The 56,053-nt window shown below is 60.4% G+C and carries 55 protein-coding genes and 4 pseudogenes (1 of these 59 cut by a window edge); 29 read left to right on the forward strand and 30 right to left on the reverse strand.

Annotated features, from left to right (window positions below):
- The first annotated feature begins 1 nt into the window (after position 1).
- The 4 genes from GHK62_RS07810 to GHK62_RS07825 all read left to right on the forward strand — a co-directional run bounded on the left by GHK62_RS07810 (position 2) and on the right by GHK62_RS07825 (position 2,335).
- The gene (locus tag GHK62_RS07810) at positions 2-325 is read left to right on the forward strand and encodes a DUF736 domain-containing protein (RefSeq protein ID WP_153437831.1); all 324 of its coding nucleotides are present in this window, start codon (positions 2-4) and stop codon (positions 323-325) included.
- A 67-nt stretch (positions 326-392) separates the two neighbouring features.
- Entirely contained in the window at positions 393-803 is a 411-nt protein-coding gene (locus tag GHK62_RS07815; protein ID WP_153437833.1) for a hypothetical protein, read from the forward strand.
- 137 nt (positions 804-940) lie between these two features.
- The gene (locus GHK62_RS07820) at positions 941-1,735 is read left to right on the forward strand and encodes a class I SAM-dependent methyltransferase (RefSeq protein WP_184108710.1); all 795 of its coding nucleotides are present in this window, start codon (positions 941-943) and stop codon (positions 1,733-1,735) included.
- A 117-nt stretch (positions 1,736-1,852) separates the two neighbouring features.
- Entirely contained in the window at positions 1,853-2,335 is a 483-nt protein-coding gene (locus GHK62_RS07825) for a GNAT family N-acetyltransferase (protein WP_153438021.1), read from the forward strand.
- Between the two features lie 58 nt (positions 2,336-2,393).
- Here GHK62_RS07825 and GHK62_RS34170 read toward each other — a convergent pair.
- Positions 2,394-2,531: pseudogene (locus GHK62_RS34170) on the reverse strand (DNA helicase); the annotation flags it as partial.
- A 388-nt stretch (positions 2,532-2,919) separates the two neighbouring features.
- Here GHK62_RS34170 and GHK62_RS33515 point away from each other — a divergent pair.
- On the forward strand, positions 2,920-3,063 hold the full coding sequence (locus tag GHK62_RS33515) for a hypothetical protein (RefSeq protein WP_167528186.1): 144 nt from the start codon (positions 2,920-2,922) through the stop codon (positions 3,061-3,063).
- Positions 3,064-3,163: 100 nt separating this feature from the next.
- Here GHK62_RS33515 and traG read toward each other — a convergent pair whose 3' ends face one another.
- The 3 genes from traG to GHK62_RS07845 are packed head-to-tail and all read right to left on the reverse strand — an operon-like array spanning position 3,164 to position 5,590.
- Entirely contained in the window at positions 3,164-5,083 is a 1,920-nt protein-coding gene (traG, locus tag GHK62_RS07835) for a Ti-type conjugative transfer system protein TraG (protein WP_153437837.1), read from the reverse strand.
- The gene (locus GHK62_RS07840; protein ID WP_153437839.1) at positions 5,074-5,313 is read right to left on the reverse strand and encodes a conjugal transfer protein TraD; all 240 of its coding nucleotides are present in this window, start codon (positions 5,311-5,313) and stop codon (positions 5,074-5,076) included. Before GHK62_RS07840 ends, traG begins: the two co-directional genes overlap by 10 nt.
- Positions 5,303-5,590: a TraC family protein gene (locus GHK62_RS07845; protein ID WP_153437841.1), complete on the reverse strand. Its 288-nt coding sequence runs from the start codon at positions 5,588-5,590 to the stop codon at positions 5,303-5,305. Before GHK62_RS07845 ends, GHK62_RS07840 begins: the two co-directional genes overlap by 11 nt.
- Before the next feature lie 223 nt (positions 5,591-5,813).
- Between GHK62_RS07845 and traA the strand changes: the two genes are divergently transcribed.
- On the forward strand, positions 5,814-10,433 hold the full coding sequence (traA, locus tag GHK62_RS07850) for a Ti-type conjugative transfer relaxase TraA (protein WP_184108732.1): 4,620 nt from the start codon (positions 5,814-5,816) through the stop codon (positions 10,431-10,433).
- Between the two features lie 310 nt (positions 10,434-10,743).
- Here traA and rctB read toward each other — a convergent pair whose 3' ends face one another.
- Complete coding sequence (rctB, locus tag GHK62_RS35185; protein WP_420377793.1) at positions 10,744-11,193, reverse strand: SMa0974 family conjugal transfer regulator; 450 nt, start codon at positions 11,191-11,193, stop codon at positions 10,744-10,746.
- Positions 11,194-11,335: 142 nt separating this feature from the next.
- Here rctB and traI point away from each other — a divergent pair, with 142 nt between their 5' ends.
- The 3 genes from traI to GHK62_RS07870 all read left to right on the forward strand — a co-directional run bounded on the left by traI (position 11,336) and on the right by GHK62_RS07870 (position 14,262).
- Positions 11,336-11,998 carry an acyl-homoserine-lactone synthase gene (gene traI / locus GHK62_RS07860; RefSeq protein ID WP_153437844.1) on the forward strand — a complete coding sequence of 221 codons (663 nt, stop codon included), beginning with the start codon at positions 11,336-11,338 and terminating at the stop codon, positions 11,996-11,998.
- Between the two features lie 111 nt (positions 11,999-12,109).
- Entirely contained in the window at positions 12,110-12,871 is a 762-nt protein-coding gene (locus tag GHK62_RS07865; protein WP_193571415.1) for a winged helix-turn-helix transcriptional regulator, read from the forward strand.
- Between the two features lie 35 nt (positions 12,872-12,906).
- Positions 12,907-14,262, forward strand: coding sequence for an amidohydrolase family protein (locus GHK62_RS07870; RefSeq protein ID WP_153437846.1), 1,356 nt, complete (start codon positions 12,907-12,909; stop codon positions 14,260-14,262).
- 110 nt (positions 14,263-14,372) lie between these two features.
- Here the strand turns inward: GHK62_RS07870 and GHK62_RS07875 are convergent, their stop codons facing one another.
- From GHK62_RS07875 to GHK62_RS07930, 12 genes are all read right to left on the reverse strand, one after another.
- Positions 14,373-15,722, reverse strand: coding sequence for an MmgE/PrpD family protein (locus tag GHK62_RS07875; RefSeq protein ID WP_153437848.1), 1,350 nt, complete (start codon positions 15,720-15,722; stop codon positions 14,373-14,375).
- A gap of 44 nt (positions 15,723-15,766) precedes the next feature.
- Positions 15,767-16,843, reverse strand: coding sequence for an ornithine cyclodeaminase (locus GHK62_RS07880; RefSeq protein WP_153437851.1), 1,077 nt, complete (start codon positions 16,841-16,843; stop codon positions 15,767-15,769).
- A gap of 316 nt (positions 16,844-17,159) precedes the next feature.
- Positions 17,160-18,602 (reverse strand): MmgE/PrpD family protein, encoded by a 1,443-nt coding sequence (locus GHK62_RS07885; protein WP_153437853.1) that lies wholly within the window; start codon positions 18,600-18,602, stop codon positions 17,160-17,162.
- The gene (locus tag GHK62_RS07890; protein WP_153437855.1) at positions 18,514-19,488 is read right to left on the reverse strand and encodes a carbon-nitrogen hydrolase family protein; all 975 of its coding nucleotides are present in this window, start codon (positions 19,486-19,488) and stop codon (positions 18,514-18,516) included. The genes GHK62_RS07885 and GHK62_RS07890 overlap by 89 nt, the downstream gene beginning before the upstream one ends.
- Positions 19,485-20,135, reverse strand: a complete 651-nt coding sequence (locus GHK62_RS07895; RefSeq protein WP_153437857.1) for an RraA family protein — start codon at positions 20,133-20,135, stop codon at positions 19,485-19,487. The genes GHK62_RS07890 and GHK62_RS07895 overlap by 4 nt, the downstream gene beginning before the upstream one ends.
- 34 nt (positions 20,136-20,169) lie before the next feature.
- Positions 20,170-21,036 carry a TauD/TfdA dioxygenase family protein gene (locus GHK62_RS07900; RefSeq protein WP_153437859.1) on the reverse strand — a complete coding sequence of 289 codons (867 nt, stop codon included), beginning with the start codon at positions 21,034-21,036 and terminating at the stop codon, positions 20,170-20,172.
- Between the two features lie 117 nt (positions 21,037-21,153).
- The gene (locus GHK62_RS07905; protein ID WP_153437861.1) at positions 21,154-22,251 is read right to left on the reverse strand and encodes an ABC transporter ATP-binding protein; all 1,098 of its coding nucleotides are present in this window, start codon (positions 22,249-22,251) and stop codon (positions 21,154-21,156) included.
- Positions 22,248-23,051 (reverse strand): ABC transporter permease, encoded by an 804-nt coding sequence (locus GHK62_RS07910; RefSeq protein WP_153437863.1) that lies wholly within the window; start codon positions 23,049-23,051, stop codon positions 22,248-22,250. The genes GHK62_RS07905 and GHK62_RS07910 overlap by 4 nt, the downstream gene beginning before the upstream one ends.
- Positions 23,052-23,066: 15 nt before the next feature.
- Positions 23,067-23,852, reverse strand: coding sequence for an ABC transporter permease (locus GHK62_RS07915; RefSeq protein WP_380787148.1), 786 nt, complete (start codon positions 23,850-23,852; stop codon positions 23,067-23,069).
- Positions 23,853-23,956: 104 nt separating this feature from the next.
- Complete coding sequence (locus GHK62_RS07920; RefSeq protein ID WP_153437865.1) at positions 23,957-24,997, reverse strand: ABC transporter substrate-binding protein; 1,041 nt, start codon at positions 24,995-24,997, stop codon at positions 23,957-23,959.
- A gap of 226 nt (positions 24,998-25,223) precedes the next feature.
- Positions 25,224-25,472, reverse strand: a complete 249-nt coding sequence (locus GHK62_RS07925) for a hypothetical protein (protein ID WP_153437867.1) — start codon at positions 25,470-25,472, stop codon at positions 25,224-25,226.
- 333 nt (positions 25,473-25,805) lie between these two features.
- Positions 25,806-26,714, reverse strand: coding sequence for a nucleotidyltransferase and HEPN domain-containing protein (locus tag GHK62_RS07930; protein ID WP_153437869.1), 909 nt, complete (start codon positions 26,712-26,714; stop codon positions 25,806-25,808).
- Between the two features lie 150 nt (positions 26,715-26,864).
- On the opposite strand from GHK62_RS07930, the gene GHK62_RS07935 reads away from it, so the two are divergent.
- Both GHK62_RS07935 and traR read left to right on the forward strand, forming a co-directional pair.
- Positions 26,865-27,824, forward strand: coding sequence for a LysR family transcriptional regulator (locus GHK62_RS07935; protein WP_153437871.1), 960 nt, complete (start codon positions 26,865-26,867; stop codon positions 27,822-27,824).
- A gap of 22 nt (positions 27,825-27,846) precedes the next feature.
- The gene (gene traR / locus GHK62_RS07940; RefSeq protein ID WP_283065524.1) at positions 27,847-28,551 is read left to right on the forward strand and encodes an autoinducer-binding transcriptional regulator TraR; all 705 of its coding nucleotides are present in this window, start codon (positions 27,847-27,849) and stop codon (positions 28,549-28,551) included.
- 75 nt (positions 28,552-28,626) lie between these two features.
- Here traR and GHK62_RS07945 read toward each other — a convergent pair whose 3' ends face one another.
- Positions 28,627-28,752, reverse strand: coding sequence for a hypothetical protein (locus tag GHK62_RS07945; RefSeq protein WP_380786211.1), 126 nt, complete (start codon positions 28,750-28,752; stop codon positions 28,627-28,629).
- 165 nt (positions 28,753-28,917) lie between these two features.
- A complete protein-coding gene (locus GHK62_RS07950; RefSeq protein WP_153437873.1) occupies positions 28,918-29,271 on the reverse strand; it encodes a helix-turn-helix domain-containing protein in 354 nt (117 codons plus the stop codon).
- Between the two features lie 95 nt (positions 29,272-29,366).
- Here GHK62_RS07950 and GHK62_RS07955 point away from each other — a divergent pair, with 95 nt between their 5' ends.
- Genes GHK62_RS07955 through virB11 form a run of 13 tightly spaced genes read left to right on the forward strand, consistent with a single transcriptional unit; the run spans position 29,367 to position 39,462 of the window.
- The gene (locus GHK62_RS07955) at positions 29,367-29,885 is read left to right on the forward strand and encodes a hypothetical protein (protein ID WP_153437875.1); all 519 of its coding nucleotides are present in this window, start codon (positions 29,367-29,369) and stop codon (positions 29,883-29,885) included.
- A 3-nt stretch (positions 29,886-29,888) separates the two neighbouring features.
- Complete coding sequence (locus tag GHK62_RS07960; RefSeq protein ID WP_153437877.1) at positions 29,889-30,557, forward strand: lytic transglycosylase domain-containing protein; 669 nt, start codon at positions 29,889-29,891, stop codon at positions 30,555-30,557.
- Complete coding sequence (locus GHK62_RS07965) at positions 30,554-30,853, forward strand: TrbC/VirB2 family protein (protein WP_153437879.1); 300 nt, start codon at positions 30,554-30,556, stop codon at positions 30,851-30,853. The genes GHK62_RS07960 and GHK62_RS07965 overlap by 4 nt, the downstream gene beginning before the upstream one ends.
- A gap of 4 nt (positions 30,854-30,857) precedes the next feature.
- The gene (locus tag GHK62_RS07970; protein ID WP_153437881.1) at positions 30,858-31,199 is read left to right on the forward strand and encodes a VirB3 family type IV secretion system protein; all 342 of its coding nucleotides are present in this window, start codon (positions 30,858-30,860) and stop codon (positions 31,197-31,199) included.
- Positions 31,192-33,573, forward strand: a complete 2,382-nt coding sequence (locus GHK62_RS07975; RefSeq protein ID WP_153437883.1) for a VirB4 family type IV secretion/conjugal transfer ATPase — start codon at positions 31,192-31,194, stop codon at positions 33,571-33,573. The genes GHK62_RS07970 and GHK62_RS07975 overlap by 8 nt, the downstream gene beginning before the upstream one ends.
- A complete protein-coding gene (gene virB5 / locus GHK62_RS07980) occupies positions 33,573-34,271 on the forward strand; it encodes a P-type DNA transfer protein VirB5 (RefSeq protein ID WP_153437899.1) in 699 nt (232 codons plus the stop codon). The genes GHK62_RS07975 and virB5 overlap by 1 nt, the downstream gene beginning before the upstream one ends.
- Positions 34,268-34,483, forward strand: a complete 216-nt coding sequence (locus tag GHK62_RS07985) for an EexN family lipoprotein (RefSeq protein ID WP_153437901.1) — start codon at positions 34,268-34,270, stop codon at positions 34,481-34,483. Before virB5 ends, GHK62_RS07985 begins: the two co-directional genes overlap by 4 nt.
- A gap of 21 nt (positions 34,484-34,504) precedes the next feature.
- Positions 34,505-35,440 carry a TrbL/VirB6 family protein gene (locus GHK62_RS07990; protein ID WP_184108706.1) on the forward strand — a complete coding sequence of 312 codons (936 nt, stop codon included), beginning with the start codon at positions 34,505-34,507 and terminating at the stop codon, positions 35,438-35,440.
- Positions 35,441-35,477: 37 nt separating this feature from the next.
- A complete protein-coding gene (locus GHK62_RS07995) occupies positions 35,478-35,753 on the forward strand; it encodes a hypothetical protein (RefSeq protein ID WP_153437903.1) in 276 nt (91 codons plus the stop codon).
- A 4-nt stretch (positions 35,754-35,757) separates the two neighbouring features.
- Positions 35,758-36,429 carry a VirB8 family type IV secretion system protein gene (locus tag GHK62_RS08000; protein ID WP_153437905.1) on the forward strand — a complete coding sequence of 224 codons (672 nt, stop codon included), beginning with the start codon at positions 35,758-35,760 and terminating at the stop codon, positions 36,427-36,429.
- Entirely contained in the window at positions 36,429-37,280 is an 852-nt protein-coding gene (virB9, locus tag GHK62_RS08005; protein ID WP_153437907.1) for a P-type conjugative transfer protein VirB9, read from the forward strand. Before GHK62_RS08000 ends, virB9 begins: the two co-directional genes overlap by 1 nt.
- A gap of 9 nt (positions 37,281-37,289) precedes the next feature.
- Positions 37,290-38,462 carry a type IV secretion system protein VirB10 gene (virB10, locus tag GHK62_RS08010; RefSeq protein WP_153437909.1) on the forward strand — a complete coding sequence of 391 codons (1,173 nt, stop codon included), beginning with the start codon at positions 37,290-37,292 and terminating at the stop codon, positions 38,460-38,462.
- Positions 38,463-38,472: 10 nt separating this feature from the next.
- Positions 38,473-39,462, forward strand: coding sequence for a P-type DNA transfer ATPase VirB11 (gene virB11 / locus GHK62_RS08015; RefSeq protein ID WP_153438030.1), 990 nt, complete (start codon positions 38,473-38,475; stop codon positions 39,460-39,462).
- Positions 39,463-39,709: 247 nt separating this feature from the next.
- Here the strand turns inward: virB11 and GHK62_RS08020 are convergent.
- A pseudogene (locus GHK62_RS08020) lies at positions 39,710-40,245 on the reverse strand (amidohydrolase family protein); the annotation flags it as partial.
- A gap of 47 nt (positions 40,246-40,292) precedes the next feature.
- Here GHK62_RS08020 and GHK62_RS08025 point away from each other — a divergent pair.
- Together GHK62_RS08025 and GHK62_RS08030 are read left to right on the forward strand one after the other, a co-directional pair.
- Positions 40,293-40,611: pseudogene (locus GHK62_RS08025) on the forward strand (PIN domain-containing protein).
- 15 nt (positions 40,612-40,626) lie between these two features.
- A pseudogene (locus GHK62_RS08030) lies at positions 40,627-40,848 on the forward strand (molybdate ABC transporter substrate-binding protein); the annotation flags it as partial.
- Between the two features lie 313 nt (positions 40,849-41,161).
- Here GHK62_RS08030 and GHK62_RS08035 read toward each other — a convergent pair.
- The 3 genes from GHK62_RS08035 to GHK62_RS08050 all read right to left on the reverse strand — a co-directional run bounded on the left by GHK62_RS08035 (position 41,162) and on the right by GHK62_RS08050 (position 44,687).
- On the reverse strand, positions 41,162-42,139 hold the full coding sequence (locus GHK62_RS08035; RefSeq protein WP_184108702.1) for a threonine/serine dehydratase family protein: 978 nt from the start codon (positions 42,137-42,139) through the stop codon (positions 41,162-41,164).
- On the reverse strand, positions 42,139-43,131 hold the full coding sequence (locus tag GHK62_RS08040; RefSeq protein ID WP_153437912.1) for an ornithine cyclodeaminase family protein: 993 nt from the start codon (positions 43,129-43,131) through the stop codon (positions 42,139-42,141). The genes GHK62_RS08035 and GHK62_RS08040 overlap by 1 nt, the downstream gene beginning before the upstream one ends.
- Before the next feature lie 230 nt (positions 43,132-43,361).
- Entirely contained in the window at positions 43,362-44,687 is a 1,326-nt protein-coding gene (locus GHK62_RS08050) for an NAD(P)/FAD-dependent oxidoreductase (protein ID WP_153437914.1), read from the reverse strand.
- A 233-nt stretch (positions 44,688-44,920) separates the two neighbouring features.
- Between GHK62_RS08050 and GHK62_RS08055 the strand changes: the two genes are divergently transcribed.
- Positions 44,921-45,397, forward strand: a complete 477-nt coding sequence (locus GHK62_RS08055; RefSeq protein WP_136508554.1) for an Lrp/AsnC family transcriptional regulator — start codon at positions 44,921-44,923, stop codon at positions 45,395-45,397.
- 228 nt (positions 45,398-45,625) lie between these two features.
- Here the strand turns inward: GHK62_RS08055 and GHK62_RS08060 are convergent, their stop codons facing one another.
- From GHK62_RS08060 to GHK62_RS08090, 7 genes are all read right to left on the reverse strand, one after another.
- The gene (locus GHK62_RS08060; protein WP_153437916.1) at positions 45,626-47,281 is read right to left on the reverse strand and encodes an ABC transporter ATP-binding protein; all 1,656 of its coding nucleotides are present in this window, start codon (positions 47,279-47,281) and stop codon (positions 45,626-45,628) included.
- On the reverse strand, positions 47,281-48,144 hold the full coding sequence (locus GHK62_RS08065) for an ABC transporter permease (RefSeq protein ID WP_153437918.1): 864 nt from the start codon (positions 48,142-48,144) through the stop codon (positions 47,281-47,283). The genes GHK62_RS08060 and GHK62_RS08065 overlap by 1 nt, the downstream gene beginning before the upstream one ends.
- Complete coding sequence (locus tag GHK62_RS08070; RefSeq protein ID WP_184108700.1) at positions 48,141-49,091, reverse strand: ABC transporter permease; 951 nt, start codon at positions 49,089-49,091, stop codon at positions 48,141-48,143. Before GHK62_RS08070 ends, GHK62_RS08065 begins: the two co-directional genes overlap by 4 nt.
- Before the next feature lie 92 nt (positions 49,092-49,183).
- Entirely contained in the window at positions 49,184-50,794 is a 1,611-nt protein-coding gene (locus tag GHK62_RS08075; protein ID WP_153437920.1) for an ABC transporter substrate-binding protein, read from the reverse strand.
- Between the two features lie 65 nt (positions 50,795-50,859).
- Complete coding sequence (locus GHK62_RS08080; protein ID WP_184108698.1) at positions 50,860-51,573, reverse strand: HAD-IA family hydrolase; 714 nt, start codon at positions 51,571-51,573, stop codon at positions 50,860-50,862.
- 243 nt (positions 51,574-51,816) lie between these two features.
- Entirely contained in the window at positions 51,817-53,193 is a 1,377-nt protein-coding gene (locus tag GHK62_RS08085) for an aspartate aminotransferase family protein (protein WP_153437923.1), read from the reverse strand.
- A gap of 14 nt (positions 53,194-53,207) precedes the next feature.
- Positions 53,208-54,044, reverse strand: coding sequence for a GNAT family N-acetyltransferase (locus GHK62_RS08090; protein ID WP_153437925.1), 837 nt, complete (start codon positions 54,042-54,044; stop codon positions 53,208-53,210).
- Between the two features lie 317 nt (positions 54,045-54,361).
- On the opposite strand from GHK62_RS08090, the gene GHK62_RS08095 reads away from it, so the two are divergent.
- Both GHK62_RS08095 and GHK62_RS08100 read left to right on the forward strand, forming a co-directional pair.
- Positions 54,362-55,030 carry a haloacid dehalogenase type II gene (locus GHK62_RS08095; protein ID WP_153437927.1) on the forward strand — a complete coding sequence of 223 codons (669 nt, stop codon included), beginning with the start codon at positions 54,362-54,364 and terminating at the stop codon, positions 55,028-55,030.
- 17 nt (positions 55,031-55,047) lie between these two features.
- Positions 55,048-56,053, forward strand: partial view of an NAD(P)/FAD-dependent oxidoreductase gene (locus GHK62_RS08100; RefSeq protein WP_153437929.1) — the 5' portion only. It continues 269 nt past the right edge of the window; only the first 1,006 of its 1,275 coding nucleotides appear in the window; it begins with the start codon at positions 55,048-55,050; its stop codon lies beyond the right edge, outside the window.

Below are 56,053 nucleotides of genomic sequence, written 5' to 3' on the forward strand. Positions count from 1 at the left end.
CATGGCCACCACAATCGCAACCCTGACCCAGAAGACCGACGGCACCCTCGAAGGCGTCTTCGCCACCATCCGGGTCAACGCCCCGATCGCCATCGTCCCGAACGCCAACAAGACGAGCGACGAGGCCCCCGATTACCGCGTCATCCACCGCAAGACCGGCTTCGAGATCGGCGCGGCCTGGAACCGTATCGCCCGCCAGACCGGCGAAGAATATCTCTCTGTCAAGCTGGAGGCCCCGGAGATCGGGGTGATCTTCGGCAATCTCGCTTCCGCTCCCGGCGGCGATCCGAACCGCAAGGTAATCCTCTGGAACAACCCCAACTGAACGCGACGAGCGGCCCCGAGCAATCGGGGCCGCCATCCAACCTGAAACGTCCGACAAGGAGCCCTTCATGACCCGGTATACGATCACCGTCATCAATCTCAGCGACCACAATACCGATCCCGAAGCAGTCATCGGCTATGATCGCCGGCTGCAGACCTTCTTCCTGCAAGCCTTCCCCGACGCGGAGGGAGAAGACCTCGCGTTGTGGATTGGCACGCAGTACTGTGCCTTCGAAACGCTGACCAGCTTGCGCAGTGCGGCCCGACGGAAACACCGCGTTCCTAAGCTGCAGCCACCAATAGGCAGCGATATTCCATGTCTGACGTCGAACCCTCCCCCAACGAAGCGCCTCTCATGGCATGCTCGCCGGCGCGACGAACTGGTAGTACGCCCACACCAGGACCAACCCTGCTATCACGGCAAGCCAGGTAAGCGCCTTCCGCCGCATTGGACTGATCGTCCTTGGTTGCGGCTTTGATTTCCGTCGTTCAAATTTAATGATGTTGTCGTCGCTCATGTGGTCCCCTTGGTCAGCCGTGGACGTAATAGCACACTGTTGCTGGCTCGTTCGAAACAAATACACTGACAAAATCGTATCCCGAAAAGGAGCACGGCGTGACCCAGGTATCAGAGGCCGAAGTTGCGGCCCGATGGAACGACAATGCCGACCAATGGGCGCATGATGTTCGACACGGTTACGACTCCTATCGAGACCTGTTCACGCTCCCGGCATTCCTGGCCTTCCTTCCCTCAATCAGCGGCTTGGACGTGATCGACTTCGGCTGCGGCGAAGGATCCAATACGAGACGGTTCGCCGCAATGGGTGCCCGGATGACCGGCATCGATCTTTCGGAGCAGATGATCCGGCATGCTCGCGAAATTGAAGAGCGGCAGCCGCTCGGCATCCACTACAGGATTAAATCCTATAGCCAGAAAACCGGTTTCGAGGATGCCTCCTTCGATGCAGTCGTCTCAACCATGGCTTTGATGGATGGACCAGATTTCCCAGCCGCCATGCGGGAGGCATTCAGGTTGCTGCGGCCCGGCGGGTTTATCGCATTCAGCATCCTGCACCCCTGTTTCATTACTCCTGGATTGCGATGGCAGAAGGACATCGACGGGCGAGCGACGGGTCTGGTGGTGTCGCGCTATTTCGATCAAACCAATTTCGTCGAGAGATGGCGCTTTGGCGACCGCCCGAGTGACGAGGACGTCGTGCTGTTTGAGGTGCCACGCTTTCCCCGCACCATCAGCGAATATTTAAACGGCGTCGCCGATGCCGGGTTTCGTATCGTCGAAGTCCGCGAGCCGCAGCCGACGGCGGAGGCATGCGAACTCGCACCTCGTTTCATCAGATGGCGCGATCTCGCCGCTTTCCTACTGATGGTCCGTGCCGAGCGCGTTGCCTGACAGGCCGCCGCCAGTGGGAAGGAAACTTCGTTGTGCTTCTTCGATGCCGCACTCGGGCCGCGTTTGCTGCCGCCCTGGACGTTGCTAGAAATATTCATTCACCGTTATATTTGCAGGATGGAAATCCGACGAGCGTCCCATCTGGATCAAAATGCCATTTGGCGGATCATTGGCCCCGTCATAAGGGCGGGAGAGACGTATGCACTAGATCGCAATTTGAGCAGAGATGAAGCGCTCGGCTACTGGCTCGGTAAGGATCGCGAGACATTTGTAGCCGAAGAGAATGGAGCGGTCGTTGGTACTTATTATATCAGGGCAAATCAGGCTGGTGGCGGAAGCCATGTTTGCAATTGTGGGTACATGACTGATCCGGCTGCCGTCGGGCGTGGTGTGGCAAGAGAGATGCATGCGCATTCGCTCAACCGCGCAAGAGAACGGGGTTTCCGAGCCATGCAGTTCAATTTTGTGATTAGTACAAATGATCGCGCTGTGCGTTTATGGAGATCGCTCGGATTTGAGGAAGTGGGACGCCTTCCTGGTGCATTCCTGCATCCCGCAATGGGCTACGTCGACGCGTTGATCATGTACCGAACGCTCTGAATTTACGATTACATCGGCAGATGCAGGATGAAGGATAAACGATGTCTCGTGCCCACCTTCAGCTCGCCGCCCGGAGCTGAACCTTTTTATTGTTCAAAAAGCAGGTCTTATTGAATAGCTGCAAATCTAGCGGGTTCGGCAGCCGGACGTCGCGAACATCAGGACACGGTTTTCTCGACGGATCGTATGATCGATCGTAAGCCACAAGCCGGGGCCGTTCAGGCGGCGTAATTCCACGGCATGAGTGCGTCGATTTCGCTGCTCGGCCAGCCATTGGCGATGCGCTCGAGGGTCGGCCACCAGCGACGGCGCAAGCAACTGGCCTCCTTCGGAACGCCGACTTAAGACGGGTGCCACACGCAACCGGGGCCTTGTCTGCTCAGGATACCCAGTCTGCCATGAGCATCCGGAAGGCCCCAAGGCCGCGCGGCCCCTCCAATTTTCTCTCCGCTTCATTGCACTTCGCTCCGACAAAATCGGTTCCTCCGCGCGCCGGCTCCGCCGGTCGCGTCCGCGAGCCTGGATCCCTTCCGGAGCTCATGACCGCCAGCGTCATCTTTCACGAGAACGTTAGGGAGATGACGATGACGATCGAACAGCACATCGAGGAACTGCGCGCCGAGCTCAAGAACGCCGTCGACGCCAAGGAGCGCGAGCAGATCGAGAGGGAAATCGAGGCGGCGCGGGCAGAGCTCGCTCGCCACCGCGAAGACACGGAGCTGCCCTGATAGGCGGCTCTTTGCCGCTCGTGAAGCCCTGCCGTCCGGCTGAGGACGACGCGATCGTAAGGTGAAGCGCGGTGATGTATGGCCAGCCGCGCTCGATCCATCACGGGCTCCCTTTCACAAATCGATTGGCCTTGGCTGCCTCGTCCATATCCTTCCGTCGGAAGTAGATGGCCCGCCCGCAGCGGACCGGACTATGGCCCTGCACGATGATGATCTGCTCGTCCTTGCGCATCGATTGCGTGATCTCGTGGGGCATGATCAACGGGCGGCGCTGGTAGTTGACGCTTTCCGATTTGCGCGTGCCACCGTTCTTATTGTCCCAACCGATGTTGCGAGAGCGGGCGTGTACCTCGATAGTCATTTCCCCGCACTGCGCCGAGACGTTGCGGGCCGTATCGAGCGCCTTGATCGCGGCGTAGCTCGCGAAAGCGCAGCCATCGATCCATGACGTCGCGCCGTCTTTCCCAAAATGCCGCTCCAACTGGCCGACCGACTGGTACATCAGCATCATTGTGATCCCGTACTTGCGCCCGCGGTCGCGGGCCTCTTCCAGCACCCGCATGTAGCCAAGCAGATCCACCTCATCGAGCATGAAGAGCGCCCGGCGCTGGTACGCACCGTCCGCCTGGACCATCGCATTGATCAGCGAGCCGATGATGACGCGGCCAATCCCCGGATAGGAGCGCAGGATCGATGCCGGGATATTCAGGAACACGTCCTTCTTGCCGCTCACGATATCGCTTGATTTGAACGCGTTGCCACAGGCGAGCGCCGCGTAACTCTCAAGCGAGAGCCACTGCGTATCCTTGGAGGCGGTCGAATAGACGCCGCTGAACGTTTGCTCGGTCATGTTGGTGAAGACGCCAAGCGTTTCGCGGATGAAGGCTGAATGAGAGTTCTCCTGAATGTCGCGCAGCATGGCGAGTACGGAGGGCTCCGGCTCGGACACGATCTGCCGCAGACTGCGCAAGGTTCGCCGGCCAGCATATTCCTGCGAGAGCATCACATGCGCCAAGAGGCCGGTCAGGAGGTTATGCGCCTGGTTCTGGAAGTAGGACCCGCTTGAGGACTCGAAGCGCACACTTTCCGACAGCAGCATATGGGCGATGCCAACGATATCCTCTTCTTGTCTCGTCGACCCCTCGATCCCGTCGAGAACATTGAAGCCCATGATCGGGTTCGTCGGATCGAGCACCATCACCTCACGCCCAAGGACGCGGGTTCGGTGCTCGACCACCATAGGCGCGACCTCGGTCGACGGATCGAGGCAGATCAGAGGCCCGGTGTAGCGCAGCGCCGTCGGCACGACGTTGCTGGTCGTCTTGTATCCACCCGATCCGGCAAAGAACAGCATATGGGTAGAATCAAAATCCTGTCTGTAGGTGAGCAACGGCGCCTTGCCGCCCCGTCCCCACGTGCTGCGATCGTTCGGATCGAAGGGCAGTGCATGGACGATTTCCTTGTCGACGCGGTAGCGCTCGCCGACGACGATCTCGCCATCGTCCGGGAACAACCTTGCCGCCGCCGACATCGGCAGCCAGTCGGCGTCCCCGAAGGTTCCGCGCTTGGCGCGCTTCATCGGTTCCGGGACGACGGTGGAGATGCGCGCGGAGATAGCTACGGCCATAAAGCCAACGACTGCGCCGACGACAGCGATCATGTCGAGATAGGAGAGCGCGCGGTCCCATGTGACCGCCTCGCTTTCGACGAATGGGGCGAGGCGTGAAAATTCGCGCAAGGCATAGAAGCCGCCCACCGCGAGAAAGCACGCGAGGCTTGCCATCGCGACGGGTCGCCGCCGGTGCAATGGCAATGCCCGTACCATCAGGAGTCCCGCCAGCGGTCCGAAAAAAAGTGGCGGCACAGGCGCCGCCCGCAGGAACCAATATTCTGCTTTCCCGGATAGGCCGGCGGCGAGCGCCGGCCAGCGCCAGCTGATCACATAAACGGCAAAGGCCGTAACGGCGACCGGTACCAGAACGAGCAACAAGCTTGGATGCAGTTTTGCCTTCACCGCCATTCCCGTGTCTCCCTGATCGGCGATGACGGCACATCCGACGGCTGGGCCTTGAACGCCGTTTCGCCGATCTCGCGCAGCCGCCGATGCTCGGAGGAGCCCGGAGCGACTTTTGCCAGCTCCAGCAAACCGCCAAGTAGGAACGCCCGGTCGGCTTTCGTGAGACCCGCCCTGACGACCATGCCGCCGAGCAGGAATCGCTCCCGCGCCTCGCGCTTGCGGTCAGCCGTCATGAGAAATCTCCGTCGCCGTTCCAGTCTCGCCACTTGACTGTCGACGTGGCGAAGCAGATGCGCCAGGAGCCCCTTTCTTTTCCCCTTTCCGAAATCGCGCGGCGATCTCTTCGAAGATCCGATCGAGCTCCTCGTCGGCAATCTCCATCTCGGCAAGGCCGGACTTCGTGGCGGCGCGGGCAAAGCGCTCGGCGGCTTTAGCTACCATAAGTCTCCTGCGTTCACGCAGCTTCTCGATCTGCGCATCAACGTCAGAAATCGATGTTCTCGCGGCCATTCTCCGTGCTCCCTCGTGTGTACAACAGTGCGTCGGATCGTTTATACACACTAGAACAAGTTAGTTAAATGGGTTATCTCCAGCCATCCCGGAAAATGTCGCAGCCGAATTCCGGCCCATGGCCGCCTTCCGGAAAAGCGGCATCGGCCTTGGCAGGCCGATCGGTTTGAGGGCGCAATATACGTCGCTGGCGCGACGTGCTCGGAGAGGTCTGGAGACGGTCGTGGCGATCATGTTCGTCAGAGCGCAGGTGATCAGCAGGGGAGCGGGACGCAGCATCGTCTCGGCCGCTGCCTACCGCCATCGCGCCCGGATGATGGACGATCAAGCCGGCACGTCCTTCAGTTACAGGGGTGGGGCCTCTGAACTGGTGCATGAGGAACTGGCGCTGCCGGACCAGATCCCGGGTTGGCTGAAGACGGCGATCGACGGACAATCCGTCGCCAAGGCGAGCGAGGCGCTCTGGAATGCGGTGGAGTTCCACGAGACACGAGCGGACGCCCAGCTTGCCCGAGAACTGATCATCGCGCTGCCGGAAGAGCTGACCCGGGCGGAGAACATCGCGCTGGTTCGCGAGTTCGTGCGGGAGAATTTCACGTCCAAGGCAACGGTCGCCGACTGGGTCTATCACGACAAGGATGGCAATCCGCACATCCATCTGATGACCACGCTCAGGCCCCTGACGGAGCGAGGATTCGGGCCGAAGAAGGTGGCGGTGCTTGGCGAAGACGGCGAGCCGTTGCGTGTCGTCACGCCGGACCGGCCGAACGGCAAGATCGTCTATAAGCTCTGGGCCGGCGACAAGGAAACCATGAAGGCGTTGAAGATTGCCTGGGCGGAAGCAGCCAACAGGCACCTGGCGCTCGCCGGGCACGACATCCGCCTCGACGGCCGCTCCTATGCTGAACAGGGACTCGACGGCATTGCGCAAAAACATCTCGGACCGGAGAAGGCGGCGCTCGCCCGCAAGGGCGTCGAGATGTACTTCGCGCCGGCCGATCTTGCCCGCCGACAGGAGATGGCAGACCGGCTTCTCGCCAATCCCGAGCTTCTCTTGAAGCACCTCGGCAACGAACGCTCCACTTTTGACGAGCGCGACATTGCCAAGGCGTTGCACCGCTATGTCGACGATCCCGTCGATTTCGCCAATATCCGCGCGCGGCTAATGGCTTCGCACGACCTAGTGCTGCTGAAGCCGCAGGAGGTCAATGGCGAGACCGGCAAGGCGACGGCGTCCGCGGTTTTTACCACGCGGGAAATCCTGCGCACCGAATATGACATGGCGGAGTCAGCGCACACTCTGTCCAAACGCCGAGGCTTCGCCGTCTCCGATCGGGCCGTCGTCACTGCGATCGAAAAGGTCGAAACGCAGGATCCGCAGAAACCATTCAGGCTGGATCCCGAGCAGGTCGATGCCGTTCGCCACGTGACGCGCGACAACGGCATTGCCGCCGTCGTCGGTCTTGCGGGGACGGGCAAGTCGACGCTGCTTGCTGCCGCACGCGTTGCCTGGGAAAGCGACGGGCGACGGGTGATCGGCGCGGCGCTTGCCGGCAAGGCCGCGGAAGGACTGGAGGACAGTTCCGGCATCAGGTCGCGCACGCTCGCATACTGGGAATTGGCATGGGCCGGCGAGCGCGAACAGCTAAATCGCGGCGATGTGCTGGTGATCGACGAGGCCGGGATGGTCTCCTCGCAGCAGATGGCGCGTGTCCTGAAGGTCGTCGAGGACGCCGGCGCAAAAGCGGTTTTGGTCGGTGACGCCATGCAGCTGCAGCCCATCCAGGCTGGCGCGGCCTTCCGGGCGATCTCGGAGCGTGTCGGCTTTGCCGAACTTGCCGGCGTGCGCCGCCAGCGTGATGAGTGGGCGCGCAGCGCTTCGCGGCTCTTTGCCCGCGGCAAGGTCGAAGAGGGCCTCGACGCCTATGCGCAGCAGGGCCGTATTGTCGAGATGGAGAGACGGGACGAGATCATCGGCCGCATCGTTTCCGACTGGGCGAATGCACGCCGCGCACTCCTTCACAAATCAATCGTTGGCGAGCGAACGCCTCGGCTTCGTGGCGATGAACTGCTTGTGCTCGCCCATACCAATAACGATGTCAAACGGCTGAACGATGCGTTGCGCCAGGTCATGACGGACGAGGGCTCACTAAGCGACGGCCGCACTTTTCAGACTGCCCGGGGGCCAAGGGAGTTTGCCGCCGGCGACCGCATCATCTTCCTCGAGAATGCCCGCTTCGTGGAGCCGCGTGCACAGCGTCTTGGTCCGCAATATGTGAAGAACGGCGTGCTCGGCACGGTCGTTTCCACCGGCGACAAGCAGGGCGATGCGTTGCTGTCGGTCCGCCTCGACAATGGCCGTGACGTCGTCATCAGCGAGGACAGCTATCGCAATGTCGATCACGGCTATGCCGCGACAATTCACAAGTCGCAGGGCGCCACCGTCGACCGGACCTTCGTGCTCGCCAGCGGCATGATGGACCACCATCTGACCTATGTGGCGATGACCCGGCATCGTGACCGCGCCGATCTCTATGCGGCGAAAGAGGACTTCAAGGCGAAGCCGGAGTGGGGGCTGAGACCGCGCGTCGATCATGCCGCCGGGGTCACCGGCGAGCTGGTGGAAACCGGGCAAGCCAAGTTCCGGCCCGCTGATGAAAATGCCGACGACAGCCCTTATGCTGACATCCGAACGGATGACGGAACCGTCCATCGCCTCTGGGGTGTGAGCCTGCCAAAGGCGCTCGACGAGGCCGGCATCTCGGAAGGTGACACCGTTACACTGCGAAAGGATGGTGTCGAGAAGGTCAAGGTCGAGGTCCCGGTCGTCGACAAGGAAACGGGTGAGAAGCGCTCCGAGCAACGTGAAGTCGATCGTAATGTCTGGACCGCCAGGCAGATTGAAACCGCTGAGGCTCGCCACGAACGGATCGAGCGCGAGAGGCATCGGCCGAACCTGTTTAAATGTCTGGCCGAACGACTGTCGCGCTCCGGTGCCAAGACGACGACGCTCGATTTCGAGAGCGAAGCCGGTTACCAGGCGCATGTACAGGACTTCGCGCGGCGGCGCGGGCTCGACCATCTCTCTCTGGTGGCGGCGGAAATCGAGGAGGGCGTTACACACCGGTGGGTCGGAATTGCGCAAAAGAGGGAACAGCTGGCGAAACTCTGGGAGCGGGCGAGCGTGGCGCTCGGCTTTGCGATCGAGCGGGACCGGCGCGTTTCCTACAGCGAGGAACGGACGGAAGCGCTTGCCGAAGGGATCACGTTCGGTGGGCATTACCTAATTCCGCCCACCACCGAGTTCGCCCGGAGCGTCGATGAGGATGCGCGCCTCGCGCAGCTTTCGTCGCCGCGCTGGAAGGAGCGGGAGATCATCCTTCGGCAGCCGCTCGAACGGATCTATCGCGATCCCGATGCGGCGCTTGTCCACCTGAATGCCCTTGCCTCCGATGCCGGGATCGAACCCCGCAAACTCGCTGATGATCTCGCCAAAGCACCAGACCGCCTTGGTCGCCTGCGAGGGTCCGACCTCATGGTCGATGGCCGCGCGGCGCGCGATGAGCGCAGCATCGCCACGGCGACATTGGAGGAATTGCTGCCACTGGCCCGGGTGCACGCGACCGAATTCCGCCGGAACGCCGAACGGTTCCGCGAGCGCGAGCAGATGCACCGAGCCCATATGTCGCTGTCTATCCCGGCCCTCTCGAAGCACGCCATGGCGCGCCTCGTGGAGATTGAGGCAGTGCGCAGGCAGGGCGGCGACGACGCCTACAAGACCGCCTTCGCGCTTGCCGTCGAGGATCGCTCGGTCGTGCAGGAGGTCAAGGCGGTCAGCGACGCATTGACCGCCCGCTTCGGCTGGAGCGCCTTTACCGTGAAGGCCGATGCGATCGCCGAGCGCAACATGGCCGAGCGCATGCCGGAAGATCTCACGAATGAACGGCTGGGAAAGCTCACGCGGCTCTTCGAGGCCGTCCGGCGCTTTACCGAAGAACAGCGTCTGGCCGAGAGAAGGGACCGCTCGAAGATCGTCGCCGCCGCAAGTGTCGATTTCGGGAAGGAGGCAAAAGCCGTACTGCCGATGCTTGCCTCCGTGACAGAGTTCAGAACACCGGTTGACGAGGACGCGCGGGGAAGGGCGCTCACCGCGGCGCACTATCGCCATCATCGCGCGGCGCTCGCTGAGGCCGCCAAGCAGATCTGGCGCGATCCGGCTGGCGCGGTAGACATGATCGAGGAACTGATCATCAAGGGCTTTGCGGCCGAACGGATCGCGGCCGCCGTGAGCAACGATCCCGCGGCCTATGGTGCGCTCCGTGGATCGGATCGCTTGATGGATCGCATGCTCGCCTCCGGCCGGGAGAGAAAGGACGCGCTGCAGGCAGTGTCCTCGGCGGCCGCCCATCTGCGCTCGCTCGGCGCCTCCTGGATTAGAGCCTTCGACGCCGAGCGGCAGGCCGTCACGGAAGAGCGACGCCGCATGGCTGTCGCCATTCCCGGATTATCGCAAGCCGCCGAAGACGCGCTAAGCCGGCTCGCATCGGAGATGAAGAAAATAGACGGCAAGCTCGGCGTGGCCATCGGTTCGCTCGATCCCGCCATTAGGCACGAGTTCACCGCCGTTAGCCGAGCACTCGACGAGCGCTTCGGTCCCAACGCGATCCTGCGCGGCGAGAAGGACGTTATCAATCGCGTGCCGCCGAAGCAGCGCCGGGCGTTCGAAGCGATGTGGGAGAGATTGAAGGTGTTGCAACAGATAGTCCGCACAGGCAGCAGCCAGGAAATCCTCTCGGAGCGACGCCGGCGCACCATCGACAGGGCGCGTGGCATCGGGCAATAGGTGCAGCCGGTTTAGCTTGCCTAAGCCCGGGCGCGAGACCACTGCCAGTACCGAATTCGATGACAGCGCCGGCTGTAGCTGAACTTGGGATGGAGCAGGTCTGGTGTGGATCGTCGTTGATCGTTCTATGGGAGGTCGCCGTTCCCGATGCCCTCAAACCGTTCCAGCATCATCTCGACAGGCGCAAACAGACCTCGCGCCGCAGTCGACCGATCTTGACGAAACGACAGGCGCCACCAGCTCAAGAGATTTCATATTCGCGATCATCCGAGTGGAGATCACCATCGAAGTCAACAGGCTGGGCGCGCGATCACCTTAGAACTCGGGTGGTGCTGCCTTGAGGCTTCTCGAGTAGCCGCTCGATCACCGCAAAGGGTGTGCCTTCGCCGGGATACCAAGGGATTTCCGCTGGTCTTTGAGGCATAACAAGAAAAAGGTTGCTCTCGATTGCGACCTGGAGCGAATGGCACATGAGGTGACTGCGTGCGCCAATCCAAAGCAGGAGACCGTCCTTGGTCGCTTTCATGATCGCCTTGCCTTCCTCGAACATCAATGCGCGTTCCGCGTTATCGCCGGCCACAGCTTGGCATAGTTCAGCAGTTCGCGCAGCCACCTCGTCAACGAGGCGCCTTGAGTTCGACACGCAGACGTAGCTCTCGACGGCATGTTGTACATTTCCGATCATCCTTATTGGTTGAACACTGTCGTCGCTCGCAGAGAGCCGGGCCGAGGGCGCCCGTCGGGCAGAGGCTCGGCTCATCGAGGCCAAGGCGATGCGCTCCCGCTCGGTACTTGCGCTAATGCATGCACGCTTCGGTCGTATGCTCGACTACTGATTCTAGTAGTCGCCTGAGCACCAAGATTCGTGTCCAGTGGTCGGTAATTTAGATCGGAGATTGCCAATGGAGATACTGGCGGTACCGGCCGCGGCGCGCGGAGAGTATGCTGACCTGATCGATTCGATGCACCGGCTGCGCGCCCGCGTCTTTGGCGATAGGCTGGATTGGGAGGTATTGGTAAAGGACGGTCGTGAAGCCGATGCCTACGATCAACTCAATCCCACCTATATCCTAGCTGTTTCCCCCACACGTGCGGTAGCGGGTTGTGCAAGACTTCTCGCCGCTACCGGCCCGACAATGCTCGCCAACACCTTCCCGCAATTGCTCTCATCGCGAGACTTGGATGCCCACCCAGGCATGGTCGAAAGCTCGCGCTTTTGTGTGGACACTGCGCTTGACCAGGGCAAAACGCGGGGGCTTCTTCACACGACGACGCTGATGATGTTCGCCGGCATCATCGAGTGGTCGATGGCGAACGGCTATCACGAGATCGTCACAGCAACTGACCTACGGTTCGAGCGCATTCTGAAACGCGCCGGGTGGCCGATGCAGCGCCTTGGTCCGCCGTGTCCGATTGGTAACACGATGGCCGTTGCCGGAAGTCTTCCCGCCGATGTCGGAAGCCTTGATCGGATTCGCGCCGCCGCTTTGTCGACCAGGCACCCGCCTCCACCACAATACCGCTGCTTGATGCGAACATCCGGCGACCAGGAGCGCCAAGTGTAGTGGCGTCGATCCCCATCCGCCGAACACTGTCGTCTACGCCGCCACAGATAACGACGCAAGAATTCGCTCGGGATCTCCCGAAACAGAAATGCGCCGAAGGAGGAGAGATTCTTGAATTCAACGCAGCCCCAGGTCCTGGTCGGCTCGACCGATGCGGACTACTACCTGCTGCTCGTCCACATCCTGGAAAGCGAGGGGTACCGGGTCATTCTCGGTTCCGGGGTCGAGGAGATCGTTCATCTGGCAGGCGAGAACGACGTCAAGGCAATCCTTCTTGATTGTCGATCTGGAGAAGATTGGACTCCTTTAGCTTGTGTAAAGCTGAAGCAGCAACCGCGGACATTCGGGATCGCGACGGTCGGCTTGATCGGGCCTGGTGCGGAAGGCCGCTTTATCGATCTGCTGAAGGCCGGCATCGACGAGAACTTCGTGAGACCGGTCGCTCCTTCCAAACTGCTCGGTTTCCTTCGTGACCATATACTTTGTCGGCCCGGCTCGGATGCTATGGCGATCAACGGTCATATTCTTGCCTACGCGGGAATTGAACTCAACACCAACAGGCATAGTGTCAAGCGTTTCGGTATCGACATTCACTTGGGGCCAATCGAGTTCCGGTTGCTGCAGTTTCTGATGGAGAACCGCGAGCTGGCGTGCAGTCGAGCGCAACTCATCGAAGCTGGCTGGCCCGAGCGTCGTTTCGTCGACGCTAAAACGGTTAACGTCCATATAGGTCGACTGCGCAGGGCGCTAAGTGTGGCCAATGGCCCCGATGTGATCCGAACTGTGCGATCCTCCGGCTACATGCTGGATGGTTCCAACCAAGAGCAATCGCATCACGAGCCGAATCGGCCGGACGAGGAGACTGGCGGATAGTACCGCATCCGGGCTGTCGGAAAGGAGCAGCTGTCATGGAACTAGTGATCCGAAATGGAGGCCTCATCACCGGTGACGGCAAGACGTTTCACAAACGGGCCACCGTTTATGTCCGGGAGGGAAGGATCGCCGGTGTCGACTCCGAAGAACCTGCCGCAGGCGCCGACATTGCGGCGCTTGAGACCATCGATGCAGCCGGCGGTATCGTTATGCCGGGCGTCATCAATGCGCATACGCATGGATGCATTCGGGGACCTTCCATGCCTTGCGGCTCGGCGCCGTTCGAAGCGGAGGAGGTTGCGTATTTCCGCAACCGCCATCTTCTTCAAGGGACGACGACCCTCCTCAACGTCTGCGGCTTGGCAATGCCCGACGAAGTCGATGTTGCCGAGACAGAGCCTCATGCCATGGATATCCGCGTCTCCACGGCTCACACTCCGAACAACATCCAGGCGGCGCTTGTGGTCGATGGCAAGGGGCTGTCCACGCGGCACTTGAGCGCAACGATTGATAAAATGCTTGATGCCGGTGCGGTAGCGCTCGGCGAGGCGGGCGGTGGGCAGACATTGGGCGGTGGCGCGCAGGAGTACAGGTTCATCCCGCACGCGATCCAGCGAGAGTTCGGGGTCGAGGTGACGCCGGCAACCGCGAGGAGCCTGAAGAACGCCGTCCTCGGTCGCTTTCTTGATCCGGCAGACGGTTTATCCAACCCGAGGTTACAGGACGAGTTGGAGCGCTGCGGTTTTTCCGGCGTTACCGACGCGAGCCACGTTCGTGATATCGTAACGCGATCCGTTATGCCATCGGTCTCCCTTTCGCTGGCCGGGTTCGATGAAATCGCCCGCGAAGCCGAGCGGGTCGGGTATCCCGCAATCTTCCATAATGCGGCGCCATCCGCCAAGCGTTTGATCGCGGCGGTGGAGAAGCACCCGCACGCATGCCTCGTTGCGGGTCACAGCAATCACCCGAGCTTCCTCCCGGACGAGGCCATTTCGATTGCCCAGGACCTGAAGAGCAAGGGGGCCGTGATCGACGTTTCGACATTGGATTGCATCGGCACGCGTTGGCGCAACGACCCCACTAATCTCGATGCACTGATTGACACGGGCTGTGTTGATACGATTTCGACCGATTTCGCAGGTGGACACTGGGACGGGGTTCTCGAGGCAATCCAGCGCATGGTTGGAAAGAAACAGTTATCCGCAGCGGCCGCCGTTGCGCTTGCAACGGGGAATGTCGCACGCGTCTTTCCCCAAATGGCCGGCGATCGCGGACTGATTGAGAAAGGAAAGCGTGCCGATCTGATCGTCGTCGATAATGTCAATCTGAGCCGTGTCAGGCATGTCGTGATCGCAGGTCGCATCGTCGTCAGGAATGGACGGCTTTTATGACGGTTTTAACCCGGGCGTCACTGTGGCGCCGCCGAGCCGCGAATGTTTGGCCATGCTGGACCGCATCGGATACCGGCGAATTGAGGCGAGCCGACCGACATGGCGCGATTTCAGTCGAACAATCGCATCCGCACGCACCGGAGGAGGGGAGCAGCGTCCCCGGTTTTCAGCGCTTGAAGGGATTGCAGGATGAGGTTTTGGGCCTTGGAAGAAAGCTTGCTTCGTGTCGCCGCACAGAACTTGTCAACGAGATCGTCCCAGGACAACTGGCGCAGCCTGTCCCCCCGCGGCGAAGTCACCTCCGAGGTAATCATCCTTCCGTTGGTCGTTTCTATGCATAACTGCGCGAGAGTTTCTCCCGGAAAGCGCCTATCGATCTCGCGGTCGACCGAGATACGGACCTTGCGGGCGATTTCGCAGAGGTCGGGCCTGCCGAGTTGCGCATTGCCAATCGGCGCCAGCGCCGCAGGTCCGTCGACAACGGCAATCGCCAGGCAGTAGGGCAGGCTATATTGGATTTCCGTCAACGTTTTGGGCGACACGCTGTTTGAAAGCCGAAGAGCCCATTGAAAGGTCCGCACGTCAATCGATCCGATCTGCTCAGGCGCGATGCCAGCATGCTGAGAAAGCGCCGCCAAGGCGTCAAGAGCGGGGTGGACGTATCGGCAGCAGGAATAGAGCTTGAAATAGACCCTCGAGATCTCGGTCGGCGCACCCAAGTCTGCGATGATGCCCGGCTGGGCGAAATGTGATGCGTGATCGAGCAAGTCCTGCGGTCCGGTAAATCCCCACTCCGTGAGCCGCAATGCGGTCAAGCCCGTCACAACACTCCAGGGAATACCCTCTTTGACGTCGTTCCCGGTCAAGTAGGCATAGCCAGAGCTGCCGTTTGCTTCCTGGTTCGGTGCGAGAACGCCGGCAACAGCGAGTGCATGCGCAAGTGCCGACGGATCGGATTTATAAAGGCGGCCGGCGGTGGCGACGGCAGCATAGCCGGTCCAGCGTCCCGATTGCCGGCTCTTGATCGCTTGCGGGTTCTGCGCGACGGCAATACGAATCCCGGTCTCGTACCCGAGAGCGACTGCGGTCAGGAGGTCGTCAGTGGAAGCACCGATCGCAGATGCCACGGAAAGTGCTACGGGTATAACGGCAGCACCGGGGTGACCGCGCGCGGCGCGGTGACCGTCGTCGAAATCGAGCGCGGACACCGACGCAGCATTACAAAACGCCGCTGCGGTGGCCCCGAGACATTCCCCCGTGAACCAGATCGGTACTGGCCCGGGGCCAAACTCGCGCCTGGCGATCTCGCGGGCCGCGCGCACGCTCGGAATATCGTGGCCGACGACGGCGGCGGTGACCGCATCGAGAATGCAGCAGACGGCACTTAGCCTAATGTCGGGCGGCAGGGCGGCGGAAGGGTAGGTCGCCAGATACCCTGCGAGGATTTCGGTGGCATACATCTGTCCCTCCAGCGCAACTTTGGGGATCGGTTTTACATTGGCGCTCAGGCCACGCTAGATGAATGGAGGGATGACGCCGTGGGGGGATCTGGCAAAAACCAGGTTTCGTATACCTGCGCGGCAAGGTAGAGGTCCAGCATAGGCAGGCCCACGCAAGTAAGGAGGATTGGACGTTCCGATATGCTGCTCGCATCGCAGAAATCCTTTAAGCTCAAGACGCCGAGCACCGGACCGGCCTGCTCCAAGGTGGAACCCAGACGAGAGAAGTAAAGCGCCAGGCTTTGCGAGTTTCGTCGAGACACCATGGAAATGTCGTCACAGAGAGCCAGTCCCGATCGGAGAACGTTTTGGATGTGGTCGGCCGGTGTCTCGTCTCCGCCGAGATGCAGGATAGTGGCATTCGGGCAGATGTCTGCGATCTCAAACACCGGTGCGCTGGCATTAGAAGCAGTGATGACGAACCGGCATTCACGCAGCTTCTGATTGTCCGCGACAGCTTCCAGCCGAACTCCAAACGACTGTCCCTGCCTTTCGACGAGCTGGTACGCAGAAATACCCGACCGGCTGCGCACATAGATCGTCGAGATAATGCCGGCTCCAAAATGGCTGAGCACCTTGATGATCTGCTCGGCAATGGGGCCCGCTCCGAATAGGAAGACGGAGAGATCATCCGTCTTGGAAAAGAAGAGCTCGAGCACCATGGAGGCGTAGGTTGCGGTTCTTGCCGCGGAGATCTCGGTCCCATCCATTATACAAAGAGGGCGCAGCGTGAAGTTGTCGAGCAGGACAATTGTCGAGGTTGAACGCGGTAGGCCCAATCGACGGTTTATCGCATTGGCCCCGACCACCTTGACGGCGGCGTAGCGGGCCCCGACGCTGGAAAGCGCTGAAAGTTTCCAGCCTAATCGCTCGCCCTGCAACTCATTCCGATAAGCTTCGAAATGAGATTGGTTCCAAAGTTCTGTTTCGTGGAAGGACAGGACCGATTTCAGGCCATGGGCCCGACCCGAACGGATATCGGACCAGGCTGCCTTGGCAGCGTTGTGAAGCGCGGGTGCCTCGAGGCGAACGCCGAGCCGCTTCATTTCCGCAAGTGAAATGTACTTGGGTGTGGTCTCCATCGCCGTTCTCCGTGGAATTGTCGACGTCGTGCGATGGAGAGCAATTTCCCATCCCGAACAGGCGAGTTAAAGGAAAGATTCGGATACGTTTTTGTCTTCTGTAAGCGAACGACTTCGCTCAACGAGAAAAACTCAAGAATAGATTGTTTCTCCTGTGCATTATTAACTGAATCATTGAAAGATGGACGAGCTGCGATTACTGGCACGAAGGCATCAGCATTCAACGCGCAATCGCCTCAGTCATTACAGTAATGTTGATCTGGGGTGACAGGCTCGGCTTGCGAATGAAATGTCGTCGCGCCCGAGTGTGCGGATATTAGCCGGTCAAGAGGCGGAGGAGCGGCCTGACCGATTCGGCTTCGTCCAGCGCGTACACGTTATCAATAACTTCGGAGGCACCGCCCTCTCCGGCCACACGGCTCGCAAGCCGTAAGAACTTGCTCTCGAGAGCTGATTTCCGCATGGGGTTACTTGCGTCTCCCTCCGCAATGTCGACGTGTCTTTCGAAGCTCTGCCCGTTGCGCAACTGCAAGCAAGCGCTGGCGGCGTGAGTACCGTGGGGTAAGCCGTGGTTGGGATGTGGCCTCAGCTCGATACTGTCTTGAAACCGCCCGGCGATCTCGTCATTGAGCCAATCATCCACGAACCAGTCCGGACCGGGCTCAACGCCGAATACGGCCATAGCTATGGCATGCGGTGCGCTGAACTGCGCCGCCCACATGTGCCGCGGACGCGCTTCGCTGAATGGCGGTGCGCAAACGATCGGAGGTACGGTCACGATCAACCTAGCATGCTTGGCGTCGGCGGGATCAATGCCTGCCATCCGGACGACGTCGCTGCAGGCTTGGACACTGCTTTGGATGAGCCGGCAGCAACTGAATGGCTTGAAGCCAACCCGGAGAATTTCGTAGGCGGCACCCAAACCGTTCGTCAATCGGTCAAAACGGCACTCGTCGGCGCCCGCCATTCGCCAGAAACCAGTCTCGCCCTCGAAGACATCCAAGGGTCCCTCGTAGCCCACAGCGGCAAGGCGGGCCGCATTGACGCCCATCTGCGCGGCCATGCCAAAGTTGTTCTTCGCCATCGATGGCGTGTCGCCGTAGACCGTCTTCATGACAGATGCGACTGGTGCATTCGCAGCGGCGATAGCAATGGCATGTGCCGCTCGCATGGCATCGAGCCCCATGAGTTTCGCGGCCGCCGCTGCTGCGCCGAATATCTGCCAAGTCCCATGGCCGTGAATCGCCTTTCTGGGCCGGACGTGAGTCAGCGAGATTCCAACGCGGCAGCTCACCTCATAGCCGATGATCACGGCCTCGAGGAATTCTGTGCCCGCACACAGTTTGTACTCGGCGACCGATAAGGCTGCTGCGATAACGGTGGCTCCCGGGTGGCCCTTCTCGTAGATGTCGTCGAAGTCGAGCGCATTGATCAAGGTTGCCCTGGCGAAGGCGGCCATCGCCGGCGAGGGCACTCTCTGGCTGTCCGCTCGTAATGCCCCGAGCATGCCGGCTATCGGTAGCTGATGCCCGCCGAACAGGCAGCCAAGCGAGTCCAGGAGGCAGAGCTTGGCCTTGGCGACGACGTCGCTGGGAGCACGAGCGAGTGCTTCCTCGGCGATATAGCTGCCGAGCGTTTGCGTTATGAAAGCGGTCATATCTGGCGTCCGATTACCCGAGGATGGAGATGGCCGGTCCACCTTCGGGGGTTCTTGCCGACTTGCCACTAGAAGAAATTGGAGTCCCGAAAGTTTGTTCATCTGAGCCGCAGGACGAATTGCAGCGCTCGCCGCGGCTGCAATCCCGATAGACACGTGCCTGGTCGACAAACGAAACCTTATGAGAAGCGGAGGGAATGAGCTTGCGGACGGCCGCCACACGGGCGTGATCGAGGTGTGTCGAAACAATGCCGACCTGGTCGACGGCGCGGGCTATCACCTGCCCCCAGGGATCGCAGACGAGAGAGTTGCCGTAGGTGAAGCGGCGATCTCCGTCCGCTGCAGTGTAGCCTCCCCACTGACCGCAGGCGACGAAATAGACTTGATGCTCGATCGCACGCGCACGGCAGAGCACTTCCCAGTGATCCTTGCCGGTCTGTAACGTGAAGGCCGCGGGTAGAATGATCACATCGACGCCGGCGTTTGCGAGCGCATCAAAGAGCCGGGGGAATCGAAGGTCGTAGCAGATGGCACAACCGATCCTGAAGCCGCCGGCTTCGTAGACGAATAGGCTTTCTCCAGGCGCCACGGTGGCGGATTCTCGATAGATCTTGCCATCCGGCGCCTCGATGTCGAAGAGGTGAACTTTACGATACCGGCCGACCTCGTTGCCGTGAGGATCAAATACGACCGTTGTATTGTAGATCTTCGAACTTCCCTCAATCCTTTCGAGCAGGCTGCCGCCATGGATCCAAACCTTCTCCCGGGCGGCGAATGCCTGCAGCATTCGATAGGCCTCGCCGCCCGGCATCTGATCGGCCGCTGTGAGTTTCTCGGCAGCGGTACCGCCGGACCAGTCGAAATGTTCCGGAAGCACCATGAGATCCGGTGTGTCGCGTTTGATCGCCTGGAGCATCAGGCTCTCGGCCGTGCGCAAATTGCGCTCGCGATCCGGCTGGGAATTCATCTGGACGAGGGAGATTTTCATGACACGATCCGATCCAATTCGAAGATGGAATGGCCGGCCTCGAGGTAGGGCCGGAGCTCAAGGGAACGCTGTTGGCGCTTGAGGGCAATCTCGGCGATGCGGCGCATATCGGAGGGTTCGGCAACGAAAACACCCTCCGTGTCCGCGACGACTGCATAGCCAGGCAGGACGGCCGCGCCGCCGCAGGCGATCGGGGCATTGATCGCACCGCCGAGCTGGTGTCGGCGGCTAGTCGTCTTGGACGAGACACCGCGACACCAGACGGGAAATTGGCTGGCGCGAATTTCCTCGACGTCGGTGCAGGGGCCGTCAACGATGATGGCCAAGGCACCACGCGCTCGGGCAGCAGCAACGACCCCGCCGCCCACGCAAGCAATATCGTCCCGGTCCACCCTGGAGATGACAAGAACATCTCCCGGGCGGAGCAGATCAATGGCTTTGTAGATGACGGCTCCATCACGCCCGGGCGCGGCCACGGTCACGGCGGTTCCGATCGCCTTGGTCGGAAAGACCGGCACAATGTCTGCCGCGGCAAATCCGAGATATTCGAAATGGCCGATGGTTGCGGTTTCGACGCCCTCCAGGAGGGTTCGAAGCGTTTCCGGAATCGCTTTAGGCTGCTTTCTGATCCGGTATGGCTCAGTCATCCGACGAGGCTCCGATCTGCTCTGTTGTCGTGGCTCAAACCGGGCGCTCGCCGGATGTGGTCGTCCGATGCATGATACGGATCGTGTTCGGGTCGAAGGAGTCGCGACGGTGCATCGTGCAGCGATTGTCCCACATCACGATGTCGCCCACGCCCCATTTCTGAACGAAGACATCAGGCGTTGCGGTGGTGTGCTCCCAAAGCTCGGCGATCAGATCGTTGCTTTCATCGAGCGGCATACCGACGATCCATGAGCCTTCCCGCGTCCCCCCTAGATAGAGCGCCTTGCGGCCCGTCTCGCCGTGGGTTCTGACCAGCGGATGGACGACGCCGCTCCATTCGCGAAAATCCGTACTCGTCGGTTCGGATTTCCCGAGGCGCAGCCTGCCCGTCTTGTCGTAAACGCTCTGGAAGAAGATTTGTCGCCCTTCAATGGCATTGCGCAGCTCCTCGGGGAGCGTCTCGTAGGCATGATAGGTGGACAAAAAGTATGTGTCGCCGCCCGAAGGAGGAACCTCGATCGCTCTGAGGATGGCGCCTGCCGGCGGGCGTTCGTAGAACCATGTGTCCGTGTGCCACGTCGCCTCGCTATTGCCGAGCGCGCCGCTCGGTTTACCGTCCGTCATCACATTGCTGATCACCAGGATCTCGCGATGCGTAGGATGTCCCCCTTCCTGCAATTGTTTCGGGTGGATGACGAAATCGCCGAAGTGGCGGGAGAAATTGACCTGCTGCTGGTCTGTGATATGGACCGCCCGAAAGCGAATGACGCCATATTGCAGCCAATAGGACCGAACTGCGGCAATGTCCGCATCGTTATAGTCGGAGAAGTCGAAACCGACGATGTCAGCACAGACATTGCTGTCATTTTGCACTGCTGAAACCTTCGTGTTCATGCGCATCTTGGCCTCCTTGTGGGAAGATCCCGGACTTGGGATCGCACCGAGTGTAGTGAAGGGCTATTGGGCGATTCCAATATCAATTGCTGGTCATTAATAATGAAGGACGATTAATCGGCGCTACTGCTCCAGTAATTGGACAGCCGAGTGAGCGATGGCGAAATCAACGCGGCAACCAACTCGAAGTTTGTCGAGGCGTGTCGAGCGGATCATGGACTTCAATGTGATCTTGCCGTCTACGAGCATCCACGCCTCGAGATAGGCGCCGAGATTGACGACCTTCTGGATGGTGCCCGTGAGCCGGTTCGCGGGTTCATCGAGAGCCCCCGCCGCATCGGCGAGCCTGACAGCTTCGGGCCGGATGCAACAATATCGAGCCTTGTCAGGAGCGACGTCGTGCGGCCAGATCGCTCTGACCGGCAACTTTCCTTCTCCCAAGAGCACGGTAACGCGTCTTTCTGGGGTATCGGTTGCGGATACATCGGCAATCGGCAGGATATTGGACTTGCCAATGAAGTCCGCCACGAAAGAGGTCCTCGGGCGGCCGTATATGTCCGCAGGCGCTCCTTCCTGCGCTACCAATCCGCGCTGCATGACAACGATCCGATCGGACATCGCCATCGCCTCTTCCTGATCGTGCGTGACATAGATGAAGGTCATGCCGAGATCTTCTTGGATCTCTTTCAATTCCACGCGCATGGCTTCCCGAAGCTTGAGGTCGAGATTTGAGAGTGGTTCATCGAGAAGCAGCACGGACGGGGAGGGCGCAATGGCCCGGGCGACCGCGACCCGTTGCTGTTGGCCTCCCGATAGTTCCTTTGGATAACGGCTCTCGAAGCCTTCGAGGTGGACACTTTTCAAGGCGCGTGACACGCCATCGGCGATTTCCTCGCGGGGCCGACCCTGCATCTTTAGGCCGAAACCGACATTCTGGGCGACCGTCATATGCGGGAAAAGTGCGTAGTTCTGGAAGACCAGCCCGATCTTCCGGGCTTCCGGCGGGACGCCTGCCTGATCGCAGCCGCGAATTCGGATCTGCCCGCTCGAGGGCGCTTCAAATCCGGCGATCATGTTCAGGGTCGTCGTCTTGCCACATCCGGAGGGACCAAGAATGCTGACGAATTTTCCCTTCGGGATGGCTAGGTTGATATCCTCGACGATGCGGTTTGCGCCGAACTGCTTGCTGACGGAAAGGAGTTCGATATCGATGGTGGTCATTTGCTACCCCCGTGGAATTGGGCGGAGAAACCGCCGATCTTTTCGAAAAGGATGATTGCGCCAAGGATGAAGAGGAGCGACGCGACGTTCACCGCCGCGAGCACCGGATCCAGGCTGTATTCGAGATGGTTGATGACGGTGATCGGAAGCGTTGTCTGACCAGGCCTGACCAGGAAGACGGAGAGCGGGATGTTGTTGAAGGAAATGATGAAGGCGAAGGTCATCCCCGAGAAGAGGCCGGAGCGGATCAGCGGCAACAGCACATATCTGATCCTCTGCGTGGCACTGGCGCCGAGTATGCGTGCCGCGCTTTCAAGCCGCTTATCGAAACCGAACATCGCCGTCGCGGCCATGCGCACGACGTAGGGCAACGTCAGGATGATGTGGGCCATGACAAGGCCGGGCGTTCCGAGCAGGTGATAAAGTCCAACCGAGGACAAGAACAGGACGATCGCCACGCCCTTGACGATTTGCGGGACCGACATGGGTGACAATAGGAACGCCATGATGGCGGTGTGGCCCCGACATTTCGCGTAGGCGACGCTGTATGCCCCAAGAACGCCGAGCAGTCCGCTTGCGAGCGACACGATGAGGGCCAGTTCGACACTGAGCAGGAACGGATCGAGCCAGCGGCTGTCCCAGAGCGCCGCATACCATTGCAAGGTCCATTCGCTTGGCCGGAACGTTACCGCCGAAGTCGGGCTGAAAGAGGCAGCGACAACGACCACGAGCGGCAGGGTGATGAAGGCAAGAATGGCGGCGAGCACCATCCTGAACAGATAGGTGAGCAGTCGGTTCATCGAAGCCTCCCGAGACTAAAGATGAAGTTTTTGGTGGAGGCGCGATTCCAGCCTGGATCCGACGAAGCCGGCGGTCAGCATGAGGATGAGCAGGACGTTCGCCATCACCGCCGCGAAGGGCCAGTCGAGATAGAAGAGCACCTGCTCGTAGACCATAGTGGCCATGACTTTGAAGCCGGCGCCGCCGAGAAGGGCCGGGGTCGCGTAAGCGCTTGCGGCCATGGTGAAGCCAATCAAGAGCGAGCTTACGATCCCCGGCACGGAGAGCGGCAGGATGATGTGGCGGATGACGTCAAGACGTGAGGCGCCGAGAATTTGCGCAGATTTTTCCAGATTGGGATTGATACCCTGGAGGCTCGTCAGCAGCGACAGCACGCCAAACGGCAGGATGACGTGAGTCAGCCCGACCACCACGCCGAAAAGGTTCTTTGACAAGGGCAGGGGTTCCGAGATCATTCCAGTCCACATCAGCGCGGAATTGATGAAACCGCGATCCTCGAGAATGATCAGCCAGCCATAGGTCCGAAGCACGACGCCCGCCAGTTCAGGCGCAATGGCAAGCGCGAAGATGACGGTCCGCCAGCGTGACGTCGAGCGCGCGAGATAGTAGGCGAGGGGATAGGCCAGGACGGTGACTGAGATTGCGACGAGGCCCGACATCACGAGCGTTCGGGTGAGGCCCGCAAGGACCAAGTCGTTGCTGAAGAAGCGACTATAGCTCGCAAACGTCGGGCCGCCCGCCGTCTGGCTTTGAAAGCTTATCCCGATCATCATGCCCATCGGGATCGCGAAGAAGAGCATCAGCACGATCGAGGGGGCGGTGAGCGGCAGAAACCCCTTTATAGGAAGGCCAGTGTGTGTGGGCTCTTTTGGGGTGGAGAAAGCAATGACGGCCATGATCCACCTCACTTGGCCACCGCGACGACGTCACGTTCCCACCGTTCGCCCCAGGCGGAAAGCCGTGACGCAACTGCGGCGAGGTCAGGCAGCAGAAGCGCCTTCAGATCCGCCTCGGTGGTGATTTGTCTGGCACGGATATCGTCCGGCACGTCGATGTCGGTCCGTACGCTGCCGACCTTATACCCGGTGACCCATGCCTCCTGGCTGGCCTTTTCGAGAAAGAAGTTGACGAACCTGAGGGCTGCCTCGCGGTTTGCGGCATGCTTCGGCACGTTCAGGGTTGCGACTAAAGGAATCGAGCCTTCCTTCGGCAGGACATAGTCGACCGGCAGGCCGCTATCGACGAGCAGTTGCGCGCGCCCGTTCCAAAAGGGCATGGCCCAGACTTCGCCGCCCTTGATGTACGTCTCCATGACGGATGACGACTGCTCAAAGCCGATCGATTGTCCGGCGAGTTTGGCCATAGCGGCAAAGCCGGGGTCGACGTTATCGAGCAGATCGCCACCGTGGGCGACCGAGAAGATCTCCATCAGGTAGGCAGCCATGACGTTCTGGAAGGTAGGCAGGATGATCTTGCCCTCGAGGCGATCGTCCAAGAGCGCGTTCCAGGAATTAGGCTGCTCCGGCAGCTTGTCCTTTCGGTAGAGTAGCGAGAGATATTGCACTTCGTGAACCGCGCCGCAGGGGCCGGCGACGCCGGCGATCACCGATGACAGATGCACAAGATTGGGAACTTCCTCTGGTGAGAATTCCTCCAGCAGGCCTTCTTTGCATCCCTCGAGCGACTGGGATGCGGTCATCACGACCACATCGAAGCCGGGGCGCCCATTGGTGGCCTTTATCTTGGCATAGTCTTGGGAGGCCGAACCAACGGCGTCATAGACAACGTCGATGCCGAATTTGGCCTCGAAAGGCTCGATGATCCGCTCCCGGATGATCGTTTCGTAGGGTCCGCCATAACTGTTGACGATGAGCGTTTCGGCGTGGCCGCTCGCGGCCAGGCCCATTGTTACGAGCGCACTTGCGCACAGCGCAGAAAACCTCATGACGATCCCCTTGTTTGTGTTGTCGGTTTGGTGACATTGCGCCGGCCCGTCCCACGATCTCCAATATTGATTTCGCGATATTGATACGGAAACCATATTAATTGCGTTGCCTATAAGGTCGGCCGGCGGACGATCTGCGTCGGACTCTGTCTTGAGCGGTTCCGACGGCATGGGCCCGCACGATCGGCTTGTGCGGGCCGCCAATCCATAGGCGGCGGCCACTTCGTCACCCCGGCTGACAGATTTCGTTGATCAGGCTTGGATTGGATTTCAGGGATTTGAAGACATACAGCCAGAACCGGTAATGGCTTTGGCGATCAAGGTCCCTAGCCTCGACCGCGCGCATTGCCGCGGCCGTTACGGCGTCGCAGCCATAAAACTCCATCGCGAGTTCCACAGCCGCCGCCACCGCGACGTCATGTTGCGCATCCGCCTGGATTGACGGCTCCGGGACATTCTTCAACGGTTTCGACATGGCGACTCTCCTTCGAGAGTCCGGCGCGGGGGAAAATGTGGCCGGACGGTCTCACAGCGAAGATCGCGTCGTCCGGAAGCACACGTACCACTCATGTCGATTAGGTTGAATCCTAAATGATTTCCCGCTGTAGGTGAAGTCAAAATTCTCCGACGGCATTATGCCCAGGAAATTCAAGGTGACCTGTCAATCCCGCCGCACGCCAGGTACGCGAATGATCGGCGGATCATCAGGTTCGAGCCGGTGGTGACGATGTGCTGTCCGCTTGGATGAATGCGAACGGGTCGCCTGAGTTAGCTGCAATCTGGGGCATCAACAGATTGTCGCGGCCCGCTATGCGTCGAGAGCCCGCTCCAATTCCGTCAGCCGCTCCTTGCAGATCGCCTCGACGAGACCGTGGAGATGCTCGGTCCGCTCGAGCAGCCAGGCGAGCGCCTCCTCGGTGATCTCGAAGTGTTTCGAATAGCGCGCCTTCACATAGGCTTCATTGAGAATGTTGTACCAAGCAGTAAAGCGGTGCTGGTCACGCGGCCAAACATCCACCAGCCGGCGGTCCTGGTCCTCCGCCAGCCCGCGCAGGAATTTGAGGTTGTGCGACGGTGGGCTGTAGTTGGTAAGAGTCAGCAGAACGGTTGAATAGGCCGCCTCTACGGCTTGATGGAGAACAAAGGCCGCCCGGCTCCTCCAATCATTTTGAATGGCGTAATGAGCAAGCTGCCGAAACTCCGCAGCACTCTGGCCCTGCCTTTCAAAATGCTCCCTCGCCACCCTGAGCGCATCGGCGGGCGCAAGCCGTTTCGGCTCGGCCAGCGGCCGGCCGTCGAGCTCATAGAGCACGATGCCCTCGTGTAGGATGTCGACAAAGAAATATTGCCCGTCGGCCAGGAAGTTGTTCACCTCGCGAGCGCCATGGACGATCAGTCCAACCGGCGTCGAGACGCCCTTGTCCCACAGCAGCCGGTCGGTCGCCTTGTCCCAGTACTCGGGTTCGGCGAGCTTCTTCGAATTGACGATCACAAGGATGTCGTAGTCGGAACGGTAGCCCTTCATCGTGTGCGGTTCGTCGACAAACGTACCGCGGGCATAGGAGCCGAACAGGATAATTTTCAGGATCCGCCCGCGCTTCTTGAAGCCGGCCGAGCTTCCCTCAAGTGCATCGGCGAACTCCTCGTGGATGATCTCGACGACGCGGGCAAGCTCGCGCTGCTTCTTCTCCGGCAGGTGTTCGAGGCTCGTTTTCATGCTCAACCGATAGGGCAAAGACGATTCGCCGTCTACTGCCGGAATTCATGGGTTTTGGATTATCAAAAAATAATAGATTGATCTAAAGTGACGATTAATAGATGATCTGCGCCTTGCGGAAGAACCTGCGCAGATGGAGGGGACGGGGGAATGGAAGTCCGTCAGATGAGATGCTTTGCGACGCTGGCCGAGGAACTTCATTTCGGCCGCGCCGCGGCGACGCTGGCCATGGCGCAGCCCGCCCTCAGCGTGCAGATCCAGACGCTGGAAAGGGAGCTCGGCGTCCAGCTTCTCACCCGCTCTACCCGTCGCGTTCAATTGACCAAGGCCGGCGAAGTTTTCTATGAGCGGTGTATCCGTGTTCTCAGGGACATCGAAAACAGTTCCGCCGTCGTCCGGGCCGTTGCGGGCAAGGATGTCGATCGGATCACGATCGGTACCATTTACCCTGCGACCTTCGGTGTCTTGCCGCTCTTTCTAAGCAAGCTCGGCAAGCGATTTCCGGACGTTCAGATTCACATCAGCAGTGGCTCGACCGATGCAATCATCCGCGATCTGGAGAAGGGCCGCATCAACCTCGGCTTCATCCGGCCGGTCGAAAATATCGGCTCACTCCGCTGGCAAAGCATCGCCAACGAACGATATCTTCTGGCAGTGCCGCTTGGCAGCCCGCTGGAGATGGCGGAAACCGTCACATTAAGCGATCTGAAACGGGAGCGGATTATCTCCTTTTCCCGCTCGAATCTATCTTACACGGAAAAGTACTTCTTCGAGCAGTTCAGAAAGCATGGCCTTCTCGATCAGGTCGCCTACAGCTGCGACGATACGCTCTCCCTGGTTTCGCTCGTTGCCGCCGGGATTGGGGTCGGTTTCGTTCCGGAATGGACGAAGGATTTGCCGCATCGGTCGTTTCGCCTTCGGGAAGTGGAGGGAGTGGATTTTACGATCGGCATGGGGCTCGCCTGGAACAAGGAAGACCCCACTGCGAACCGTGAAGAGTTCGTGGAAATCGGCCGCTCGCTTACATCGGTCTGGCGGCCGCGCCAACCCTCTGGCGGGCATTCTGAAAGGACCGGCAAGAAGCGCCATCGGTCGGCGCATGGAGAGTAGGCAGTCGAGAGGGGATTAGAAGGTGGAGATTTGGTTTCAGAAGCTAATCGATGTTACGGCGGTAGCGCGCACCAGGGAGATGTTCAATGAAGCACTCACCGAGCTCGCGGGGGAACTCGGCTTCGAATATTACGCCTATCTCAATCTTCAGCCGGTCGGAACATTCGCTGTGTCGAATTATCCTCCCGAATGGCAGGATCGGTATTTCTCGAAGGGCCTGAATGAGATCGATCCCGTCGTCCAGATCGCCAAGTCCACGATGAAGACATTCACCTGGTCTTCAGAAAACACGAGGACGGTCAGGTCGCGACGCGTTCGGCGGTTCTATCTGGACGCTGCTGGCTTCGGTATCCGCTCGGGCATCACAATACCGGTGGCGACTGCATTCCGGCGCATGGCGATGCTGACCGTTGCCTCGCACAAGCCGTCCCTTTCGCTGAATCGAGATATCGATCCGGTCGCGGCCGCGACGGCGGTCGCGCAGCTCCATGTGCGGATCGAGCAGGCGGAAATTGAACCCACGGCAAAACCGAGCGTCCGCATGACCGCCAAACAGGCGTTGATGCTTAAGTGGTCTTCCGAGGGTAAATCCATGAGGGCAATCGCCACCATCGAGAACATGACCTACGCGAATGTGAATTTCCACATGAACAACGCTCGCAGGGCGCTCAATGCCGGCACGCTGCCACAGGCGACGGCACTGGCGACGAAGCTCAAGCTCATTTGAAGCCAAGTGAGTTACTGGCGAGTGCCTGGAGGCGAAGCTCCTGAAACACCGTGATGTCGGAGAACTGGCTTATAATCAGAGGCCTGTGGCAAAGTTTGCCGACCATTCGTCGTTTCGCTCGAGCAGCAACGCGCCGACGAAGCGGACGATTGCATCGTGGTTGGGCAAGATGCCGATAGCCTCGGCGCCATTTGATCTCACCGTTGTGGAGCTCGATCGGGTTCATAGCCGGTGCCGTCTGCCATCTGAGTCCCGCTGGAGATGAGCCGTTTTCTGCGTATGGCGTGATGGCCGAACCGTACCGCGGTAGTTAAACTAACTCATTTTCTTAGATTTGACTCGCCAACTGATTGCTCAGCGCGAACGTCAGGCACCTTGAAAGCTGCGAATCCTCTCAAAAATTTCCGGCGAAATCTCGAATTGGCGTGCCTTGCCGCGGCCCATAGAATTCTTCACGAATGTCTCGGTCAGAAGTCCACGCTTGACCAAAGGATCGATGGTCTCGGCGACGCCTGTGCGCGTAAGTTTCGTGGTTTCCGTTATATTTGAAATAGTTAGGGCCTGGTGCCCCTGGTGCATGATGTAAAGAATGCTCATCATGCCGATCTGCTTCAGTCGCGACTGGGGGGTCTCATCCTCCATGGGATTATCGAGAATTTCACGGAAAATGAAGGCCGAAAAGGCAAGGTTGTGCCACTGGGCGTTGAGGGCTCTTGTCATCTTTTTAACTGCATAATATAAGTCTGTATATGTCGAGCGGCATGGGACGATGACAACGACATCGAACGCCGCTTCGGATTTGGAGGGTGTTGCTCATGAAGAACCTTCTGCTTGGGTTGTTCCTCGCGATCGCCGGTACCGTGCCCTTATACCTCATTTCAGTGAGTTATGTGCAAGCCGACAACTGGGGATGCCAGGTTATCTTGTGCCTTTCCAATCCCGGCAGTGCAACGCAATATGCCGAGTGCCGGCCCCCGATCGAGAAGCTCTGGCGCGAGCTTGCAAATGGACACTCTTTCCCGACCTGCAGCGGTGTTGGGTTCCAGGCCTCGCGCCCCGGATACGAGCCCTATTACTGCAACGGCGGCTATCGCCTGACGACGCGGTATGGAGATCGCGGGCGCGAGGCGAGTTGCATCTCAACCACGCCACAAACCGTCTCAAGTCTTGAGTGCTACTCCGATAATGATCGGAGCACCTCCGCCGTTTGGCGCCGCAGCGAAGGCCGCATAAAGTGCCAACGCTATGTGACAACGCGGCCGAACGTCCGCCAGCAACCCCATTATGTCGACGTGACCATCGACGGCGTCGGCAAACAACGGGTGTGGTACTGAGCCATGCCCGTTGCGTTCCTCGATCTGGCGCAAACGTGCGCACCCATAGTTGCGGCCGAGACACTCGCTGGCGTCGTCAGTCTTGAAAGTAGGTTCGAGCCGTTGGCCATCCGGATCAACAGCGGCGCCCCACTTTCGGAGCAGCCCACGACCAAGGCGGAAGCGATCGAGATCACCACGTCGCTGGTGGCCGAGCGGCAGGACATCCAGCTCGGTCTCGGCGGTATTGGCATGGAAGAACTCCGGAAGCTGAAGCTCTCGATCTCCGACGCGTTTGATCCGTGCCTCAACCTTCAGGCCACCGCGACGCTGCTCGACGGGTATTACCGGCTCGCTGCGAAGGCCGGCGCGGATCCGAACCGGGCCGAACAAGTAATGCTGCAATCCTACTACGGCCGAGATGATCCCTCCATGGGCGCCATGGTCCAGTACGACGATCAGGTCCGCGAGGAAGCGAGGCGGCTCGGCAAGACGCTCTCGGCTCTCACGATCAGCGATGGCGGGCAGGGGAGGGGAGCCAACAATGCGCCTCCTACCGATGTGGCTGTCACTGCCCGCAGGGACGAATTCCAGGCGGAATCCGCCCCGACGCCGTCCTGGGATGTTTTCAGTTCGCGACGGAGATCTTCCGTCCTGGTGTTTCAGAACAGTCAAATGGAGCAGAGTGAATGACCTTCAGTTTCCGTATCCGTCCGATCGCCGCTTCCACCGTGATGGCTGTCGCCATCGTGGCCACCATGGTCGAGCCCGCCTTCGCGCAGGCCGCTGGCATCGAGACCGTGCTGCAGAACATCGTCGACATGCTGACCGGCAACATCGCCAAGCTGCTGGCCGTGATCGCGGTGATCGTGATCTGCATTGCCTGGATGTTCGGCTACATGGATCTGAGACGGGCAGGGTTCTGGATCATCGGCATCGGCGGCATCTTCGGTGCCACCGAACTCGTCAACACCATCGTCGGAAGCTGATGTCATGGCGAGTTCGCGGCAGATCCTCGAGGAAGACTCGCTGTTTATTGCCTGCACCCGCCCGGCAATGATCGCCGGCGTGACGATGGAAGCCATGGCCATGAATATCATGCTGACCACCATTCTTTACATCGTCGCCGGCTCGATCGCTTACGCGCTCGGCGGCGTCGTCTTTCACCTCATTTTCCGCGCGCTCGTCAAACACGACCACAACATGTTCCGCATCTTGCTGGCCTGGGTGGAGACACGGGGCCGGTCGCGCAACAGCGCCTATTGGGGCGGGGCGACGCTTGCACCACTGAGGCTCGCCCGCAAATACGACGAAAGGGACCTCGGATTTGCCTAGCCTGACCATACTCAGATCTCGCGAACTTGGTCCGGAGACCTTCATCCCGTATGTCCGCCATGTCGACGAGTCGACGATCGCGCTCGATTCCCGGGCGCTGATGGTGATGATCGCGCTCGAAGGCGTCTCCTTCGAGACCGCGGATGTTCTCGACCTGAATGCCCTCCATCGCGACCTCAACACCCTCTATCGAAACATCGCCGACGAGCGGCTTGCCTTGTGGACCCATCTCATCCGCCGTCGCGACAACAGCTATCCGGAGGGCACGTTCGCCACACCGTTCTCGGCGGCGCTCAACGACAAGTACCGCACGCGCATGGTGGGCGAGGACTTATTCCGCAACGACCTCTATCTGACGCTCCTCTGGTCTCCGGCGCGCGATCCGGCGGACAAGGCGGCAAAGCTGTTGGCGCGCCTGCGTCGTGCCCGCCGCGCCAGGGTCGAACTCGATGAGGAGGCCCTCAAGCAGCTTCGGGATAAGGTCGTTGATGTCACGGCGGCGTTGAAACGCTTCGAGCCGCGCGTGCTGTCCCTCTACGAGCATGACGGCCTCATGTTCTCGGAGCCGAGCGAAGTGCTGCATCAGTTCGTCGGCGGACGACGCGAGCCGATCCCCCTGACCGAGGGCCGCATTGCGTCGGCGATCTACTCCGATCGTGTCATCGTCGGTCGCGAAACGATCGAAATCCGGCACGAGGCGACCAGCCGCTATGCCGGCATGCTGAGCTTCAAGGAATATCCCGCCTGCACCAAGCCCGGCATGCTCGACGGCGTACTCACCAGTCCATTCGAGCTCATCCTGGCGCAATCCTTCTCCTTCGTCTCGAAGGCGGACGCCCGCGTCATCATGGGCCGCAAGCAGAACCAGATGGTCAGCAGCGGCGACAAGGCGGCCTCGCAAATCGAGGAGCTTGATGGGGCGATGGACGATCTGGAGTCCAACCGGTTCGTGCTCGGCGAGCACCACCTGACGCTTTCCGTCTTTGCCCCCTCAGTGAAGGAACTGACCGACAATCTCGCCAAAGCACGCGCCGGCCTGACCAGCGGCGGCGCAGTCGTCGCCCGTGAGGATCTTGGCCTTGAGGCGGCCTGGTGGGCGCAGCTGCCCGGGAACTTCCGCTATCGGGCCCGGTCCGGCGCGATCACGTCGCGGAACTTCGCCGCCTTGTCGCCCTTCCACTCCTATCCAATCGGCCAGAAGGACGGCAATGAGTGGGGGACTGCCGTCGCCCTACTCAAGACGGCGTCCGGGTCACCCTACTACTTCAATTTCCATTACGGCGATCTCGGCAACACCTTCGTCTGCGGGCCGTCCGGCGCCGGCAAGACCGTGCTTTTGAATTTCATGTTGTCGCAGCTCGAGAAGCACGACCCTCATGTAGTGTTCTTCGACAAGGACAGGGGGGCCGATCTCTATGTGCGCGCCGCCGGCGGCACTTACTTTCCCCTCAAGAACGGCATCCCGACCGGCTGCGCTCCCCTGATGGCGCTCGACCTGACGCCAGAGAACAAGGTCTTCCTCACGCGCTGGATCGGCAAGCTTGTCGGCTCGGCAACGCGGGACCTGAGCGTGACCGAACTCCGCGACATCGCCGCCGCCATCGACGGCCTGGCCGACCTGCCGGTGGAGGGTCGCACGATCGGCGCGCTCAGGACCTTTCTCGACAACACCGACCCGGAAGGCCTCGCGGCAAGGCTGCGGCGGTGGGAAAGGGGAGGGCCGCTCGGTTGGGTCTTTGACAACGTCATCGAGGATATCGGTTTCGGCGAATTCAGCGTCGGCGGCAAGTTCGTCGGCTACGACATGACCGACTTCCTCGACAATGAGGAAATCCGGACCCCGCTGATGGCCTACCTCTTCCATCGGGTCGAACAATTGATCGACGGCCGGCGGATCATCATCGTTATCGATGAGTTCTGGAAGGCGCTCCAGGACGAAGGGTTCCGGGACCTCGCCCAGAACAAGCTCAAGACGATCCGCAAGCAGAATGGACTCATGCTCTTTGCGACGCAGAGCCCACGAGATGCAATCGTCTCGCCGATCGCCCACACCATCATCGAGCAATGCCCGACGCAGATCTTCCTGCCGAACGCCCGCGGCAACCATGCGGACTATGTCGATGGCTTCAAGCTGACGGAGCGCGAGTTCGAGCTGGTCGCACGCGAGCTCTCGGTCGAGAGCCGAAGGTTCGTGTTGAAGCAGGGACATAACAGCGTCGTCGCCGAATTGGACCTCAACGGCTTCGATGACGAACTCGCCGTCCTCTCCGGCCGGACCGCTAATGTCGAACTTGCCGATGCGGTGCGCGCTGAAGTTGGCAACCAGCTTGAGGATTGGCTTCCGATTTTCCAGCAAAGAAGGAGTGCGAGCTGATGGGTTCCGACCGACTTCATAGTGCGGCGATTGCCGTTGCGCTCATCCTTTCCGCCAACGGTGCGGCAGGGCAGGGGATCCCGGTGATCGACCAGACGGCGATCGCCAAGCAGATCGAGAGCATCGCGCAGCTGAAAGCCCAACTCGATGCACTCAATCAGCAGATCGAGCAGGCACAGCAGCTCTACGGTTCGCTCAACAAACTGACCGACATGGCGGATGTTGCCAGCGTGTTGAACGATCCGGCCGTCCGCAAAGCGCTGCCGGCGGACTTCAGCGCGATCGAAGGCCTATTCAAGGGCAATGGCAGCGGTGCGTTCGCTGACTCGGCCTCTAGGTTCCTCGAGGGCAATTCGAGCTATCGAACCGATGCCGACGACTTCTACGCGCAGGAGCTTTCGCGCATCCAGAACAAGAACGCCGGTCAGATGAGCCTCGGCCAGCAGATTTATGATGCCGCGACCAAGCGCATCGATGGTATCGACCAGCTGCGCGAGAAAATCTCGACGGCAAGCGACGCCAAGGACATCGCCGACCTGCAGGCGCGGCTTCAGGCCGAACAGGCCTTCCTTCAGACCGATGTGTTGCGCATGGAAGGCTTGCGCATGGTGCAGCAGGCGCAGGCTCAGGTCGATGAGCAACGCAAGGCCGAGGACTGGCGCCAGCGCATGGACGCCATGGGAGCCGCACTGCAATGAGGCTGCGGTTTCTTTCTGTTTTTCTCGTCGTTCTGGCCGCTTGCTCGCAGGAAACCGAGCGCGTCTATACCGTCGATGAACTGATGGCCGACAAAGCGCTGCTTGCCGACGTGATCGGCAAATGCCGCCGCAATCCGGGTGAATTGGGCAACACTCCAAGTTGCCAAAACGCTGCGGCCGCAGATTTCAGGACCCGCCTTGAACGAATGTAAAAAGCGCTCGGAGTCAAAACCGTGTATCAAGTCTTCGCCTTTGTCGACGGGCAGTTCAAGGCACCACTTGAGAACTTCATCTCCTCGGGAACGTCGAACATTGCCGAGTGGGCCTCGGGGCCCCTGACGGCGGCGGTCACCCTTTACGTGGTGCTCTATGGCTATCTCGTTCTCCGCGGTTCAGTTCAGGAACCGGTCCTCGATTTCGCCTTCCGCGCGATCAAGCTCGCCATCATCGTGATGCTGGTAAAGAACGCCAGCGAATATCAGACCTATGTCACTAACATCTTCTTCGAGGTGCTCCCACGCGAAATCTCGCAGGCGCTGAACACCGGCACGGCACCGAGCGCCTCGACCTTCGACAGCCTGCTCGACAAGGGGCAACAGTGTGCCAAAGAGATCTGGGCGCGCGCCTCCTGGCCTATCGACATCGTCAGCGGCACCAGCGGCATGCTCGTGATCGGCGCAAGCTTCATTGTCGCCGCCATAGGCTACATCGTCTCGCTCTATGCCAGGCTGGCGCTTGCAATCGTGCTCGCGATCGGGCCGATTTTCGTGGCGCTCGCCATGTTCCAGTCGACGCGGCGCTTCACAGAAGCCTGGATCGGGCAGCTTGCGAACTTCGTGATCCTCCAGGTCCTCGTCGTCGCCGTCGGCTCACTGCTGATCACCTCAGTCGACACGACCTTTTCAGCAATCGAGGGGTATAGCGATGTGCTGATGCGGCCGATCGCGCTTGGCGCCATCTGCTTCGCCGCTCTCTACGTCTTCTACCAGCTTCCCAGCATCGCCTCGGCGCTTGCCGCCGGCGGCGCGTCCTTGACCTACGGTTATGGTGCGGCGCGTGAAGTGCATGAGAGCACGCTCGCCCGGGCCACCTCACTCGGCTTCCGTGCCGCCGGCCGCGGTGTCCGCGCCGTTGGTCGAACCTTCAGCTCGAAAGGCTCCGGATCATGACGCTTTTCGCACGAACAAGAAAAAAGGCTCTTCAGGAATGATCAAAACACTTCCGCTGCTTTGCGTGGCGGTCGCCCTAAGCGGTTGCGCTTCACTGACCGATCCTCTCCCGAAATGCGACGGCTATTCCCGCCGGGCTCTCAATCGCTCGATGTGGCAGTGGGAGGACAATAGCAACCTCAAACAGAAACAGTCCGATGCGCGACCGGCGGCTTCTCAGTCCGTCGCCATGGCTTACGTCAAAGAGGGCAGGGAACCTTCCGCCTTTGCCCATCTCGACAGCGATGCCTCCTATCGTCGTTGCGAGGACTGACGCCATGGTCTCCGGCGACGAACTCAAGTCATATTTCGAGAAGGCTCGGCGCTTCGATCAGGATCGCATGATCCAGGTCGAACGCTCGGCACGCATCGCCTGGTCCGTGGCCATGTTTGCCGGTATCCTTGCCGGTGCGTCGATCTTCGCCGTCGCCGGCCTCACGCCGCTCAAAACGGTCGAGCCGTTTGTCGTGCGGGTCGACAATTCGACGGGCATCGTCGATGTCGTCTCGGCGCTGACGTCGACCGCCGGCACCTATGACGAGGCGGTCACCAAATACTTTGCCGCGAAATACGTCCGGGCCCGCGAAGGTTACGTCTGGAGCGAGGCGGAGGAGAATTTCCGCACCGTCGCCTTGCTATCGACGCAACCGGAGCAGGCCCGGTTTTCGGCGATCTATCGCGGCAGCAATCCGGAGTCGCCGCAGAACACCTATGGACGCAGCGCCACCGCGCGCATCAGCATCGCCTCGATCTCGCTGATCAATCCGCATGTCGTATCCGTCCGCTACATGCGCACGGTCACCCGCGGAGAAGAAGTCCGGGCAACCCATTGGGTTGCGACGCTCACCTTCTCCTATGCCAACGCGCCGATGTCGTCGACGGATCGGCTGGTGAATCCCCTCGGTTTTGCAGTCAGCGAATACCGGGCCGATCCGGAGGCCATCAACTGATGCGGACTATTTTCGTCGCCACCCTCCTCCTTACGGCCTCCGCCTCCACGGCGCTTGCCCTCGAAATTCCGCGCGGCGCTTCACAGGACAGTCGTGTCCGTTTCGTCGACTACCAGCCCTACAACATCACCCGCATCATCGGCTCGCTGCGCTCTTCGGTGCAGGTGGAATTTGCGGCCGACGAAGAGATCGCCCATGTCGCGCTCGGCAACAGTGTGGCCTGGGAAGTCGCGCCGGCGGGCAACATCCTGTTTCTCAAACCGCGAGAAAATCAGCCGGTCACCAATATCTCTGTCGTCACCACCCGGCGCGACGGATCGACCCGAAGCTACCAGATGGAATTGACGGTGCGGGATGGGAAGGTGGAGGTCGGTCAGAACACCTACTTCTACGTCAAGTACCGATATCCGGCCGACGAAGCCGAACGACGACGACAGGATGCGGCGGCGCGAGCGATCGCCGCGCAGGCGAAGGAGGCCGACAACGTGTTGGCCATTCATGACGCCTATGGGCCGCGGAACTGGCGTTACTCCGCACAAGGCGCACAGGCGCTGGAACCGCAATCAGTCTACGACAATGGCAAGGTCACGACCTTCGCCTTCGTCGGCAACCAGGAGATGCCTGCCATCTATATCGAGAATTCGGACGGAAGCGAAAGCCTGGTGCCCAAGGCTGTCGACGGCAACCTCGTCCTGGTTCACGCGATCAGCCGCAAGTTCATTCTTCGGAGAGGAGGGGAAGTGCTCTGCGTCTTCAACGAAGCCTATGACCGGGTCGGCATCAATCCGGATACCAATACGACCTCGCCGTCGGTCGAGCGCATCGTGAAGACCGAAGTCACGGCACAGTAGGGAATTGTCATGATTCAGGAAGACGAAAGCCGAATTCCGGGTGAGCGAGCCGAAACCGTCGCGGCCAGACGGATCGACAACAATCCAGTCCTGAAGCGCGGGGCGGTAGCGCTGGCCGTTGTTGCCTTTGTCGCCTTTGCCCTGTGGTCGATGAGCGGCGAAAGTACCCAGCAAGAAAACGTCCAGCCGGAGCGGGTGGTCATCCGGCAGACGACGAACTTCGAGCCGGCCGAGGAACAAGCGGAGCCGGTCCAGGCCGAACCGGAAGTGAAGCTGCCGACCCCCGTCGTGGCAGAAGAGGTGAAGGCGGAAGATCCACTGCTCGACTCGGCGCGGCGGGCGCCCGTCATGGCCTATAGCGGCGGACAGAGAAACGCGACGTCGCGCCGGGATACCGCGGATCCTACCATATCGACGGACAGCAATTTCCTGCCGCTCGATGGAAACATGATGGACCAGAACACGGCCAATGCCGATGAACAGCGATTCAACGGATTGCTACGGCCGACCAGGCTTGAGGGCTCGCGCGCCGGCACGCTCGGCAACCGGAACTTCATCGTTGCAATGGGAACCTCGATACCCTGTGTTCTCGAAACTGCCATGGCATCTGATCAGCCCGGCTTTACAAGCTGCGTGATCAACCGGGATGTCCTTTCGGACAATGGCCGGGTCGTGCTGATGGAGAAAGGCACCCAGGTCGTCGGCGAGTACCGCGGCGGCCTACAGCGAGGGCAGAAGCGCCTGTTCGTGCTCTGGAACCGCGCGAAAACCCCGAATGGCGTCATCGTCACATTGGCGTCGCCGGCGACAGATGCGCTCGGCCGCGCCGGCGTCGACGGCTATGTCGACACCCACTGGTGGGAGCGGTTTGGAAGTGCGCTTCTTCTCTCGATCGTCGGCGATGCCACAAGCTATGCCAGCAGCCGCCTTCAGGACAGCGACGTCGATGCGCAGAATACGACGAGCGCCGGTCAGCAAGCGGCCGCCATCGCGGTCGAGCAATCGATCAACATCCCTCCGACGCTCAACAAACATCAGGGTGAACTCGTCTCGATCTTCGTGGCGCGGGATCTGGACTTTTCCGGTGTCTATGGATTGCGGGTGAGCGAGCCGAGGAACAAGATCCTGGACCGGGCCGTGCTGGGGGACTTCAGCCCGCGGTCAACGCTCGTGACGAAGTAGGGTAGGCGTGATGACCGAAGGTCCTGACGCGACAGTCGTTCGTGAGTTGCTCTCTCCGTTCGCGCCGTACCTGGATGACCCGTCGCTTTACGAAGTGATCGTCAATCGGCCCGGGCAGGTGCTGACAGAAGGCGCCGATGGTTGGCGGACTCATGATCTGCCGGAGCTTACTTTCGAAAAGCTTATGCGCTTTGCCCGGGCCGTGGCCAGTTTCTCCCATCAATCCATCGACGAAACGCGGCCGATCCTGTCGGCGACCCTGCCGGGGGACGAACGGATCCAGATCGTCATTCCGCCCGCTACGACCAGGAACACGGTCAGCGTCACCATCCGAAAGCCCTCCTCGGTTACGTTCACGCTCGATGATCTTGAGCAAAGCGAGTTTTTCTCCGAGACCCGGACAACCAACGAAGACAGTTCGACGACGGATCAGGGTTTGCTGGCGCTGTACCAGGCCGGTCGCTATAAGGATTTTCTGCGGGAAGCCGTCATTTCACGGAAAAACATTATCATCTCTGGCGCAACCGGATCGGCCAAGACGACACTCTCGAAAGCGCTGATCAAGCACATTCCGGTGCATGAGCGGATCATTTCGATCGAAGACACTCCTGAACTCGTTATTCCGCAGCCCAACCACGTGCGCCTCTTCTATTCGAAAGGCGCCCAGGGACTTTCGCGTGCCGGACCCAAACAACTGTTGGAATCATGCCTCCGGATGCGGCCGGACCGCATTCTGCTGCAGGAACTCCGTGATGGCACGGCATTCTACTACGTCCGCAACGTCAACTCCGGCCACCCCGGATCGATCACCACCGTGCATGCCGACTCCGCCAAGCTCGCCTTCCAACAGTTGACGCTTCTTGTGAAGGAGTCCGAAGGGGGCCGCAATTTGGATCGGGAAGACATCGACAGATTGTTGAGGGTCTCGATCGACGTCATTATTCAATGCAAGCGAATGGATGGTCGGTTTCGCGCAACAGAAATCTACTTTCGAGGCTGAAAAAGCCTCCTACTCGGCAGTCCCGACAATTTTTGGATTTAGCCAAGGCGCTGCTGAGCGTCCAAGCGGTGATCTGCTGCTTCATTGGCGACTTATGACCGTAATGGGCAATTCGGTTGTCGTATCAGCCGTGGCGCTCACGTTCCGCATTGGTGCACCTCTGATAGATCTGTGAGTTTTCCTTCGTTCTGACGGTCATCGGGATCGAGCTTCGACCTCTGCCTGCTGGCCGGGATCTGGGGTGAAGTCAACAGTCCGGGACGGCGGGTAGCGGAATAGGTCTCTGGAATGTGCGGTGTAATCGTCCCCAACCGGGATCGTGCATATGGGCGTGCAAACCGGCCCGTTCCACGAGCGCCTTTGCTTCGGCTTCCCCGAAAACCGGCGCTTCATACATGTCGGTGGTCAGTACCGTGCCTTCCTCCATGAGAATCCTGCCTTCGACGATCACCGTGTCGACATCACTGCCGAGAACCTGATGGATCAGCCGGTGAACCGGCATCCGGTTGGGCATCAGATGCGGCTTGCGCTTCGATGATGGCGATATCCGCCTTCTGTCCACCTCGAGCGAACCTATCTCGTGATCCATGCCGATCGTGCGGCCGCATGATCATCTCGAAGACTTTGCCCGGCGGGAGGATGTAGCGGTCGTGATTATGCGGGAGGTGCTGGGTGGATTGAGCGATTCGTGCAATCTGGAGCATATCGAAATGACGGCTCGGAGCCGCGCCATCCGAAGTGATCGCGACCGGCACGCCCAGCCATCATCTGCATGTTAGGGGTTTCGAGCCGCACCGCGTTGAAATCAGGCCGCGCGAAGTGGACTTGTCTTGAGATACCTGCTGGATACGAACGTCGTCTCCGAACTGCGCAAGGTCGGCGACGGCAAAGCCGACGCCAATGTAGTGGCGTGGGTCGGAGCGGAAGATGCGACGCGCTTCTTCCTTTCGGCAATCACGATTCTTGAACTGGAGCGCGGTGTATTTGGGGTGCAACGCCGGGACGCCACACACGAGGCTCGGTTGCGTTCTTGAGGCCGACGCGCTGATTGCGGCCACGGCTCTCGTCCACGACATGATCGTCGTGACGCGAAGCATCAGGGACTTCGAAGGCACTGGCGTCGTCATTGTTGATCCTTGGCAAGGCTGACCTGCATCACTTCCACTCGGATGCCTTCGGTTGACCTCGATTGCAGCGTCGTCTGATCGATTCCCCGATGTCATGCTTGTCGGTCGGTTTCCGGCGGAACTCCAAAGTTACATCGACCTCGCCATTGGCATCAGTGCCAATCCAAAGGACACAAAAGCTGCCAAACAACTGTCGGAGTTTCTGGTGTCGGCTGAGGTCGATGGCACCTTGGCGGCAAAGGGCATCGAACGCCGCTAAGGGCATGCTTGAAAAGCAGCCATCGGCTCACGGCCATCGGCTGATGGGCGTGGCCGTGGCAGCCTCGTGCTAGTCTAGTGCCCAAGCGTCCGCTCTGGCTCGAAGCGCACCTTGCATGTCAGGATGCTAAGGTCCGAATCGGGTCGGATCCTCCCTTTCACCGTCGCAAAAGGGTGACAAGCGGTCGTCGCCAAGCAGGTCGCCGAACGGCGTGTTCGGGCCGCATTCCGGAGCGGCAGATTCTTGCTTGGCGATGCGGATCTCAGACGTTCAACTGCGATCGGGGTGGTGAACTGACCGAAGCTGCGACTGATTACCCCGCTACATTGTATATCTCGGCAAGATCGCGTAGATCCCAGTTCCCGCCAGACAACACCGCACAGACTTTTTCATCGGGCTTGACGTCTATGGTGCCCGCCAACAGTGCTCCGACGCCAATCGAGGCGGCTGGTTCAGCGATCAGTTTCGCATCCTTGGCAAGAGCACGCATACCGGCGATGATGTGCTCGTCTTCAACAAGAATAATCTCGTCCACATACTTTTCGACAATCGGATACGGGTTTTGACCCGGAACGCTTATCCGCAAGCCATCCGCAATAGTGTTCTTCAAGGGAAGCGATGTGGGCTCCTTGTTTATCCGGCTGTGAAAATACTTCGGTGTCAAGGCAGGCTCTGCCCCGATAACGCGCACTGATGGTTTCGTTTCTTTGATGGCGGTAGCAATTCCCGAGATTAAGCCTCCGCCGCCCACGGGAACGATGACCGTATCTACATCGTCCAGGTCCTGCAGTATTTCACACCCGATCGTTCCCTGACCGGCCATCACGATGGGGTCCTCAAATGCGTGAACAGCCACGTATTTGTTTTCTTCCGCGATCTCGTACACCCTTTTCCATCTGGCGGCGGTGTCGCCATCGAAAAGAATGACGTCTGCCCCGAGGGCTTTTGTATTTTCGATCTTGATTTTGGGCGCGGTGACCGGAAGCACCAATATTGCTTTTACGCCCAACATCCTGGCGGCATAAGCAAGCCCTTGGGCATGGTTGCCCGACGACGTCGCAATAATGCCGTTTGCGATCTCTTCTCTCGAGAGCGAGAGAGCCTTGTTCAGTGCGCCGCGGATCTTGAAGGCGCCAGTAATCTGCAGGGTTTCCGGTTTGAGATACAGCTGACAACCAGCGGCTTTCTCTATTTTTTCTGCACGCAATAACGGCGTGTGCCTGACGTGCGGTTTCAGCCGTTCCCGGGCTTCCCGAATGTCCTGAATGGTGGGGTAGTTGCGCATAGTCATCACTCAAAAAAATGAAAGAAGGTGCCGACGTTATTGGCTATTGCGTTCTGATAGATTTTGCTGGCTGTCGTATTGTCTTGTATGGCCATCCCCGTGGAATCGAAAATCGTGATTTCGTCATCACTTTCTCGTCCCGGCTTCCTTCCCAGCAATACCTCGCCGATTTCGCCATGGATGTCGTCTTTAGTGATGATGTTCTTATTCAGCGGGTGCCAGGTCTCGCCCTTTTCTGAGCATTGCGAGATCGAGTCGACGATGATTTTCGCGTTTCTGAAGAGCTCCGGATCCAGCTCCTGTTTGCCGCGTTGATCCGTGCCGATTGCAACGATATGTGTACCGGGCTTCACCCAATCCGCTTCCACAAGCGACCCTTTCCCGCGGGTCGTCGTAATCAAGATATCGGCCTGCTCAACGGCTTCTTTTTTGGAGTTTGCCATGATTACAGGAATGCCGAATTCGCTTTCGATTTCCGCTTTGTATCTGGAAAGCGTGTCCGGGTGACTGTCCCATGCGTGGATTTCTTCGATCTTCATGATCTCGTTGACTGCCCGAACTTGCATTCTTGCCTGATTTCCTGTCCCGATCGATGCGACCGTCCTGGCGTTCTTTCTCGCCAGGGCTTTGACGGAGACTGCTCCAGACGCCCCCGTTCTGAGGCCAGTGATCAAGCTTCCATCCATGATGCAAATCAACGCACAGCTCCTGGCATCAAAAAGGAGAATGGTCCCCATGCCACTAGGCACGCCGTAGGCTGTCGGGTTATCAATGAACCCTCCAGAAGATGCTTTCATGGAGATCACTTCATTGGCTTTGTAGTAACCAAGCTTGAAATCGATTTCCCCACGAGGCGACGGGAGATGCATCCCTATATAATCAGGTTGTTCCACCTGATGATTGTTAAAGGCTTTGTATGCCTCTTCCACCGCGCCGATGACTTCTGTCATGCCGATTAGCCGTCGTACTTCATCCTTCTTAAGCAGCAGCGTTTTCATGCATGACCTCTCGATTTTTGGGTTCATGGGGTGCATCGGCACGGCAACACCCTGTACCGCAATCATCATAGTGGGAGAGCGGGGAGACTAGTGTCCGCATTCGCCGCGACCTGAAGCAGGTTGTTTTGTATCGCATAGGGGCTTTGGCAGAGAGTTGCGGCAGGCGTCTTTCGAGCTTAGGCGAAAATGTTGGAAGAGGCGCTTGCCCAGATTGGTCCCCATGCGGGGATCTAAAAGTCAGCGACTTGACCCCAGGCGGATTTTCGGAAGCGATCCGGATGGTAGGGGCGTGGATCGACGATCGGCTCGTGACCGGTCACGATGTCTGCGACCAAGTGGCCGGCGCCCGGACCGATACCGAAGCCGTGCCCGCTGAAGCCGGCGGCGAGGATGAAACCCGGTACGGCGGCGATTTCGCCGATGCCCGGCACACCGTCCGGCGTGCTGTCGATATAACCTGCCCATGCGGCGGTGATGCTGGTGTTCTTAAGGTCGGGCAGGAGGTCGAGCGCGCGCGAATGGGTAAGGCGAATAGTGTCCTTATCGACGGCGGGATCAAGGATGCGCATGCGCTCCATTGGCGTCGGGGCATCGAGGCTCCAGTGAGTCAGGCTCTCGTGACCGGAGCGGAAACCTTCGAGGCCGCCGGGTGCAAGGCTGCGCCAGCGCCGAGCGAACATCGGCAGAAACTGCGGCGCGAAACGCAATTGCTGCGGCGTAGGATCGACACGGCCGCGGCCGCTGATGGCGAGCGTGTAGCCGCCGTCCCGGCGGCGCGTCACCGAAACGGCGGCCGTGTGCAATGCATCCGGAAGGCCGATGGCGCCTGGCGAGACAGCAAGAATCGACGAGCGGACCGACGCCTGGGGAAAGCGGATGCCGAACTGCCGGCAGAAGGAGGAGGCCCAGGCGCCGCCGGCGAGGACGGCCGTTTTCGTGCGGATGGTGCCATGCTCGGTCACGACACCGGATAGGCGACCGCCTTCTGTCTCTATGCCGCGGGCGGCGCAGGACTGGTGCACGGTGCCGCCAATCTTCAGGATCGCACGCGCGACCGCGGGTGCCGCGCTTGCCGGATCGGCGGTGCCGTCGGTCGGCGAAAAGACGCCACCCTTCCATGGCTTGCCCGTTGCCCGGCCGCGCTCGGTCGCCTCCGCGCTGTCGAGCATGTGGGTGGTGACGCCGACGGTCAGGGCGAAATCGCGCCAGCGCGCCCAGCCGGCCAATTCCTCTTCGCTATTGCTGAGATAGAACAACCCGCAGCGCCGGAAGCCGGTGTCCTCGCCGCTCTCGGCGGCGAAACGCTCCCAAAGATCAAGGCTCTTCGTCGCCATCGGCAATTCGCGGGCGTCACGGTTCTGCTGGCGGCACCAACCCCAGTTGCGACTTGACTGCTCGGCGCCGATCCGTCCCTTCTCGACGAGGGCGACCTTCAATCCGCGGCGGGCAAGGTAATAGGCCGCGAATACGCCGACAATGCCGCCGCCGATCACCACGGCATCGGCGGTTTCGGGTAGCTGCGGCGTTGTGTCGATGAGTTTCAGCGGTGCTGGCATGGCGTGACCTCCGTTACGGCTACAGTCTAGCGGCTTTGGCGCAACGGCGTTGCCGGACTGCGACTGCGCGCAGCACAAGATTCCGTCTTGCGGGAGCAATGCCGCCCTTTCTGCTTTGGCCTATTGTGCCAAACGAAATCGACACGTCTCTCCAGTGTGTTAAGGTCATAGCTGGGAAAGTCGCAGCACAATCTGCTGTCCCGTTGGCCACTTAGCAAGGGGGAAGGCGCGCCATGAAACTCGACCGGATCGACATCAAGATTCTGTACGAACTGCAGAAGAATGGCCGCATCACCAATGTGGAACTCGCCGAATTGGTTAACCTGTCGCCGAGTCCTTGCCTGATGCGGGTCAAGAAGCTGCAGTCGGAGGGCTATATCGAGGGCTACTCGGCGCAGATCAACGTCAGCAAGCTCGGGCAAACCCTTACGGTCTTCACCGAGATCACGCTGAAGAACCACCGGCAGATCGACTTCGCCCGGTTCCTGGCGGCGATAGACAAGGTCGATCAGGTGATAGAATGCCATCTGGTGTCCGGCGGCTACGACTATCTTCTGAAATTCGTCACGGCCGGGATCGGCGAATATCAGACGATCATGGAGCGCCTCACCGACATGGACGTGGGCATCGACAAATATTTCAGCTTCGTCGTGCTGAAGTCGCCGATCGTCAAGGCGCACATGCCGCTGACCAGCCTGTTCCGCATGTAGGTTTTTAGCTTCCTCACCTGCAGCGCCGCGCGTCTTATCAGACGCGCAAATGGCAGTGTAGCACTTTGAATTTCTGCATGTCGTTGTCCTTCAATCGAGGTCCAGGAGACATGCAGTAGCCTTCTCTCCGTTTTGCTTGTGCGGCTGCCGCGAGCCTCCTTCGCCCCGCTTGCGGGGAGAACGCGGCCGGCAGGCCGGATGAGGGGGCGTTCTGCTAAGCAATGCCGCTCAGCGTCGGCAATAGGCCCTCACCAATTCCGGATCCTGCTCGAGGCCATCGAGCCAGGCGGGATCGAGCTTCGGCACCGACGAGAAGAGCAACTGCGAATAAGGGTGGTGCGGCGCATTGACCTTGGCCGGAGTGATGTCCTCAACCTTTTTGCCGCCATACATCACGACGATTTCGTCGCAGATCGCCTCCACCACGGAGAGATCGTGGCTGATGAAGATGTAAGAGAGACCGAGCTCGCGCTGCAATTCTTTCAGCAGCTCGATGACGGCGGCGGCGACCACCGTGTCGAGCGCCGAGGTAATCTCGTCGCAAAGGATCAACTTCGGATCGGCGGCGAGCGCCCGGGCGAAGTTGACGCGCTGCTTTTGGCCGCCGGAAAGCTCGCCCGGCCGGCGATGACGGAGGTTGCGAGGCAGGCGCACCATGTCGAGCAGCTCGTCGATGCGTGCGTTGCGCGCCTTGGCATTCATCCCGTGATAGAAGGTAAGTGGCCGGGCTAAGATGTCCTCGACGGATTTCGCCGGATTAAGCGCCGTATCGGCGTATTGGAAGACGATCTGCATTTCGCGTAGTTCATCGCGCGAGCGCTCGCGGGCGCTGCGACCGAGTTCCTTGCCGTCGAAGACAATCTTGCCGACGGCGGCCGGCAAGATGCCGGCGATGGTGCGAGCGAGCGTCGACTTGCCGCAACCGGACTCGCCGATGATACCGAGGTTGCGCCCTTTCTCCACCTTGAGACTGACATGCTCGACGGCGCGCACAAGCGGCAAGCCGTCGCTCTGGGACGGACCGTATCCCGCGACCAGGTTTTCGATCTTCAGAAGCGGAGCCGGGGCGGTCTCGGCTGTGTCGGCAGCCTCCCGGGGCTTTGGTTCAAAGGCGGAGAGGAGTTCGCGCGTGTAAGGGTGCTTGGCGTTCGAGAGGATTTCCTCGGTGGTGCCGACCTCCTGTACCTCGCCGCCCTTCAATACGATGATGCGGTCGGCGATCTGGGCGACCACCGCGAGGTCATGGGAGACATAGACGCCGGCAATGCCGCCCTTCTTCATCACCGACTTGAAGGCGCGCAGCACCTCGATCTGCGTCGTTACGTCGAGCGCCGTTGTCGGCTCGTCGAAGATGACGAGCTTAGGACCACCGATAAGCGCCATGGCCGCGGAAAGACGCTGCAGTTGCCCGCCGGAAACCTGGTGCGGATAGCGGCCTCCGATCGTCTCGGGCTCGGGCAGCGACAGCGCGCGGAATAGGCCGACGGCGCGGGAGCGCGCCTCGTCGGCCGCCATGAGCCCGTGGATACGGGTGACCTCGATCACCTGGTCCATGATCGTGGCGGCCGGATTGAATGCGGCGGCGGCGGATTGCGGAACATAGGTGACTTCGGTGCCGCGCACCCTCGCGCGCTGCTTTTCGCTGAGGGTCATCATATCCTTTCCAGCCACCGAGACGCTGCCGCCGGCAACGCGACAGCCCGGACGGGCATATCCCATCAGCGTCAGCGCTATCGTCGTCTTGCCCGAGCCGCTTTCGCCGATCAGCGCCACGATCTCGCCTTCGGCGATGTCGAGGCTGACGCCGTTGATGATCTCGACGCGGCGGCCGGAATCGGTGGTGGCTTCGACCTTCAGGTCACGGATTTCTACGAGATTGCCCATCATTCGCTCCGATCCCGGATCTTACGCGGCAGGTTGTCGATCAGCAGGTTCACGCTGATGGTGAGGCTGGCGATCGCAAAGGAGGGAGCCATCACCGCCGGTGCGCCAAAGGGAAGGCCGCCGATGTTCTCGCGCACGAGAGCCCCCCAGTCGGCATAGGGCGGCTGGACGCCAAGGCCGAGAAAGGAGAGGCCGGAGAGCAGGAGAACGATGAAGACGAAGCGGATGCCGAGGTCGGCAAGTACCGGGCCGATGATGTTCGGCAGGATTTCCGAGCGGATGAGATAAAGCGTGCTCTCGCCGCGGATCCGGGCGACGGTGATGAAATCCATCGCGTTGATATTTACGGCAAGCGCGCGGGCGAAGCGGTAGGCGCCTGGGATGTAGATCACCGACAGCGTCAGGATCAGCACCGGAATGGACGAGCCGACGGCGGCGACCACCACGAGGCCGAAGAGCTTGCTCGGGATCGAGTTGAGGGCGTCGAGGAAGCGGCTCAGGACCGTGTCGAGCCACCCGCCGGCGACCGCTGCGATCATGCCGAGGACCACCCCGGTGAAACAGGCGATGGTGACTGCTGCAAGCGAGATGCCGACCGTGTAGCGGGCACCCATCAGAATCCGCGAAAACATATCGCGGCCGAGGTAATCGGAGCCGAGCCAGAAGTCGCGGCTCATCGGGCCGAAGTAATCGAGGTCAACGATTTCCCCGACCGGGTAGGGGATGATCAGCGGCGCGAAGATCGCGACGAGCGCCCAGCAAAGGATGATCGAAAGGCCGACCATCCCGACGATATTGAAGCGATAGCCGAGCCGGGTTCCGGAAATCCGGGCAGACTTGGTCTCAGAATGGGTCATTGTCATCGTAGCCTCGGATTGGAAAGGATGGCGATGATGTCCGCTGTCGTGATCAGGAGCAGGTAGCCGAGACAGAAGATCATCGCGCAGCTCTGGATCAGCGGCAGATCGCGCGTGGAGACAGCATCGACCATCAGCTTGGCAATACCGGGATAATTGAAGATCGTCTCGACGATAATGACGCCGCCGAGCAGATAGGAGAGCGAAAGCGCGACCGCATTAACAATCGGCCCCAGAGCATTTGGTAGCGCATGGCGAAACACCATGCGCGGCCGGGAGGCGCCCTTGAGCAGCGCCATCTCCACATAGGGCGTGTTGAGCGTCTCAATCACTGCCGCGCGCGTCATACGGATCATCTGAGCCGAGATGACGAAGGTGAGTGTGATCACCGGCATGGCATAGATGCGCAGAAGATCGGTGAGCGACGTCACCTCATTGGCGAAGGAGAGCGCCGGCAGCCATTTCAGATAGACGGCGAAGATCAGCACGGCTGAGGTCGCTATCATGAATTCCGGCACGGAGATGACGCCGATCGTCAACACGGTGACGATGCGGTCGTAGAGCGAGCCGCGCAGCATCGCTGCCGTGATGCCGAGCGTGAGTGCGATCGGCACGGAGAAGAGGGCGGTGACGCCGGCGAGCTGCAGCGTGTTAACAAGGCGCCCGCCAATCAGATCTGCGACCGGCATCTCGTTAGCATAGGATGTGCCGAGGTCGCCTTGCAGCAAACCGACGATCCAGCGCAGGAAGCGGAAGATTGCCGGTTCGTCGAGATGCATGGCCTGGCGCAGACCTTCGACGGCCTCCGGCGTGGCGGCCTGGCCGAGCAGGATCGACGCGGTATCTCCCGGCAGGAGTGTCGTCGCGAAGAAGACGGCGAAGGAAACGATCACCAAGGTGATCACGGCGATGAGCAATCTGCTCAGCACAAGGGATAGGACACGGTTGTTCACGGCGCTCCCTCTCGGCTTTCAGGACAGGTTTCGAACCATAATGCCGAGGGGCCGCAGCGATGCGGCTGCAGCCCCCAAGCCCAGTTGCTCAATCAGGCCTCGAGCCAGACATATTCCGCAAAAGCATAACCCATCTGCCCACCAAGCGGATTGGCTTCCAAGCCCTTGAGCTTGGCGGTGATCGCGTCGACGTTGGAGATATAGGCCGGAATGATGGTGCCGGCCTCGTTGGCGACCATTACCTGCATCTCGTTGTAGATCGCCTTGCGCTTCTCCTGGTCGAGCGAGCCGCGCGCCTCGATCAGCATCTTATCGAATTTCTCCGATTTGTATTGGCTCTCGTTCCACGGAGCCTCCGAGGCGTAGAGCAGCGAGAACAGGATATCCGGTGTCGGACGCGGGTTGATATTGCCGAAGTGGACCGGCGCCTTCAGCCAGTAATTGTCCCAATAACCGTCCGAGGGTACGCGCTGGACGTCGAGCTTCAGGCCGATCTCGGCCGCAGAGGCCTGGATGATCATTGCCATGTCGATCGCCGAGTTGGCCGCCTCAGATGCGATCACTGGGATCGACTGTCCCAGCACGCCGGCCTTCTCGAAGTGGAACTTCGCCTTCTCGGGATCAAAGGCGCGCGGCTTCAGGTCGGGATTGTGATAGAAGTTGGCCGGGGATACCGGCTGGTCGTTACCGACCTCGCCCAAGCCGCGCAGCGCCGATTTGACGATCTGCTCGCGGTTGACGAGGTACTTCATGCCCTCGACGAAGTCGCGCTTGCTGCCGGGTTCCATGTCCAACCGCATGTTGAGATTGGTGTAGTTGCCGGAGGTGGTCTTCGAGAGCACGAAGCCATCGCCCTGGCTCTCGACCAGGCGCATCGAACGCGGATTGATTGTGGCGGCCAAATGGATATCACCGGACAGGAGCGCATTCACGCGCGAGCTGTCGTCGCTGATCGCGAAATACTCGAAGGAATCGACGTGCGGTCCGGACTTCCAGTAATTCTTGTTCTTGATACCAACGGAGCGCACGCCTGGCTCGAAGACCTCTCTTACGAAAGCGCCCGTGCCGTTCCCCTTGGAGAAGTCGGTGGTGCCGTCGGCGACGATCATGAAGTGGTGCATCGACAGGATGGTCGGCAGGTCGGCGTTCGGATTGGCAAGCGTGATTTCGACGGTCTGCTTGTCAACCGCCCTGAAGCCGGTCATCTGTGCGGCGATCTTTGCGACCTTCGATCCGACGGATGGATCGAGATGGCGTTTCAACGAGAAGACCACGTCGTCGGCGGTCAACGGCTTGCCGTCGTGGAAGGTGACGCCCTTCCTAAGCTTGACTGTCCAGGTCTTCGCATCTTTGGTATCGATCGTTTCGGCCAGCTCCATCTGCGGCGTACCGCTTTTATCGAGGAAGGTGAGGCGGTTATAGAAGGAGCAGCAGCGCACATAGTCGGTAGACAGCGACGCCTTGGCCGGGTCGAGCGTGTCGGCGGTGGAGGATGACCAGCCGGCTGCCTTGAGCACGCCGCCGGAAACCGGTGTCGCCGCAACCGCATTACCGGCTCGGCCGAGCACGAGGGTGCCTGCGGAGAGGGCGACACCGCCGGCCAGCATCATCTGCAGCAGTTCGCGGCGGGTGGCGCCGCGACGGATGGCGTTTTCGACCATGGCGTCGTCGGATTTGGTCCAATTGGTGATCTTGTCGTTCATGTCATTCCCCTTTTCGTCTGTTGGCGGGCTGCCCGTCTTCCGTGGGCTTAGACCCAGTGAACTGGTTAGCTACGTGCGACGGCCACGGCATCGGCGAGGCCGGCCATGGAGGTGAAGTGGTAGTCGGGCTCGGTGAACTCGGCCGGCTCTATGGTGCCGCCGTAACCTTCCTGCGCGTGGCGTCGCTCGATCCAGCAGTTGGTCAGCCCAAGCTTCCGTGAAATGCCGATGTCGTGGTACTGGCTCTGCGCGACATGCAGGACATCGTCCTTCGAATTGCCTTCCGAGCCGATGAAGTCGAAAACCTTCTGAAAGAAGGCGGGATCAGGCTTTTCGGTGCCGGTATCGTCGGCGGTGAAGGCGGCGTAGAAGGGATCGCCCAGTTCCTTGGCGAAGAAATCGAAGGCCCAGCGGCGCGCATTGGTCATAGCGACAAGCCGGTAATCCTTCGCAAGGCGCGCCAGCGCTTCGGCGCTGTCTCCGAAGGCCCTCCAGTTCCCGGCGGAGTCCCTCAGACGCTCGCCATATTTCCGCTCAGTCGGAAGGCCGAGCTTCGGCGCGATTTCAAGATAGACGCGCACCAGATCGTCCGGGAAGAGGTCGGCGTCCTTGGAGTAGCGCGCCGTGCGGTAGAGGCTGAGCGCCTCCTCGCCGTCGATCGTGACACCAGCCTCGGCGGCGATGCCGGCAAGGCAATCCTTGAGGCCGCCCTCGAAGTCGATCAGCGTGCCGACGACGTCGAACGTCATGTATTTGAATTCGGGAAGGCTCTTGTACACATCGATTCCCCAGTTTTTTCGCGTCCCAGGCCGGAACGCCGACTTCATCAAGAAGAATATTCTGTTCCCGTCGGCGGGATGTTTTCCCCCGCTCTTGCTGGAAAGGCCGCATATGCTGGGATCCGGCCGCTTCCTTGATTTGAGTTTGGCAGTTGTGCCGCGCTGGAGTCTCTGAAAGGGCACCGTGGCGCGGCACAAAATTTCGAATATGGCGGTTCCGCGATATATCGCGTCAGTCGTCCATCAGGCCCTCAAAGCCTGGCGAACATCCAGGTCTTCCAAGGTCTCGTCCAACGTTTGGCGGGTGCGCTCGACGATTGCGTCGATCTCCGCTTCGGTGCAGCAGAGCGGCGGCGCGTAGCCCAGCACGCCATTGGCGAAGGCACGGATGACAAGGCCGTTTTCCCAGGCACGGTCGAAGATGCGGCGCGCCGGCTCCGCGGCTGCCGGCAAAGGGGTCTTCCTCACTTTGTCGACGACGAGCTCGACGGCGGCCAGCATGCCGCGGCCGCGCACATCGCCGACGAGCGGGTGGTCTCTCAGGCTTTCAAGGCCCTGCATCAGACGGGCACCGGCCTTCCGCCCGTTTTCCAGCAGACCGCCTTCGTAAAGCTTCAGCACTTCCAGGCCGACCGCCGCACTGACCGGATGAGCCGAATAGGTATAGCCGTGGCCGACGGCGGCAGCGCCGGCACCGTCGGCGATCGTCTGATAGACATGGTCGGCCATGAAGACCGCGCCCATCGGAACATAGCCGGAGGTAAGCCCCTTCGCCGTGGCGATGAAATCCGGCACGATCTCGTCCTCCTCGCAGGCGAAGAGCGGGCCAGTGCGGCCGAAGCCGGTGATCACCTCGTCTGCAACGAACAGGATGCCGAGCTCGCGGCAGAGTTCGCGCATCGCCTTCATCCAGCCCTTGGGCGGCACCAGCACGCCGCCCGAGCCCTGGATCGGCTCGGCGTAGAAGGCGGCGACCCGTTCGGGGCCGATTTCCTCGACCTTGCGCCTCAGCGCGGCGAGCGAGGCGTCGATGATCGCCTGCGGAGCCTCACCCACCGGATTGCGGTAGGCATAATGCGACGGGATCTTGTGCTGCCAGTCGAAAGGAATGCCGAAGCCGGCATGGAAGGCCGGCAGCGCGGTCAGCCCGGCGCCGACCGTCGAGGAGCCGTGATAGCCCTGTTCGACCGAGATGAATTGATCGCGCTGCGGCTCGCCACGGGCAATCCAATAGTAGCGGATGAAGCGGATCGTACTGTCGACGGCATCGGAGCCGCCTAGCGTAAAATAGACATGGTTGAGATCGCCTGGCGCGCGTTCGGCGAGTTCCGAAGCGAGGCGGATTGCCGGCTCCGAACCGAGGCCGAAATAGGCCGTCGCGTAGGGCAGTTCACGCATCTGCTTTGCCGCCGCCTCGACGATGCTCTCATGTCCGTAGCCGGCATTGACGCACCAGAGGCCGGCGAAACCGTCGATCAGCTGCTTGCCCGAAGCGTCGGTAACCGTCGCGCCCTTGGCAGAGGCGAGCACGCGCACGCCGAGCTTTTCGTGGCTGCGATAGGAGGCGACCGGATGGATGAGGTGGGCGCGATCGAGTTCGATGAGAGAGTTGCTGTACATCAAAAATCTCCGGATCAGCCGAGCGCCTGGTTGGCGAGGGCAAAGGTGTTAGCGATGGGATCGGCGGATCGGCGGATCGGCGGCTTCATCATGGCGATGCCGCCGCCGACATGGGCCATTCCCAGTTCGGCAAGCCAGGGCGCGAGGCCGGTGGCGGCCGTGGTGTCCACTCTGAGGAACCGGCCAGGCCGTGCGGCAATGAAATGCGCGACAAGCGCCTTGGCATCATCAAGGTCGGCGGCAACGACCGGCCCGATGACCTCGCCGCGGCCAAACGGGCGTATCGCCGCGAAACCCGAGACACGGCCTTCACGGCGGCGGATGGCGAATTCACCGGCTCTGGCGAGATAAGCGACCAATCCTTTGCGGTCGGCGCCGAATGCGCGGCGGTCGAGCGCCGCGATAGCGTCGATGTCGGCAGCGGTTGCGCTCTCGATCCCCCGCGGCGCGGCGACGGCGCCGACCACACCCTGGTGCTGCAGCACGCGCCCGGTCTCCTGAAAGCCAAGTTTCTCATAGAGCGCCAACCCCTCGGTGGTCGCCACGAGCCGCAGCGGTCGATCGCCGGCGATCCGCAGCGCGGCGTCCATGAGCGTCCGGCCGAGACCGCGGCCGCGCATCGTCTCGTCGACGATGACCATATTGATCGTCGCGCAGTTCGCCTTATAGGGCGTGACGAGCACAGTGCCGACGACCCGGGCATCCTCGATGGCCACCACGCCTTCGCTCAAGGCGAGCGCCATCTGCCAATCCTCCAGGCGATGCGGCCAGCCGGCCTGCCGGGAGAGCCTGACGGCGGCTTCCAGATGCTCGGTACCGAAGGCAGTGATCTCGATCTGATTTGTCTGCATGTGGATGTCCTTCATTTCCTGCCCTGAACTCTGCAGGAGTGGTGGCCGGCAGATCGTCTGAAGGCTGCGGCCCGCGCGATATCTTATAGCTTTGCTCTCGCGGGCTGCCGCATCTTATGCTGGCAGGCAGGAGCGGATGCGAAATGTGCGCGGCAAGAAGCAGGGCGGCGGGCAACGCTCGCAACCTTCTGCCAAAGCCGACTTTGGATACGATAGATTCTGCTTCGATCGTTGCGAAATCAGGTGAGCCGAGGAATGAGCTGGCGCCTATGATCTTACACGTAAACCCTGGTCCCGCTCTTTCAAGGATAGTTCACATGTCGACCTTCCGGCCGAAATACATCACCTTCGACTGCTATGGCACGCTGACCAACTTCCAGATGGCGGAAGCGGCGCGCGACCTCTACGGCGAACAACTCGACGAGCCGCGCATGGCGGAGTTCATCAAGAATTTCGCCGCCTATCGCCTCGACGAGATCCTCGGCGACTGGAAGCCCTATGCGGAGGTGGTGCACAATTCGCTCGAACGGACCTGCAAGCGCAATGGCATAAAATTCCGCGAGGAAGCGGCGCGCATGGTCTATGAGCGCGTCCCGAGTTGGGGTCCGCATCCCGACGTGCCTGCCGGTCTCGCCAAGGTCGCAAAAGAGATTCCTCTGGTCATTCTCTCGAATGCGATGAACTCGCAGATCATGTCGAACGTCGAAAAGCTGGGCGCTCCCTTCCACGCCGTCTACACTGCCGAACAGGCCCAGGCTTACAAGCCGCGTTTCAAGGCGTTCGAATACATGCTCGACATGCTCGGCTGCGGTCCGGAGGACATTCTTCACTGCTCGTCCTCCTTCCGCTATGACCTGATGTCGGCGCATGACCTCGGCATCAAAAACAAGGTCTGGGTCAATCGCGGCCACGAGCCGGCCAATCCCTATTACGGCTACGTGGAGATCACCGGTATCTCCGGCCTGCCGGGCGTCGTCGGGCTCTAAGAGAAGGCGCGTTCGCCATGAAATTCCTGTCCTACTGGCACGACACCGCCCCGGCCTTTGCCGGGGCTGCCCAGGGTCCGGTCGAGGGCCATTACGACGTCGCAGTGATTGGCGGCGGCTTCACCGGCCTCGCTGCTGCTCGGCAGCTCGCCAAGGCTGGCGCCAAGGTCGTCGTGCTGGAGGCGGAGAGGGTTGGCTGGGGTGCCTCCGGCCGCAATGGCGGGCACCTCAACAACGGACTTGCGCATAGCTATCAGGCGGCCAAGGCGGAACTCGGCAAGGAACGGGCTATCGCCCTTTACAGGGCGCTCGACGACTCGATCGACACGATCGAGTCGTTGATCGCCGAGGAGGGAATCGACTGCAGTTTCCGGCGCGCCGGCAAACTGAAGCTCGCCTCGAAACCACAGCATTTCGACGCCATCGCCCGCAACTTCGAAGCCGTGCACGCGGAGGTCGACCCCGATACCGCGCTTCTCAGCGCCGACGACCTGAAGCAGGAAGTCGGCGCGCCTTTCTTCGGCGCCATGCTCTCGAAGAAGAGCGCGATGATGCATATGGGCCGCTATGTCGTCGGTCTCGCCGATGCGGCAACGCGCCACGGCGCGACGATCTTCGAGGGTGGCGCCGTCACGGAGCATCGGCAGACGGGCGGCCGGCACCATCTCAAGACCACGCGCGGCAGCGTCACCGCGGATGCGGTTCTTGTCGCCACCGGCGCCTATACGCCTTCGACCTTCGGTTATTTCCGCCGCCGCATCATCGCGGTCGGCAGCTTCATCATCGCCACCCGACCGCTGACAAAGGCGGAGATCGCAGCGACAATGCCGGGTAACCGCACCTGCGTCACGTCGATGAACATCGGCAATTATTTCAGGCTTTCACCCGACAAGCGGCTGATCTTCGGTGGCCGCGCCCGCTTCTCGGCGACATCCGACCAGCGCTCGGACGCGAAAAGTGGCGCGATCCTCACGGCGAGTCTTGCCGAGATCTTTCCGCAGCTCGCCAATACCGAGATCGACT

Source organism: Sinorhizobium terangae, from assembly GCF_009601505.1.
Taxonomy (GTDB): domain Bacteria; phylum Pseudomonadota; class Alphaproteobacteria; order Rhizobiales; family Rhizobiaceae; genus Sinorhizobium; species Sinorhizobium terangae.

What these genes read in the sequence shown, in the direction of transcription:
- GHK62_RS07810 (WP_153437831.1), top strand. Translation starts at nt 2, where the DNA reads ATGGCCACCACAATCGCAACCCTGACCCAGAAGACCGACGGCACCCTC.
- GHK62_RS07815 (WP_153437833.1), top strand. Translation starts at nt 393, where the DNA reads ATGACCCGGTATACGATCACCGTCATCAATCTCAGCGACCACAATACC.
- GHK62_RS07825 (WP_153438021.1), top strand. Translation starts at nt 1,853, where the DNA reads ATGGAAATCCGACGAGCGTCCCATCTGGATCAAAATGCCATTTGGCGG.
- GHK62_RS33515 (WP_167528186.1), top strand. Translation starts at nt 2,920, where the DNA reads ATGACGATCGAACAGCACATCGAGGAACTGCGCGCCGAGCTCAAGAAC.
- traG (WP_153437837.1), bottom strand. Translation starts at nt 5,083, where the DNA reads ATGGCGGTGAAGGCAAAACTGCATCCAAGCTTGTTGCTCGTTCTGGTA.
- GHK62_RS07840 (WP_153437839.1), bottom strand. Translation starts at nt 5,313, where the DNA reads ATGACGGCTGACCGCAAGCGCGAGGCGCGGGAGCGATTCCTGCTCGGC.
- GHK62_RS07845 (WP_153437841.1), bottom strand. Translation starts at nt 5,590, where the DNA reads ATGGCCGCGAGAACATCGATTTCTGACGTTGATGCGCAGATCGAGAAG.
- rctB (WP_420377793.1), bottom strand. Translation starts at nt 11,193, where the DNA reads ATGAGCCGAGCCTCTGCCCGACGGGCGCCCTCGGCCCGGCTCTCTGCG.
- traI (WP_153437844.1), top strand. Translation starts at nt 11,336, where the DNA reads ATGGAGATACTGGCGGTACCGGCCGCGGCGCGCGGAGAGTATGCTGAC.
- GHK62_RS07870 (WP_153437846.1), top strand. Translation starts at nt 12,907, where the DNA reads ATGGAACTAGTGATCCGAAATGGAGGCCTCATCACCGGTGACGGCAAG.
- GHK62_RS07875 (WP_153437848.1), bottom strand. Translation starts at nt 15,722, where the DNA reads ATGTATGCCACCGAAATCCTCGCAGGGTATCTGGCGACCTACCCTTCC.
- GHK62_RS07880 (WP_153437851.1), bottom strand. Translation starts at nt 16,843, where the DNA reads ATGGAGACCACACCCAAGTACATTTCACTTGCGGAAATGAAGCGGCTC.
- GHK62_RS07885 (WP_153437853.1), bottom strand. Translation starts at nt 18,602, where the DNA reads ATGAACAAACTTTCGGGACTCCAATTTCTTCTAGTGGCAAGTCGGCAA.
- GHK62_RS07890 (WP_153437855.1), bottom strand. Translation starts at nt 19,488, where the DNA reads ATGAAAATCTCCCTCGTCCAGATGAATTCCCAGCCGGATCGCGAGCGC.
- GHK62_RS07895 (WP_153437857.1), bottom strand. Translation starts at nt 20,135, where the DNA reads ATGACTGAGCCATACCGGATCAGAAAGCAGCCTAAAGCGATTCCGGAA.
- GHK62_RS07900 (WP_153437859.1), bottom strand. Translation starts at nt 21,036, where the DNA reads ATGCGCATGAACACGAAGGTTTCAGCAGTGCAAAATGACAGCAATGTC.
- GHK62_RS07905 (WP_153437861.1), bottom strand. Translation starts at nt 22,251, where the DNA reads ATGACCACCATCGATATCGAACTCCTTTCCGTCAGCAAGCAGTTCGGC.
- GHK62_RS07910 (WP_153437863.1), bottom strand. Translation starts at nt 23,051, where the DNA reads ATGAACCGACTGCTCACCTATCTGTTCAGGATGGTGCTCGCCGCCATT.
- GHK62_RS07915 (WP_380787148.1), bottom strand. Translation starts at nt 23,852, where the DNA reads ATGCTCTTCTTCGCGATCCCGATGGGCATGATGATCGGGATAAGCTTT.
- GHK62_RS07920 (WP_153437865.1), bottom strand. Translation starts at nt 24,997, where the DNA reads ATGAGGTTTTCTGCGCTGTGCGCAAGTGCGCTCGTAACAATGGGCCTG.
- GHK62_RS07925 (WP_153437867.1), bottom strand. Translation starts at nt 25,472, where the DNA reads ATGTCGAAACCGTTGAAGAATGTCCCGGAGCCGTCAATCCAGGCGGAT.
- GHK62_RS07930 (WP_153437869.1), bottom strand. Translation starts at nt 26,714, where the DNA reads ATGAAAACGAGCCTCGAACACCTGCCGGAGAAGAAGCAGCGCGAGCTT.
- GHK62_RS07935 (WP_153437871.1), top strand. Translation starts at nt 26,865, where the DNA reads ATGGAAGTCCGTCAGATGAGATGCTTTGCGACGCTGGCCGAGGAACTT.
- GHK62_RS07950 (WP_153437873.1), bottom strand. Translation starts at nt 29,271, where the DNA reads ATGACAAGAGCCCTCAACGCCCAGTGGCACAACCTTGCCTTTTCGGCC.
- GHK62_RS07955 (WP_153437875.1), top strand. Translation starts at nt 29,367, where the DNA reads ATGAAGAACCTTCTGCTTGGGTTGTTCCTCGCGATCGCCGGTACCGTG.
- GHK62_RS07960 (WP_153437877.1), top strand. Translation starts at nt 29,889, where the DNA reads ATGCCCGTTGCGTTCCTCGATCTGGCGCAAACGTGCGCACCCATAGTT.
- GHK62_RS07965 (WP_153437879.1), top strand. Translation starts at nt 30,554, where the DNA reads ATGACCTTCAGTTTCCGTATCCGTCCGATCGCCGCTTCCACCGTGATG.
- GHK62_RS07970 (WP_153437881.1), top strand. Translation starts at nt 30,858, where the DNA reads ATGGCGAGTTCGCGGCAGATCCTCGAGGAAGACTCGCTGTTTATTGCC.
- virB5 (WP_153437899.1), top strand. Translation starts at nt 33,573, where the DNA reads ATGGGTTCCGACCGACTTCATAGTGCGGCGATTGCCGTTGCGCTCATC.
- GHK62_RS07985 (WP_153437901.1), top strand. Translation starts at nt 34,268, where the DNA reads ATGAGGCTGCGGTTTCTTTCTGTTTTTCTCGTCGTTCTGGCCGCTTGC.
- GHK62_RS07995 (WP_153437903.1), top strand. Translation starts at nt 35,478, where the DNA reads ATGATCAAAACACTTCCGCTGCTTTGCGTGGCGGTCGCCCTAAGCGGT.
- GHK62_RS08000 (WP_153437905.1), top strand. Translation starts at nt 35,758, where the DNA reads ATGGTCTCCGGCGACGAACTCAAGTCATATTTCGAGAAGGCTCGGCGC.
- virB9 (WP_153437907.1), top strand. Translation starts at nt 36,429, where the DNA reads ATGCGGACTATTTTCGTCGCCACCCTCCTCCTTACGGCCTCCGCCTCC.
- virB10 (WP_153437909.1), top strand. Translation starts at nt 37,290, where the DNA reads ATGATTCAGGAAGACGAAAGCCGAATTCCGGGTGAGCGAGCCGAAACC.
- virB11 (WP_153438030.1), top strand. Translation starts at nt 38,473, where the DNA reads ATGACCGAAGGTCCTGACGCGACAGTCGTTCGTGAGTTGCTCTCTCCG.
- GHK62_RS08035 (WP_184108702.1), bottom strand. Translation starts at nt 42,139, where the DNA reads ATGACTATGCGCAACTACCCCACCATTCAGGACATTCGGGAAGCCCGG.
- GHK62_RS08040 (WP_153437912.1), bottom strand. Translation starts at nt 43,131, where the DNA reads ATGAAAACGCTGCTGCTTAAGAAGGATGAAGTACGACGGCTAATCGGC.
- GHK62_RS08050 (WP_153437914.1), bottom strand. Translation starts at nt 44,687, where the DNA reads ATGCCAGCACCGCTGAAACTCATCGACACAACGCCGCAGCTACCCGAA.
- GHK62_RS08055 (WP_136508554.1), top strand. Translation starts at nt 44,921, where the DNA reads ATGAAACTCGACCGGATCGACATCAAGATTCTGTACGAACTGCAGAAG.
- GHK62_RS08060 (WP_153437916.1), bottom strand. Translation starts at nt 47,281, where the DNA reads ATGGGCAATCTCGTAGAAATCCGTGACCTGAAGGTCGAAGCCACCACC.
- GHK62_RS08065 (WP_153437918.1), bottom strand. Translation starts at nt 48,144, where the DNA reads ATGACAATGACCCATTCTGAGACCAAGTCTGCCCGGATTTCCGGAACC.
- GHK62_RS08075 (WP_153437920.1), bottom strand. Translation starts at nt 50,794, where the DNA reads ATGAACGACAAGATCACCAATTGGACCAAATCCGACGACGCCATGGTC.
- GHK62_RS08085 (WP_153437923.1), bottom strand. Translation starts at nt 53,193, where the DNA reads ATGTACAGCAACTCTCTCATCGAACTCGATCGCGCCCACCTCATCCAT.
- GHK62_RS08090 (WP_153437925.1), bottom strand. Translation starts at nt 54,044, where the DNA reads ATGCAGACAAATCAGATCGAGATCACTGCCTTCGGTACCGAGCATCTG.
- GHK62_RS08095 (WP_153437927.1), top strand. Translation starts at nt 54,362, where the DNA reads ATGTCGACCTTCCGGCCGAAATACATCACCTTCGACTGCTATGGCACG.